Annotated in this window: 48 protein-coding genes (2 of these 48 cut by a window edge); 17 read left to right on the top strand and 31 right to left on the bottom strand. The window is 68.2% G+C overall.

Going from position 1 to position 57,100, the window contains the following annotated elements; translation table 11 throughout:
* The 3 genes from AC23D6_RS19245 to AC23D6_RS19235 form a co-directional block, all read right to left on the bottom strand.
* Nucleotides 1-455, bottom strand: partial view of a pseudouridine synthase gene (locus AC23D6_RS19245; RefSeq protein WP_487750802.1) — the 5' portion only. It extends 82 nt beyond the left edge of the window; 455 of the gene's 537 nt are visible here — the first part of the coding sequence; its start codon is at nucleotides 453-455; the stop codon falls past the left edge of the window.
* Between the two features lie 65 nt (nucleotides 456-520).
* Nucleotides 521-1,105, bottom strand: coding sequence for a cytochrome b (locus AC23D6_RS19240; protein ID WP_487750801.1), 585 nt, complete (start codon nucleotides 1,103-1,105; stop codon nucleotides 521-523).
* Nucleotides 1,102-2,211, bottom strand: coding sequence for a catalase family peroxidase (locus AC23D6_RS19235; protein ID WP_487750800.1), 1,110 nt, complete (start codon nucleotides 2,209-2,211; stop codon nucleotides 1,102-1,104). Before AC23D6_RS19235 ends, AC23D6_RS19240 begins: the two co-directional genes overlap by 4 nt.
* Nucleotides 2,212-2,347: 136 nt before the next feature.
* Here AC23D6_RS19235 and AC23D6_RS19230 point away from each other — a divergent pair, with 136 nt between their 5' ends.
* Together AC23D6_RS19230 and AC23D6_RS19225 are read left to right on the top strand one after the other, a co-directional pair.
* Nucleotides 2,348-2,872, top strand: coding sequence for a sigma-70 family RNA polymerase sigma factor (locus AC23D6_RS19230; RefSeq protein ID WP_487750799.1), 525 nt, complete (start codon nucleotides 2,348-2,350; stop codon nucleotides 2,870-2,872).
* A complete protein-coding gene (locus tag AC23D6_RS19225) occupies nucleotides 2,869-3,627 on the top strand; it encodes an anti-sigma factor family protein (RefSeq protein ID WP_487750798.1) in 759 nt (252 codons plus the stop codon). The genes AC23D6_RS19230 and AC23D6_RS19225 overlap by 4 nt, the downstream gene beginning before the upstream one ends.
* 38 nt (nucleotides 3,628-3,665) lie before the next feature.
* Here AC23D6_RS19225 and AC23D6_RS19220 read toward each other — a convergent pair whose 3' ends face one another.
* Nucleotides 3,666-4,529, bottom strand: coding sequence for a class I SAM-dependent methyltransferase (locus tag AC23D6_RS19220; RefSeq protein ID WP_487750797.1), 864 nt, complete (start codon nucleotides 4,527-4,529; stop codon nucleotides 3,666-3,668).
* 142 nt (nucleotides 4,530-4,671) lie between these two features.
* Between AC23D6_RS19220 and AC23D6_RS19215 the strand changes: the two genes are divergently transcribed.
* Complete coding sequence (locus AC23D6_RS19215) at nucleotides 4,672-5,700, top strand: NADP-dependent oxidoreductase (RefSeq protein ID WP_487750796.1); 1,029 nt, start codon at nucleotides 4,672-4,674, stop codon at nucleotides 5,698-5,700.
* Between the two features lie 13 nt (nucleotides 5,701-5,713).
* Here the strand turns inward: AC23D6_RS19215 and AC23D6_RS19210 are convergent, their stop codons facing one another.
* From AC23D6_RS19210 to AC23D6_RS19195, 4 genes are all read right to left on the bottom strand, one after another.
* Nucleotides 5,714-6,625, bottom strand: coding sequence for a hypothetical protein (locus tag AC23D6_RS19210; protein WP_487750795.1), 912 nt, complete (start codon nucleotides 6,623-6,625; stop codon nucleotides 5,714-5,716).
* Nucleotides 6,622-9,327 (bottom strand): bifunctional acetate--CoA ligase family protein/GNAT family N-acetyltransferase, encoded by a 2,706-nt coding sequence (locus AC23D6_RS19205; protein WP_487750794.1) that lies wholly within the window; start codon nucleotides 9,325-9,327, stop codon nucleotides 6,622-6,624. Before AC23D6_RS19205 ends, AC23D6_RS19210 begins: the two co-directional genes overlap by 4 nt.
* Before the next feature lie 67 nt (nucleotides 9,328-9,394).
* Nucleotides 9,395-11,104, bottom strand: a complete 1,710-nt coding sequence (gene aceK, locus AC23D6_RS19200; RefSeq protein WP_487750793.1) for a bifunctional isocitrate dehydrogenase kinase/phosphatase — start codon at nucleotides 11,102-11,104, stop codon at nucleotides 9,395-9,397.
* Nucleotides 11,105-11,134: 30 nt separating this feature from the next.
* The gene (locus AC23D6_RS19195) at nucleotides 11,135-12,013 is read right to left on the bottom strand and encodes a LysR substrate-binding domain-containing protein (RefSeq protein WP_487750792.1); all 879 of its coding nucleotides are present in this window, start codon (nucleotides 12,011-12,013) and stop codon (nucleotides 11,135-11,137) included.
* Nucleotides 12,014-12,123: 110 nt separating this feature from the next.
* On the opposite strand from AC23D6_RS19195, the gene AC23D6_RS19190 reads away from it, so the two are divergent.
* Nucleotides 12,124-12,348, top strand: a complete 225-nt coding sequence (locus AC23D6_RS19190; protein WP_487750791.1) for a hypothetical protein — start codon at nucleotides 12,124-12,126, stop codon at nucleotides 12,346-12,348.
* A 78-nt stretch (nucleotides 12,349-12,426) separates the two neighbouring features.
* Here the strand turns inward: AC23D6_RS19190 and AC23D6_RS19185 are convergent, their stop codons facing one another.
* The 4 genes from AC23D6_RS19185 to queF all read right to left on the bottom strand — a co-directional run bounded on the left by AC23D6_RS19185 (nucleotide 12,427) and on the right by queF (nucleotide 16,660).
* A complete protein-coding gene (locus AC23D6_RS19185) occupies nucleotides 12,427-14,658 on the bottom strand; it encodes an NADP-dependent isocitrate dehydrogenase (RefSeq protein ID WP_487750790.1) in 2,232 nt (743 codons plus the stop codon).
* A 241-nt stretch (nucleotides 14,659-14,899) separates the two neighbouring features.
* A complete protein-coding gene (locus AC23D6_RS19180) occupies nucleotides 14,900-15,379 on the bottom strand; it encodes a hypothetical protein (protein ID WP_487750789.1) in 480 nt (159 codons plus the stop codon).
* A 37-nt stretch (nucleotides 15,380-15,416) separates the two neighbouring features.
* Entirely contained in the window at nucleotides 15,417-15,737 is a 321-nt protein-coding gene (locus AC23D6_RS19175) for a LysM peptidoglycan-binding domain-containing protein (RefSeq protein WP_487750788.1), read from the bottom strand.
* A gap of 107 nt (nucleotides 15,738-15,844) precedes the next feature.
* Nucleotides 15,845-16,660, bottom strand: a complete 816-nt coding sequence (gene queF, locus AC23D6_RS19170) for an NADPH-dependent 7-cyano-7-deazaguanine reductase QueF (protein ID WP_487750787.1) — start codon at nucleotides 16,658-16,660, stop codon at nucleotides 15,845-15,847.
* A 69-nt stretch (nucleotides 16,661-16,729) separates the two neighbouring features.
* Here queF and AC23D6_RS19165 point away from each other — a divergent pair, with 69 nt between their 5' ends.
* From AC23D6_RS19165 to AC23D6_RS19150, 4 genes are all read left to right on the top strand, one after another.
* Nucleotides 16,730-17,152, top strand: coding sequence for a protease inhibitor I42 family protein (locus tag AC23D6_RS19165; RefSeq protein ID WP_487750786.1), 423 nt, complete (start codon nucleotides 16,730-16,732; stop codon nucleotides 17,150-17,152).
* 82 nt (nucleotides 17,153-17,234) lie between these two features.
* The gene (locus AC23D6_RS19160; RefSeq protein ID WP_487752688.1) at nucleotides 17,235-18,488 is read left to right on the top strand and encodes a lytic murein transglycosylase; all 1,254 of its coding nucleotides are present in this window, start codon (nucleotides 17,235-17,237) and stop codon (nucleotides 18,486-18,488) included.
* On the top strand, nucleotides 18,485-19,351 hold the full coding sequence (locus AC23D6_RS19155; RefSeq protein ID WP_487750785.1) for a D-hexose-6-phosphate mutarotase: 867 nt from the start codon (nucleotides 18,485-18,487) through the stop codon (nucleotides 19,349-19,351). The genes AC23D6_RS19160 and AC23D6_RS19155 overlap by 4 nt, the downstream gene beginning before the upstream one ends.
* A gap of 149 nt (nucleotides 19,352-19,500) precedes the next feature.
* Nucleotides 19,501-20,784, top strand: a complete 1,284-nt coding sequence (locus tag AC23D6_RS19150; RefSeq protein WP_487752687.1) for a TCR/Tet family MFS transporter — start codon at nucleotides 19,501-19,503, stop codon at nucleotides 20,782-20,784.
* A gap of 50 nt (nucleotides 20,785-20,834) precedes the next feature.
* Here the strand turns inward: AC23D6_RS19150 and AC23D6_RS19145 are convergent, their stop codons facing one another.
* The 15 genes from AC23D6_RS19145 to AC23D6_RS19075 form a co-directional block, all read right to left on the bottom strand.
* Nucleotides 20,835-21,290, bottom strand: a complete 456-nt coding sequence (locus AC23D6_RS19145) for a PepSY domain-containing protein (protein ID WP_487750784.1) — start codon at nucleotides 21,288-21,290, stop codon at nucleotides 20,835-20,837.
* A gap of 125 nt (nucleotides 21,291-21,415) precedes the next feature.
* Nucleotides 21,416-22,594, bottom strand: coding sequence for a benzoate/H(+) symporter BenE family transporter (locus AC23D6_RS19140; RefSeq protein ID WP_487750783.1), 1,179 nt, complete (start codon nucleotides 22,592-22,594; stop codon nucleotides 21,416-21,418).
* Nucleotides 22,595-22,698: 104 nt separating this feature from the next.
* Nucleotides 22,699-23,583 carry a methylglyoxal synthase gene (locus AC23D6_RS19135; RefSeq protein ID WP_487750782.1) on the bottom strand — a complete coding sequence of 295 codons (885 nt, stop codon included), beginning with the start codon at nucleotides 23,581-23,583 and terminating at the stop codon, nucleotides 22,699-22,701.
* A gap of 100 nt (nucleotides 23,584-23,683) precedes the next feature.
* The gene (locus AC23D6_RS19130) at nucleotides 23,684-25,126 is read right to left on the bottom strand and encodes an FAD-dependent oxidoreductase (RefSeq protein WP_487750781.1); all 1,443 of its coding nucleotides are present in this window, start codon (nucleotides 25,124-25,126) and stop codon (nucleotides 23,684-23,686) included.
* A 202-nt stretch (nucleotides 25,127-25,328) separates the two neighbouring features.
* Nucleotides 25,329-29,801, bottom strand: a complete 4,473-nt coding sequence (gene gltB, locus AC23D6_RS19125) for a glutamate synthase large subunit (protein ID WP_487750780.1) — start codon at nucleotides 29,799-29,801, stop codon at nucleotides 25,329-25,331.
* 240 nt (nucleotides 29,802-30,041) lie between these two features.
* A complete protein-coding gene (locus AC23D6_RS19120) occupies nucleotides 30,042-30,407 on the bottom strand; it encodes an I78 family peptidase inhibitor (RefSeq protein WP_487750779.1) in 366 nt (121 codons plus the stop codon).
* Between the two features lie 58 nt (nucleotides 30,408-30,465).
* Complete coding sequence (locus AC23D6_RS19115) at nucleotides 30,466-32,292, bottom strand: carboxypeptidase regulatory-like domain-containing protein (protein ID WP_487750778.1); 1,827 nt, start codon at nucleotides 32,290-32,292, stop codon at nucleotides 30,466-30,468.
* Complete coding sequence (locus tag AC23D6_RS19110; RefSeq protein WP_487750777.1) at nucleotides 32,289-34,457, bottom strand: hypothetical protein; 2,169 nt, start codon at nucleotides 34,455-34,457, stop codon at nucleotides 32,289-32,291. Before AC23D6_RS19110 ends, AC23D6_RS19115 begins: the two co-directional genes overlap by 4 nt.
* A complete protein-coding gene (locus tag AC23D6_RS19105; RefSeq protein ID WP_487750776.1) occupies nucleotides 34,454-35,617 on the bottom strand; it encodes a BatA domain-containing protein in 1,164 nt (387 codons plus the stop codon). Before AC23D6_RS19105 ends, AC23D6_RS19110 begins: the two co-directional genes overlap by 4 nt.
* Entirely contained in the window at nucleotides 35,614-36,504 is an 891-nt protein-coding gene (locus tag AC23D6_RS19100) for a DUF58 domain-containing protein (RefSeq protein WP_487750775.1), read from the bottom strand. Before AC23D6_RS19100 ends, AC23D6_RS19105 begins: the two co-directional genes overlap by 4 nt.
* Nucleotides 36,505-36,512: 8 nt before the next feature.
* Entirely contained in the window at nucleotides 36,513-37,505 is a 993-nt protein-coding gene (locus AC23D6_RS19095) for an AAA family ATPase (protein WP_487750774.1), read from the bottom strand.
* Between the two features lie 100 nt (nucleotides 37,506-37,605).
* Complete coding sequence (locus AC23D6_RS19090; RefSeq protein WP_487750773.1) at nucleotides 37,606-38,274, bottom strand: DUF4159 domain-containing protein; 669 nt, start codon at nucleotides 38,272-38,274, stop codon at nucleotides 37,606-37,608.
* Between the two features lie 213 nt (nucleotides 38,275-38,487).
* Entirely contained in the window at nucleotides 38,488-39,822 is a 1,335-nt protein-coding gene (locus AC23D6_RS19085; protein WP_487750772.1) for a TldD/PmbA family protein, read from the bottom strand.
* 101 nt (nucleotides 39,823-39,923) lie between these two features.
* A complete protein-coding gene (locus tag AC23D6_RS19080; RefSeq protein ID WP_487750771.1) occupies nucleotides 39,924-41,558 on the bottom strand; it encodes a TldD/PmbA family protein in 1,635 nt (544 codons plus the stop codon).
* Between the two features lie 297 nt (nucleotides 41,559-41,855).
* Complete coding sequence (locus AC23D6_RS19075) at nucleotides 41,856-43,484, bottom strand: TldD/PmbA family protein (RefSeq protein ID WP_487750770.1); 1,629 nt, start codon at nucleotides 43,482-43,484, stop codon at nucleotides 41,856-41,858.
* A gap of 121 nt (nucleotides 43,485-43,605) precedes the next feature.
* Here AC23D6_RS19075 and AC23D6_RS19070 point away from each other — a divergent pair, with 121 nt between their 5' ends.
* Together AC23D6_RS19070 and AC23D6_RS19065 are read left to right on the top strand one after the other, a co-directional pair.
* Entirely contained in the window at nucleotides 43,606-44,442 is an 837-nt protein-coding gene (locus tag AC23D6_RS19070) for an NYN domain-containing protein (protein WP_487750769.1), read from the top strand.
* 72 nt (nucleotides 44,443-44,514) lie between these two features.
* Nucleotides 44,515-45,108: a DUF938 domain-containing protein gene (locus AC23D6_RS19065; protein WP_487750768.1), complete on the top strand. Its 594-nt coding sequence runs from the start codon at nucleotides 44,515-44,517 to the stop codon at nucleotides 45,106-45,108.
* A 4-nt stretch (nucleotides 45,109-45,112) separates the two neighbouring features.
* Here the strand turns inward: AC23D6_RS19065 and AC23D6_RS19060 are convergent, their stop codons facing one another.
* Both AC23D6_RS19060 and AC23D6_RS19055 read right to left on the bottom strand, forming a co-directional pair.
* Nucleotides 45,113-45,544 (bottom strand): VOC family protein, encoded by a 432-nt coding sequence (locus tag AC23D6_RS19060; protein WP_487750767.1) that lies wholly within the window; start codon nucleotides 45,542-45,544, stop codon nucleotides 45,113-45,115.
* Complete coding sequence (locus AC23D6_RS19055; protein WP_487750766.1) at nucleotides 45,541-46,263, bottom strand: iron-containing redox enzyme family protein; 723 nt, start codon at nucleotides 46,261-46,263, stop codon at nucleotides 45,541-45,543. Before AC23D6_RS19055 ends, AC23D6_RS19060 begins: the two co-directional genes overlap by 4 nt.
* Before the next feature lie 258 nt (nucleotides 46,264-46,521).
* On the opposite strand from AC23D6_RS19055, the gene AC23D6_RS19050 reads away from it, so the two are divergent.
* Entirely contained in the window at nucleotides 46,522-47,307 is a 786-nt protein-coding gene (locus AC23D6_RS19050) for a hypothetical protein (protein ID WP_487750765.1), read from the top strand.
* Between the two features lie 45 nt (nucleotides 47,308-47,352).
* On the opposite strand, the gene AC23D6_RS19045 is transcribed toward AC23D6_RS19050, so the two are convergent.
* Nucleotides 47,353-51,060 carry an indolepyruvate ferredoxin oxidoreductase family protein gene (locus tag AC23D6_RS19045; RefSeq protein WP_487750764.1) on the bottom strand — a complete coding sequence of 1,236 codons (3,708 nt, stop codon included), beginning with the start codon at nucleotides 51,058-51,060 and terminating at the stop codon, nucleotides 47,353-47,355.
* Between the two features lie 159 nt (nucleotides 51,061-51,219).
* Here AC23D6_RS19045 and AC23D6_RS19040 point away from each other — a divergent pair, with 159 nt between their 5' ends.
* The 6 genes from AC23D6_RS19040 (at nucleotide 51,220) to AC23D6_RS19015 (ending at nucleotide 55,254) form a co-directional block, all read left to right on the top strand.
* Entirely contained in the window at nucleotides 51,220-51,852 is a 633-nt protein-coding gene (locus tag AC23D6_RS19040) for a tetratricopeptide repeat protein (RefSeq protein ID WP_487750763.1), read from the top strand.
* A gap of 53 nt (nucleotides 51,853-51,905) precedes the next feature.
* Nucleotides 51,906-53,636, top strand: coding sequence for a gamma-glutamyltransferase (ggt, locus tag AC23D6_RS19035; RefSeq protein WP_487750762.1), 1,731 nt, complete (start codon nucleotides 51,906-51,908; stop codon nucleotides 53,634-53,636).
* Between the two features lie 10 nt (nucleotides 53,637-53,646).
* Nucleotides 53,647-53,841: a hypothetical protein gene (locus AC23D6_RS19030; protein ID WP_487750761.1), complete on the top strand. Its 195-nt coding sequence runs from the start codon at nucleotides 53,647-53,649 to the stop codon at nucleotides 53,839-53,841.
* A gap of 165 nt (nucleotides 53,842-54,006) precedes the next feature.
* Complete coding sequence (locus AC23D6_RS19025) at nucleotides 54,007-54,237, top strand: DUF1653 domain-containing protein (RefSeq protein WP_487750760.1); 231 nt, start codon at nucleotides 54,007-54,009, stop codon at nucleotides 54,235-54,237.
* Between the two features lie 7 nt (nucleotides 54,238-54,244).
* On the top strand, nucleotides 54,245-54,790 hold the full coding sequence (locus AC23D6_RS19020) for a DUF1697 domain-containing protein (protein ID WP_487750759.1): 546 nt from the start codon (nucleotides 54,245-54,247) through the stop codon (nucleotides 54,788-54,790).
* A gap of 32 nt (nucleotides 54,791-54,822) precedes the next feature.
* Nucleotides 54,823-55,254: a hypothetical protein gene (locus AC23D6_RS19015; RefSeq protein WP_487750758.1), complete on the top strand. Its 432-nt coding sequence runs from the start codon at nucleotides 54,823-54,825 to the stop codon at nucleotides 55,252-55,254.
* Nucleotides 55,255-55,778: 524 nt separating this feature from the next.
* Here the strand turns inward: AC23D6_RS19015 and AC23D6_RS19010 are convergent.
* A protein-coding gene (locus AC23D6_RS19010) for an ExeM/NucH family extracellular endonuclease (RefSeq protein WP_487750757.1) crosses the window boundary here: on the bottom strand, nucleotides 55,779-57,100 show its 3' portion. It continues 400 nt past the right edge of the window; only the last 1,322 of its 1,722 coding nucleotides appear in the window; its start codon lies beyond the right edge, outside the window; the stop codon is at nucleotides 55,779-55,781.

The following is a 57,100-nucleotide window of genomic DNA, read 5'->3' as shown; positions in this document are numbered from 1 at the left end:
AGACCGACCGCCGCGGTCATGCGCCGCACCTGCCGGTTGCGGCCTTCGGTAATCGTGATCGCGAGCCACGCATCCGGCACCGTCTTGCGAAAGCGCACCGGCGGGTCGCGTTCCCACAGCGCCGGGGCAGGGTCGAGCCGTGCGACCTGCGCCGGCCGGGTCGGACCATCGTTCAACACCACGCCGTCGCGCAGCGCCTCGAGTTGCGCGTCCGTCGGCGCGCCTTCCACCTGCACCCAGTAGGTCTTCGGCTGCTTGTGGCGCGGATCCGTCAGCCGGTTCGCCAACGTGCCGTCGTCGGTGAGCAGCAGCAGGCCTTCGCTGTCGTAGTCGAGCCGCCCGGCCGCATAGACGCGCGGCGGCAGGCCAAATTCCGCCAACGTCCGCCGCGGCGGGTCGCTGCGATCGGTGAACTGGCAGAGCACATTGAAGGGCTTGTTGAACGCGATCAGCACGCGTGGCCATCCGGCAGTCGACGACGACGCGCATTGCAGCGTCAATGCGGTGCCGCGTCCAGCATTCAGTCTGCCGGTGGATCCGGTGGCGGCGGGCTCTCGACCGGCACCGCCGCACGGGATCTTCCGCGTGCCATGGCCTCGAAGACCCCGTCGCGGCGCACCCACGCATGGTGGAGCGCTGCCGCGACGTGCAGCAGGATCAGCGCGAACAGGGCGTAGCCCAACACGCCATGCGCCTGTCGCAGGGCGCTGTACAGGGCGGGATCGTGCGGCAGGATCGGCGGCAGCCAGAAGGTGGAGGTCATGCGGACCGGATATCCGCCGGCCGACAGCATCGCCCAACCGAGCAGCGGCATGGCCAGCATGGCGGCGTACAACGCGATGTGCGATCCCTTGGCCGCCAGTGCCTGTGCGCGGGAAAGGGAGGCCGGCAGCGGCGGTGGCGGATGGCGCCAGCGGTGCAGCAGGCGGATCACGGCCAGCACCAGCACGGCGATGCCCAGCGGCCGGTGCAGGTCGATCAGGACCGGCCGCAGCGACAACGAGGCGACCATGCCCACGCCGACGAACAACATCGCCAGGATCAGCACCGCCATGCCCCAGTGCAGCGCGCGCGCAAACGGATCGAAGTGGTCGTGGCGGTTCATGGCGTCACCTCCTTGCCCTCGGAGTCCGCAGGCAGCGCGATGTCGCCACGTGCGGTCTCGCGCTCGCGCCGGTTGAACGACACGCTGTAGGCCGCCGCCCGCGCCGCCAGGATGGGATCGTCGGACAGTGCCACGCCGTCGGGCACCACGGTGGGGTCGTAGTTCACGTCCCGGCAGGCGCCGGTCGCCTGCGGCTCGGCACGCTCCAGCACCAGGGTCCCGGCGACGTGCCGGGGACGCGTGGCGGGCCACGGCTGCGAGGGGTCATCGACCGGATCGCCGGCCGCGGCTTCCGTGACCACCAGGTCCCAGCGCAAGGTACCGCGGGCCAGCCGGTCCTGAAGTTCGCGTTGCAGGTAGTCCGCGTCGGCCTGCTGGCGCGTCGTGTCGGCCAGCGGTTCGAAGGCAGCTTGCGGCCGCATCGACCACCGCACGAACCGCGAACGGCCCTGCGCATCGATGAAACGGAACGCGTTCACGCCGTTGTACTCCGTATTCGCCCAACTGCTCGACCACGGTGCGGACTTCGCCCAGGCCTGGAAGCGCGCGGCTTCAGGGTACCGCGCGAGGAAGGCCGCCATCTTCGCCGGATCCGGCTTGCCGGTGGCCGGGTCCGGGCGCGACGCCAGCATCTGCGCACGGAAGCCCGCCGGCGTGGCGACGGCGAAGAACGGAAAGCTGTTCATCGCCATCCGCCATTCCTGCCCGTCGTCCGTCCGCAGCGACAAGGCGAGGCTGCGGACGCGCGCCTGCGCTTCGGCGCCGAACGGATCGCCGCCGCCGATCGACAGGCGCCCCTGCACCGGCGTGCGCGGCTGCTGGAATAGCCGCGCGCGCGACAGCGTGGCCGCCCCGGTGCCCGGCTCGAAATAGCCGGCCACGCAGACGCCCCGGCTGTGCGCGCGCCGGAACCCGGGGAACGGCTTGCCGTTCTCGATCTCGTCCACCAGCCGCGGCGCGGTGAGCCGCCCGGGCGGCCCGATCCATCCGGCGACCCAGGCGAAGGCCAGCGTCAGGGCCACCACCAGGCTCGCGATGGCGGCCAGGGCGCGCCAGGGACGAGGGGGCGTTAGCGGCGGCGAAGGATCCTCGGGGAGGGGCGGCATGATGGGTTCCTGCGTTGTGCGATGCCAGTGGGACGTCTGGGGGGCGGATTTATTCCCGGTCGGGCCGCAGAGGATCACGAACGGGAATAATCCGGACCGTGGAGCGTCTTACCCGTACTCCCGCCATGACCGGTCCATGCCTGCCCGATCGCCCCCTCTCGATGACGACCTCCTGCACGCGCTGATCCCGCGCCTGCGCCGGTTCGCGCGCTCGCTGGCATCCGATGCCGCGGCGGCGGACGATCTGGTCCAGGCCACGCTGGAGCGCGCGCTGACGCGCAGCGCCGAAATGCGCGACCCGGCGGCGCTGCAGGCCTGGCTGTTCTCCGTGCTGTACCGCGCCTTCCTCGACGAACATCGGCGTGCCGCACGCTGGAAGCGCCTCGCGCGGCTGTTCTCGGCCGACGGCGATGCGTCGCCGCCCACGCCCGACCAGGTGTTCGACGCGCGGACCTCCTTGGCCGGCTTCGCCTGCCTGACGCCCGAGCAGCGCGCGCTGCTGATGCTGGTGAGCGTGGAAGGGCTGGCCTACCGCGAGGCGGCCGAGACGCTCGGCATTCCGGTGGGCACGGTGATGTCGCGCCTGTCGCGTGCGCGGCAGGCGCTGCGCGCACTGCAGGAAGAAACGCCATCCGCGCCCGCGCTGAAGGCCCTGCGATGACCATCGACACCTTACACGACACCCCGTCGGACGACGCGTTGCATGCCTACGTGGACGGGCGCCTCGACCCTGCGCGGCGCGCGGCCGTCGCCGCCTGGCTGGAGGCCCATCCCGCGCGTGCGGCCGAGGTGGAAGGCTGGAAGCGCGATGCCGAACGCCTGCGCGTGTCGGCCGCGCATCCCGAGCACTGGACGCCGAATCCCTCGCTGGCGCCCGCCCACCTACGGCGGGGCCTGCGGGCCCGACGCCGACGTCGCCTGGGCATGGCCGCCTCCTGGCTGTTCGCGTTCGTCATCGGGGGCGGCGCGGGCTGGCAGATGCGCGACCTGCATTCGGCGCCATCGACATTGCCCATGGCGGATGCCGTGGCCGCGTACCGCCAGTTCGCCGACGCGGATGCGCCCCCGATGGAATTCGATACGGCCCGCGCGGACGACCTGCAGCGCTGGCTGTCGCGTCACTTCGGCGAGGCCGGGCGGGTGCCCGATCTCAGCCCGGCCGGTTATCGGCTGATGGGGGGGCGCCTGCTCTCCACCGAGCAGGGCGCCGCCGCCATGCTGGTTTACCAGGACGGGTCGGGCGCGCGCGTGGGCTTCTACGTGCGACCGCGGGGTCGCCTGGCCGGTGAAGGACAACGCCGCGATGGCGACCTGCTGGCGCACTACTGGACGGATCGCGGCACCAGCTTCGCCCTGGTCAGCGAGGCGGCGGATGTCGCCGCGCGCGCGCTGCCGCGGCTGCTGGAGAACGGTTGATCGACGGTGCGGCCCGGGCGGGCCGCACCTGTCACCGCTCAACGCGGCTTCACGAACCGCAGCGTCATGCGGTCGCTTTCGCCGATGGCCTGGTACTTGGCGCGGTCCGCTTCCGGGTGGTTGTTGGACGGCGGCAGCGTCCACACGCCGTTCGGATGGTCCTTGGTGTCCTTCGGGTTGGCGTTGATCTCGCTCTTCGCGGCCAGGCGGAAACCCGCGGCTTCGGCCAGCGCGATCACCTGCGCCTCGCTGACGTAGCCGGAGTCGTCGTTCGCGGCCACGTCGTGGTTCGCGCGATGTTCGACCACGCCCAGTACACCGCCGGGCTTCAGCACGGCGAAGAAGCCCTTGAACATGCCTTCGGCCTGGTTGGCGCTACGCCAGTTGTGCACGTTGCGGAACGTCAGCACGACATCCGCCGACCCGGCGGCGCCGAACACCGGCGCGGCCGGGTCGTACTTCACCAGAACCGCCTTGTCGAACTGCGCGGGACCGTCGGCGAACTTCTTCTGCAGACCGTCGACGCCGCGCTGGTAGTAATTGCGGCTCTTCTCGGCGACCGTGGCCGGATCGACGACGGCGGCGAAGTAGCGACCGCTCGCCTTCAGGTAAGGCGCGAGCACTTCGGAATACCAGCCGCCACCGGGCGTGATCTCCACGACGGTCTGCGACGGCGTCACGCCGAAGAAGGCGAGGGTCTCCTTCGGATGGCGGTAGACGTCGCGCGCGCTGTTCTTGGGATCGCGCCAATCGCCCTTCAGGGCGGCATCCAGCGCCGCGGCGTCGGCGGCGGAAATCGCCGGCGTGGTCTCCGTGGCCGAGGCCGGGGACGCGGCGAAGAGCGGTTGCGATGCGGCGAGTGCGGCCACGAGCGCCAGGGACAGCGGAATACGGGTCGTCATGCGTCAGCCCTCCAGAAAGGTGCGCGGAGCCTAGCACGCGCCATGTTCATGCCCCATGGCCGTCGTCGCAGCCCGTGCACGCTTCATCGCATCCCCACAGAGCGTCGCTAGACTGCAGGCACCGTCCACACCGAGCCCTGGCATGACAGACCACGACGCCGCGCAGAACACCCGCATCGTGCTGGCCGCGCGCCCGCGCGGCGAACCCACGGCCGACGACTTCCGCCTCGAACACGTGCCGATGCCCGTGCCCGCCGACGGCCAGGTGCTGCTGCGCAACCATTACCTGTCGCTGGACCCGTACATGCGCGGGCGAATGAACGCGGGCCGCTCCTACGCCAAGCCGGTGGAGATCGGGGAGGTGATGGACGGCGGCACAGTGTCGGAGGTGATCGTGTCGCGGCATCCCGCACTGCAACCCGGCGACCTCGTGCTTGCGCACGGCGGCTGGCAGACCTACGCGCTCGCAGCCGGCGGCACGCTGAAGCGGAAACTGGACGCGCGCGTGGCGCCGCTCACCACGGCCCTTGGCGTCTACGGCATGCCGGGTTTCACCGCCTACGTCGGCCTGCACGAAATCGGCAAACCCCAGGCCGGCGAAACCGTCGTGGTGGCCGCGGCCAGCGGACCGGTCGGCGCGACCGTGGGCCAGATCGCGAAGCTGCGGGGCGCGCGTACCGTCGGCATCGCCGGCGGCGAAGCCAAGCGTGCCTACCTGCGCGACGAACTCGGCTTCGACGTCGCGCTCGACCATCGCGCGCGGGATTTCGCCGAGCAACTCCGTGCCGCGTGCCCCGCCGGCATTGACGTCTATTTCGAGAACGTCGGCGGTGCCGTGTTCGATGCCGTGCTGCCGCTGCTCAATGATTTCGCCCGCATTCCGGTCTGCGGCCTGGTGGCGCACTACAACGATACCGGGTTGCCGCCCGGGCCTGATCGCATGGGGTTGCTGATGAGCCAGATCCTGACCCGGCACCTCACCGTGCGCGGTTTCATCCAGCACGACTTCATCGCGCTCTACCCACAGTTCCTACGCGAGATGGGCGCGTGGCTCGCCGAGGGAAAGATCCGCTACCGCGAGAACATCGTGGAAGGGCTGGAGAACGCCCCACGCGCATTGATCGGCCTGCTGCGCGGGGAGAACTTCGGCAAGGTGGTGGTGAAGCTCTGAGAAAGCGCGACTTTCAGCGCTCTATGCCGTGCTCTTCTTCGTACTTCCGCATTGTCGCGATGGCGTCCAGCAAGTACGCATACCACGCCTTCTCGGTGGTCTCGATCGGGCCGATCAGGCGTTCGAAGTCGGACGTCGACGCACCCCGTGCGAGCAGCTGCTTGTAGGCTGTGGCATGCCGACCGTTGTCGTAGTGGAACAGGAAGTGGGACAGGCCCCAGTAGTGCAGGTAGTACAGATTGACGTGCTGGTTGATGTCGGGGCCGCTGCCGTCAAGCAGGTCGCGTAGCGGGATGAAGCGCGCGGCCGCGACGTCGGCTTCCAGGCTCCCGGAGAGCTGCATGCGCGAAAGCCACCAGATCGGGTAGGTGTCGGGGTCGCTACGGCCCGGCGTCAGCACGCCGTTCTCCAGCCAACTCGCGCCCAGATAGCCTGCGACGCCTTCATTGGCCCACGCGGGCAAGCGCCAGCCAGCGACTTCCGTATTCAGTTGGTGCACGGCCTCGTGCAGCATCCAGTGGTACGGATTCGCCTTACCACCGCCGTAATACGCATAGCACGCGGGGCGCAGGTAATAGGCTTCGGCCCATGGCCGGCTGCGGTTGTTGCGCGCGAACTCGTCGGCGTCGCGATAGAGCACCAAGGTCAGCGGCGTAGTCGATGGCGCTACCTGTTCCGCGAAGAGCGACAGGTAGGCGGCATGCAGACTTTCCACAGCGTCAGCGACCTCCTGAGTTTGCGCAGGCGTCGCCGTGCTGTACACACGATAGTGGGCGGTCTGTAGCAGCTGCGCGCCCGCCGGGATCGCGGCGCGGGACGCCGGCGCGGGTCGGCGCGCTGGTGGCGTGGACATCCACGCGACGATGCCGGCGGTCGATGCGGCCAGTGCCAGGGAGGTAGCGATGATCGCGGTGCGGCGCTTCACGTGGAGGAGGACACCGGCAGGCTGACGTTCATCAGCGTGGGGTCGTCGGGGTCCAGCTTCACGGTGAAGCCTAGGCTCTCGCACATTGCGAGCATCGTGCGGTTCTCGCGCAGCACTTGGCCTTCGATGACCTTCAGGCCCTGCCACTGCGCGTACTCGATCATGATCTGCATCAGCTTCCAGCCGATGCCGTGACCCTTGAGGTCCGAGCGCACGAGGATGCCGTACTCGCCCTTCTCGTAGTTCGCATCCGCATGCAGGCGCACCGCGCCGAGCATCTCGTGCGTGCCCGGGTGCACGGCGACCAGCGCGATCGAGCGCGCGTAGTCGAGCTGGGTCAGGCGCGCGATGAACTCGTGGCTGAAGTGGCGCACCGACTGGAAGAAGCGCAGGCGCAGGTCTTCGTCGGTGACGTGGGTGAAGAACGCGCGGAACATCGCGTCGTCTTCCGGCCGCACCGGTCGCACCAGCGCGGGCTGGCCGTCGGCGAGTTCGATGGTCCGTTCCCATTCCGTCGGATACGGGAAGATCGCAAAGCGGGGATGCCCGCGACCCTTGTGCAACACGCGTCCGCGCGCCACGGCGATGCGCGCGTCCACCGCGACCACGCCCTCGCGGTCGGCGAGCAGCGGGTTGATGTCGAGTTGCTGGATCTCCGGAATGTCCGCAGCGAGCTGCGCCAGCTTCACCAGCACCAGCGCGACGGCGCGCTCGTCGGCGGCCGGCACGTCGCGGTAGGCCTTCAGCACGCGCGAGACCCGCGTGCGCGCGATCAGCTCGTGGGCCAGACGCAGGTCCAGCGGCGGCAGAGCGACGGCCTGGTCGTTGATCACCTCGACCGCCGTCCCGCCGCGCCCGAAGGCGATGACCGGGCCGAACACCGGATCGTCGGCGATGCCGGCGATCAGTTCGCGCGCCTTCGGCCGCAGCACGGTCGGCTGCACCAGCACGCCCTCGATGCGCGCCTCGGGCCTGCGTTCGCGCGCGCGCTGCAGGATGCCCGCGGCAGCTTCGCGTACGGTGTGCGCGTTCGGCAGGTTGAGGCGCACGCCGTCCACGTCGGACTTGTGGGGGATGTCGGGCGACAGGATCTTCACCGCCACCGTTCTGCCTTCGGCCAGCAGCGGCGCGGCGATCCGCGCGGCGTCCTCGGCATCGTTCGCCCGCCACAACGGCGCCATCGGAATGCCGTAGGCGGCGAGCAGTTGTGTGGTGGCCAGCGGATCCAGCCAGGCCTGGCCGGCATCCAGCGCGGTCTCGACCAATGCGCGCGCCATCGCCACGTCCGGACTGAAGTCTTCCGGCAGGCTCGGCGGCGTCTCCATCAATGCCGCCTGCACTTCGCGGTGGCGGACCAGGTGCATGAAGCCGGCGACCGCGTCCGACTCGTTCGGATAACGCGGCACATGCGCGGCATCGAGCACGGCTTCAGCCTGCGGATCGTTGCCCAGCCACACGGTGAAGACCGGTTTGCGCGACGAAGCCGCCGCACCGGTGCCGAGCACGCCGACCACGGCGTCCGCGGCCTCCGCGGACGACGACAGCACGGTGGGCACGTTGACGGCCAGCAGCGCATCGTTCTCCGGATCTGCCAGCAGCGCCTCGATCGTCGCGGCGTAGCGCTCGGCGTCGATGTCGGTCAGCAGATCCACCGGATTGGTGCGCGACCAGCCCACTGGCAGGATGCGGTCCAGCGCATCGCGTGTCGCATCGGACAGGCCAGCCAGCGTGCCGCCCTGCTCGTACAGGTGGTCGACCGACAGTGCGCCCACGCCTCCGCCGTTGGTGAGGATGGCGAGCCGCCGGCCCTGGAATGGGCGCACTTGCCCCAACGTACGCGCCGCCGCGAAAAGCTCGTGCAGCGAGCGCACGCGCAGCAGACCGGCGCGACGGAACGCGGCGCCATACACCGCATTGGGCTTGGCCAGGTTCTGCGTGTGCGTGCTGCCCGCGGGCGTCGGCCGGGTCGGTACACCGTGGCCCGACTTCACCACCACGACCGGCTTGGTGCGCGCGGCCGCGCGCGCGGCCGACATGAACTTGCGCGCATCGCGGATCGCTTCCACGTACAGCAGGATCGCGCGGGTGCGGTGGTCGGTGGCGAAGTAGTCCAGCAGGTCGGCGAAATCCACGTCCAGCGCATCGCCCAGCGACACCACGGCGGAGAAGCCGACCGGCTGGCTCATGCTCCATTCCACCAGGCCGCCGGAGATCGCACCGGACTGCGAAATCAACGCCAGGTCGCCCGCCTTCGGGAAGCGGCCGGCGAGGCTGGCGTTGAGCCCTGCATGCGGCGCGATCACGCCCAGGCAATTCGGGCCCAACACGCGCAATCCCTTCTCGCGCGTCAGCGCTTCCAGCTGCGCGGCCGGCGAACCCGGCCCACGGCCCATCGCGGCGGTGAGCACGACGACGGCGGCGGCGCCTTTCTCGGCTGCTTCCGCAGCGAGTTGCGGCACGGTCGCCGCCGGCGTGGCGATCACCACCAGGTCCGGTGTCCATGGCAGGTCGCGCAGGTGGCGCACGGTCGTCACGCCGTCCATCGGCGAAGGGTGCTTGTTGACCAGGCCGATGGGACCGCTGAAGCCCGCGCCGAGCAGGTTCTCCACCACTGCGCGGCCGACCGAACGCGGGCGCGACTGGCTGCCGACCACCGCGACGGCGCGGGGGCGGAAGATCGAGTCGAGGCGGTAGGTGCTCATGGCGGGGCGACGGTCTCCTCGTGGCGGCTAGGGTAGCGCGATGCCGGTTGCCGCCGCATGCGTGGCGTCATGCCAGCTTGAGCGCATCCGGGTAGGGCGGAGTATCCGGATAGTCGCCATCGGCGAGATGCGACTGAAGGTCGCGCCACCAGTCTGCGCGGAACAGCTCGCCGTGCGTGGCTTTCAGCGCCCGGGCCTGCGCGTCGGGGAGGCCAAGGAACTGCGGGAAGCGTTCCGGGAACACGTCGCCGGCATCCACGTGGAACCACGGTGCATCGGCCATCTGTTCCTCATAGGTGGTGGCCTGCGGCCAGTCGCGGAAACGGCAGTCGGTGACCAGGCGCAGTTCGTCGTAGTCGTAGAAGACGACGCGCCCGTGCCGCGAGACGCCGAAGTTCTTCAGCAGCATGTCGCCGGGGAAGATGTTGTTGCGCGCCATGTCCTTGATGGCCTGCCCATAGTCGAGCGCGGCGGCACGTGCGGCGTCGGACTTCTGTTCGCGCAGGTACAGGTTCAGCGGGCGCAGCCTGCGCTGTACGTAGCAGAGGTGGATGACCAGGTCGTCGCCGTCCTCGCTCAGGCTCTGTCCGCAGTGCTCGAGAAGTTCCTGCAACAGCACAGGCGCGAAGCGCGCGCGCGGGAAGCGCAGGAACCGGAATGCCTGGGTATCTAACAGTCGGCCCACGCGGTCCAGGTGGAAGACCAGGTCGTACTTGTCCTCCACGTCCTGCCGGCTCATCGCCTTGGGATAGGCGAAGCGGTCGCGGATCACCTTGAATACCAGTGGGTAGCTTGGGAGGGTGAACACCGCCATGACCATGCCCGGGGTGCCTTCCGCATGCACCAGCTGTTCGTCCGGATGTGCGGCGAAATGATGGAAGAACGTGCGATAGCGCTCCGTTTTGCCCTGCTTGGCGCGGCCGAGCACGGTGTAGATCTCGTCGATCGGCTTGCCCGGCAGCAGCGAGCGCAGGAACACCACGGCATCGCCCACCGTCGCCAGGTCGGCATGGAAGTAGCTGCGTGAGGTGCCGAACAAGTGCGCCACGTCGGCGCGGTGCGTGAGCACGGCTTCCGCCTTCAACTGACCGCCGTCGTTGACCAGCGCGATCACGCACGGCGAGAAGCGGTGCTCGCCGAACACGCGGCCGACCAGGTAAGCGCGCCGCTCGCGGTAGAACACGGTGTCCAGCAGTTCGATGCCCCGCACCGGATGCGCACCCCAGTGCGCGAGGTCGTCCTGCAGCCGCACCGCGATGGCGGCGGCGCAGCGGGTGCGGTGCGCGTAGGGCACGTCGAAGCCGTAGTCGGCCAGCACGCGCGCGAAGGTGTCGGTCGGCCGCTGCTCCGACACCGCATAACTATGGCGCGCCACGGGGTGGGTGATTGCGTCGGTGGGCTCGACGTCGAGCGCGACGAACTCCAGCGCCGGGTCCACGCCGCGGATGCGGAAGAAGCGCCGGCTGAGGGTGTTGTAGAAGGTCTTGTAGAGCTCGCGGTCGATCTGCCCGGCGATCAGCGCCTCGAAGGCCACGCGCGCGGCGATCCACAACGCGCGGTCATGCGCGTGGCCCAACAGCACGGACTGCAACCGCAGCACGCATTCGGCGATGCACTGGTCGTAGAGTTCGATGCGCTCGACGGCATCGGCACGCGCGGCGGTCCAGTCCTGCGTCTCGAAGCGGCGCTTCGCCCGCCGCGTGATCTCGGCGAAGCGCGCGTGGTAGTCCGCGAACGCGTCGTGGATCAGGCGGGCGATGGCGTCGGCGTGGACCATGCCGGCGATGTTAGCCGGCGCGCGCTGGAGTCATCGCTCCACCGCGACGCCGGCCTGCTCCAGCAGCCAGCCGCGCACCTTGCGGAATCCCGGATGGCCCAGGCTGCGTTCGGGATACACCAGGTAGTGCGCGAAGTCGGCCTGCAGGCGCTTCTTCGTCAGCGTCACCAGCCGGCCGGCCTTCACCAGCGGCTCGGCGAGGGTCCACCGCGCCAATGCCACGCCCACGCCTTGCGCCGCCGCCTGGTGGAGAGTTTCGGTGTCGTCGAACTGGGCCACGTAGCGTGTCGGCGGCTGACCACCGAAATGCTCGAACCAGTCCTTCCAGCGGTTGGCCGGATCCCCGAGCAGCGGCAGCTTCGCCATCTGGTCCGGCGCCGCGCGACCGTGCTGCTTCAGCAGGGCGGGGCTGGCGACGGGCGTAATCCATTCGTGGAACAGGAACTCTGCGTGCACGTTGGGCCAGCGACCTCCGCCCAGGCGCAGCGCCAGGTCCACCGGCTCGCGTTCGAAATCCACCACGTGCGTGCTCGATTGCAGGTTGAGGCCGAGTTCGGGATGTGCGGCCAGAAAGGCGGGCAGGCGCGGCACCAGCCATGCCGTGGCCATGGAGGGAATCAGGCTGAGGGTGATCGTGTGGTCGTTGCGCAGCGTGGCGCGTCGCAGGGCATGCTCGATGGTGTCCAGCGGGCCGGAAATCGCGTCGAACAGGCGTTGTCCGTCGGGCGTCAGCTCCACGCCGCGCGGCCCCCGCGCCAGCAGCTTGTGGCCCAGCCGCTGTTCCAGCAGCCGCATCCGGTGGCTCAACGCACTCACGGTGAGATGCATCGCCTCCGCGGCACGGGTCAGGTTGCGCAGCCGCGCGGCCGTGACGAAGGCGTCCACCTGGTCCAGGGGCAGTCGGCTCATCTTGAATCCACCTCAAGGCAGGGTTGCGCAGCTTTCGCTTTTTCCGCGCCGATCATGCGCCTACCTTACGAGTCATTCAAGCCGGACTATCGGCGCCACGGAGCAATCCCATGCAGATCGAAACCAGGAAGCAGTGGTGGCAGCAGCTGGGGGGCATGAGCCAGGGCATGCTGTTCCTGCAGGGCCATATCGCCCATACCGACAGCCCGCCGCCGGAACCGGCCCATCGGCACCACGTGCACGATGTGGCAGGCCAGGCCCGCCATCGCGAAGCGATCCAGCGGCTCAGTGCGCGTCGCCTGCGTGCGATGACGTCGTTGTCGCTGTTCCGCTGATCCTTTCCCGAAACGAATAGGCGGAAACACAACACCCGGCAGAAGCCGGGCGTCGGATACCGCATCGATGTGCCGACCTCAGGCCGACAGCGTCGCCAGCGCGTCGTTGAACGTCTTGCTCGGTCGCATCGCGGCGGCGGTCTTGGCGATGTCGGGGTGATAGTAGCCCCCGATATCGATCGCCTTGCCCTGCGCACCGTTCAACTCGCCGATGATCGTGGCTTCATTGTCGGCCAGGGCCTTCGCCAGTGGCGCGAACTTCGCCTTCAGTTCGGCGTTCTCATCCTGCGCGGCCAGCGCCTGCGCCCAATACAGGGCCAGGTAGAAGTGGCTGCCACGGTTGTCGAGTTCGCCGACCTTGCGCGCGGGCGAGCGGTTCTCGTCGAGAATGCGGCCGTTCGCTACGTCCAGCGCGTTGGCCAGCACTTTCGCTGGCGTGTTGAGATAGCGCTGGCCCAGGTGCTCCAGCGAGGCCGCCAGCGCGAGGAACTCACCCAGCGAATCCCAGCGCAGGTAATCCTCTTCGAGGAACTGCTGTACATGCTTCGGCGCGGAGCCGCCGGCGCCGGTCTCGAACAGGCCGCCACCGGCCATCAGCGGCACGATCGACAGCATCTTCGCACTCGTGCCCAGTTCCATGATCGGGAACAGGTCGGTCAAGTAGTCGCGCAGCACGTTGCCGGTCACCGAGATGGTGTCCTCGCCCTTGCGGATACGTTCCAGCGATACCTTCATCGCCTCGACCGGCGGCAGGATGCGGATGTCGAGCGCGTCGGTGGTGTAGTCCTTGAGGTACTGCTCGACCTTGGCGATCACCTGCGCGTCGTGCGCGCGGGCCTTGTCCAGCCAGAAGATCGCCGGCGTCTTGCTCAGGCGCGCGCGGCCCACGGCCAGCTTCACCCAGTCCTGGATCGGCGCGTCCTTGGTCTGGCACATGCGCCAGATGTCGCCGGCTTCCACCTTGCTCTCGAACACGACCTTGCCGGCATCGTCGGTGACGCGCACGGTGCCGTCGGCCGGGATCTGGAAAGTCTTGTCGTGGCTGCCGTACTCCTCGGCCTTCTGCGCCATCAGGCCGACGTTGGGCACGCTGCCCATCGTGGCGGGGTCGAAGGCGCCGTTCTTGCGGCAATCATCGATCACCGCCTGGTAGATACCGGCGTAGCAGCGGTCCGGGATCACCGCCTTGGTGTCCTGCAGCTTGCCTTCGGCGTTCCACATCTTGCCGGAGTCGCGGATCATCGCCGGCATCGAGGCGTCGACGATCACGTCGCTGGGCACGTGCAGGTTGGTGATGCCCTTGTCGGAATTCACCATCGCCACCGCGGCACCGCCGGCGTAGACCGCCTGCAGGTCGGCCTTGATCGCCTCCTGCTGCTCGGTCGGCAGCGTGCCCAGGCGCGCGTACAGGTCGCCGATGCCGTTGTTGGCGTCGAAGCCGATCTGATCGAGCACCGCGGCGTGCTTGGCCAGCGCGGCCTTGTAGAACTCGTTGACCACCACGCCGAACATGATGGGGTCGGAGACCTTCATCATCGTCGCCTTCAGGTGCAGCGAGAACAGCACGCCCTGCGCCTTCGCATCGGCGATCTGCTCGGCGACAAAGGCCGCCAGCGCCTTGCGGCTCATCGAGGCGGCGTCGACGATCTCGCCCGCCTTCACCTTCACCTTGTCCTTCAGCACAGTGACCGTGCCGTCGGCGGCGACCAGCTCGATCTTCAGCGCGCCATCGGCGGCCAACGTGGCGGATTGCTCGCTGCCGAAGAAATCACCGCCAGTCATATGCGCCACGTGCGACTTCGAGTCCGCGCTCCACGCGCCCATGCGGTGCGGGTGCTTGCGGGCAAAGTTCTTGACCGACAGCGGCGCACGGCGGTCGGAATTGCCTTCGCGCAGCACCGGGTTCACCGCGCTGCCCTTGACCTTGTCGTAGCGCGCCTTGGCGTCCTTTTCCTTCTCGTCCTTCGGCTCGTCCGGGTAGTCCGGCAGCGGGTAGCCTTGGCCCTGCAGCTCCTTGATCGCGGCTTTCAGCTGCGGCACCGAGGCGCTGATGTTGGGCAGCTTGATGATGTTGGCTTCAGGCTGCGTGGCCAGCTGGCCCAGCTCGGCCAAGTCGTCGCTGATCTTCTGCGCGTCGGCCAGGTACTCGGGGAACTGCGACAGGATGCGGCCGGCCAGCGAGATGTCGCGGGTTTCCACGGCGATGCCGGCGGGGGCGGTGAACGCCTCGACGATCGGCAGCAGCGACTGGGTGGCGAGGAACGGGGCTTCGTCGGTGAGGGTGTAGATGATGCGGGGCGTATCCGACATGGGGATCAGGACTCTCGACAAGGGGGCGATGGGGAACTCAGCGCGCCATTGTCGCGTGTCGCCGCACGCAGGGCAAAACGAGGGGGTATGGATGCCGCCGGCGTGTCCCGGGACACGCCAGACGCAGGTTCCGTTGCGGGTGGAGCCGCCCTTGCGCATCGTCCGGGCAAAAAAAGCGGGCGTGGATCGCTCCACGCCCGAGCTTGCCCCACACACGTGGGAGAGAGACCTTTCCTGCGGATTACTTGACTTCGAACTCGGTCACGCCGGCCGAAGTACCGTTGAGCGTCGCTTCGAACTTGTACTTGCCTGCCGGCAGGCCATCGGGCTTGGAGATGCTGAAGGTGGCCACGCCCGGGCCCGCGGTATTGAGGGTCTTGGTCTCCTCGCTGACCGTCTGGCCATCCTGGAACGTCCACTTGGACGCCAGCGTAGCGCCGTTGGCGGCACCATCGGTCGCCACGGACGCATAGATGGTGTCCTTAGGCGCAAATGTGGTGGCGGCGGTCGTCACCTTCTGTTCGGCATCGATGGCATTGCCCAGCGTCACACCCGTCACCGAAACGACCGCAGGCGCCGGCTCCACAGGCGCGGGAGCGGGTGCCGGCTCCACAACGGCCGGCGGCGCCGCGACCGGCTCTTCCTTCTTCTTGCAGCCGACCAGGGCGACGGTGCCGATCATGGCGGCGGTGAGGGCATAGGCGATGCGATTCTGCTTCATGGATTCGGTTCCTTTTGAATAGGGAGAGGATTAGCGCTCAAGCGTCGCTCGGCTTGGGCGGAAGCTTGATGACCTGGCCGGGAAAAATGCGATCGGGATCGTCGATGACGTCGCGATTGGCCTCAAAGATCTGCTTCCAGGCGTTGGCGCTGCCCAGATGCTCCTTGGCGATCTTCGACAACGTGTCGCCCTTCTCAATCGTGTAGGTGGTCTCGGTTGGGGGCGTCACGTCTTCCACCTGACCCGATACCGCGAACCCTTCCTTGACGTTTGAAAAGTCGGGCGCCTGCTGCACCTCGCCCGAGGTGGCAAAACCTTCTTTTACGTTCGAGAAGTCAGCCTTCTTTTCTGTGCTCATTGCAACCACCCTTCCTGGCGGGCTGTGGGATGAGCAAGCGTTGCACGCGCGTTGTTAAGAAACCATAGCGCGCGCGTGAAATCGCCTCAATTGTTAGACGAGCAACATTACTGTCGTATATCGCGCTTCATGAGCGGGACATTCATGTCGCCGGTAGCGCGCCAAGGATTGATGTCCAGGCCGCCGCGTCGGGTGTAGCGGGCCTCCACCGACAGCGAGGCCGGCCGGCAATGCGCGAGCACGTCGTGGAAGATGCGTTCGACGCACTGCTCGTGGAACTCCGCATGGTCGCGGAAGCTCACCAGGTAGCGCAGCAGTTCGACGCGGTCGATGCGTGGGCCCCGGTAGTGGATCACCACCGTCGCCCAGTCCGGCTGGCCGGTGACCGGGCAGTTGGACTTGAGCAATTCGGACGACAGGACTTCATCGACCTGCTCCTCCGGATCGGCGGCCAGGAACTCGGCGCGCGGCGGCCCGTAGTGATCGATCTCCACGTCCAGCCCATCGAGCGATTCGCCCTCCGGCGCCTCCGCCATCGGCGGCAGGCCGAACGCCACGCCTACATCCGCGCCGGCGCGCGCCGACAGATCGGTGACGATGCGCTCCAGCACCGCGGCGTCGCTGTTGAAGCGCGTGCTGTTGAGCGAATTGAGGTAGAGCTTGAGCGACTTGGATTCGATCAGGCACGGTGAAGTGCACGGCACGGTCAGCGTGGCGGTCGCCACGCGCGGCTTACCGCGGGCGTCCAGCCAGCTCAACTCGTAAGCGTGCCAGCGGTCGTGACCGACGAACGGCAAGGCGTCGGCGGCGATGCCGATTTCGTCGCGCGCAGCCTGGCGCGGGATCGGGAAGAGGAGGGTGGGGTCGTACTGCGTCGGGTACGCGACGTCGCGGCCGAGCGAGGAATCCTGGGGCGTGCTCATGTCGCCATTCTACGGACGGCGCCTAAAGCGGCGGTGTATAACTCCCCCGTTTCCCACAGGGATATGACAATGAAGGCATGGGTGGCCACCGGTTTGTGCGTGCTGCTGTCGGCCTGCGCCAGCGGACCGGCCACGGGCGGGGCGACGCCGGCCGACACCTTGCCGGGCGACGACATCGTCAGGCCCCAGGGCGAGGCGCCGGTCGCGATGCGGGTCGGCCAGGTGCTGGAGATCGCCCTGATGGCCAACGCCAGCACCGGCTACCAATGGGAATTCACGTCGGACGGCGCGCCGGTGCTCGCGCGCACCACCGGCCCGGCCACGCCGCCGCCCATGGATACGCAACCGCCGATGCCCGGCGCGTCGTCGATCGCGCGCTGGTGGTTCCGCGCGGACAAGGCGGGCAAGGCCACCGTGCGCATGGTCTACCGACGGCCCTGGGAATCGGTGCCGCCGGTGGAGGTGGTGGAGTACGAGGTCGACGTCCGCTGACGCGCAAGGCAAAGTGCAGCCTCCCCCAGAGGCCAGGGAGGCCGCCATGAACCACGCCGCGTCCTGCCTGCTGCTGTCGATGATGGTGGTAGGTCCGGCGATCGCACAGACGCCGCCCACCAACGCGACGCCTCCGGTCGTACCGGCCTCGCCGGTTGCCGCGCCGGTGCGCGACCCCGTCTACGCCGCCTGTCTCGCCGACCTGCGTGGTGTGGCGGAAAAGCAGGGCGTCACGCCGGTCAGTTTCGATACCTACACCCAGGGTCTGGCCGCCGACGTGAGCGTGCTGGACCTGTTGGATGCGCAGCCCGAATTCACCACGCCGCTGTGGGATTACCTGGCCGCGCTGGTCGACGACCAGCGGGTAGCAGACGGGCAGGCGATGCTGGCGACGCATGCGGAACTGCTGGGCCGCGTCTCGCAGGCGTACGGCGTAGATCCCGCCACCGTGGTCGCGGTGTGGGGCGTGGAGAGCGATTACGGGCGCGTGTTCGGCAAGCGACCGTTGCTGGTGTCGTTGTCGACGTTGTCCTGCTTCGGCCGGCGGCAGACGTTCTTCCGCGGCGAATTCCTCACCACGCTGAAGCTGCTGCAGGCCGGCGACATTCGCGCCGACGGCTTGACCGGCTCCTGGGCGGGCGCCTTCGGCCATACGCAATTCATGCCCAGTACCTATGAGCGCATCGCGGTCGACTTCGATGCCGATGGGCGGCGCAACCTCATCGACAGCATCCCCGATGCCTTGGCTTCCACCGCGAATTATCTGGTGACCTCCGGTTGGCGCACGGGCGAGCCTTGGGGCTACGAAGTCACGCTGCCGCGGGGCTTCGATGTCGCGCAGGCGGGACGCACGAATCGCAAGCCGCTGCCGCAGTGGATCGCGCAGGGCATCGCCCGCGTCGATGGACAACCATTGCCTGCGGATGATCGCGCTGCGGCGTTGCTGGTGCCGACCGGCATCGCGGGTCCTGCGTTCCTTGTATTCAAGAACTACGACGCGATCTACTCGTACAACGCGGCCGAAAGCTACGCATTGGCGATCGCGTTGCTGGCCGACCGCCTCCGTGGCGGCACGGGACTGGTGACGGCCTGGCCGACGGACGATCCGGGCCTGGGTCGTCCGCAGCGACGCGAACTGCAGACGTTGCTGCTCGCACGCGGTCACGCGATCGGGGCTGCGGACGGCATGATCGGGACGCAGACGCGGCGTGCGATCGTCCTCGAACAGCAACGCCTGGGATTGCAACCCGCGGACGGTCGCGCGGGTGCGAAAATACTCGCTGCGTTGAAGGCGGAAGGGCCGCCTGTCGCGCTGCCGGAGCCCCGAAAGCCGTGAGTGCACTACCCGAAGGCATTACCCGCGAGACCTGGCAGGGCATCGAGGTGCTGCGGGTGTGGACGCCGTTCTCCACCGCACGCGTGAGCCTGCATGGCGGCCAGGTACTCTCGTTCGTGCCGGCCGGTTTCGATGATCTGCTCTGGGTGTCGCCGACGACCGCGATGGCGCCGAACGCGATCCGCGGTGGCGTGCCGGTGTGCTGGCCTTACTTCGGCCGGCAGGGGCAGCCCGATAGCGTGCCGCAACATGGTCACGCACGCACGTCGCGTTGGCCGCTGACGGACGTGAAGCGCGAAGCCGATGGCAGTGTCGTGCTCAAGCTGGCATTGCCGTTGCGCGATGGCGTGCCGCTGGAGCTGGTCCAGACCGTGCACGTCGGCCGTGATCTGCGCCAAAGTCTGGACACCGTGCATCGCGGCGAGTCCGCAGTCACGCTGACCCAGGCGCTGCACACCTACTTCCGCGTCGCCGATGCGACGCAGGTGCGGGTCACCGGTCTGGACGGGCTTCGCTACGTGGACAAGTTCGACGGCGGCACACACGTGCAATCGAATGACTGGACGCTGCACGATCCACGCGATCCTGGCCGCTGCGATCGCATCTATACCGGCACGGGACACCGGTTCGACCTGGTCGATCCGGCCGGCGGCCGGCGCATCCGGCTGGACACCTTCGGTAGCCGTTCGCTGGTGGTGTGGAACCCCGGCGAGACCGGGGCCGCCGCCATCGCGGACCTGCCGGACGACGGCTGGCGGACCTTCGTCTGCCTGGAAGCCGCGAATGCCGGCGAGGATGCGATCGAACTGGAACCCGGCCAGCGCCACCGGCTGAGCCACGTGATCTCCGCAGCACCGTTGTAGGAGCGCGCTCAGTCGCGACCGCACGCTTGCCGTCTTGCATGGTGCTGGGAGCGTGGTGCGTCGAGACCGCGACCATCGAACTCCAAGGACCGTCGTGGTCCGCGGTCGCGACTGACGTCGCTCCTACAGGGGCGGCGGGGCTGCCGGCGATGCCCTACACTTGCGCACCTTTTCGCCGGTTCCACGCCGTGAACGCAGAAGCTCCCGCACACGCTGGCCGCCGCGCCGCCCTGGTCTTCATCTTCGTCACGGTGCTGATCGACGTCCTGTCGTTCGGTGTGATCATTCCCGTACTCCCCGGACTTGTGGAACAGTTCACCGGTGGCAACACGGCGAAGGCCGCGCTCTGGGTCGGCATATTCAGCACGGTGTTCTACGCGTTCCAGTTCGTCAGCTCGCCCGTTCAAGGCGCGCTCTCCGACAGGTTCGGGCGCAGGCCGGTCATCCTGTTGTCCTGTCTCGGCTTGGGCGCTGATTTCCTGCTCATGGCGGTGGCCGGAACGCTGCCATTGCTGCTGCTCGCGCGTGTTTTCTCGGGCGTGTTCTCGGCAAGCTTCACCACGGCCAACGCATACATCGCCGACGTGACGGCGCCGGAGAATCGCGCGCAGGCCTTCGGCATGATTGGCGCTGCGTTCGGAGTCGGCTTCACCATCGGTCCGGTGATCGGCGGATCGCTGGGCGACATCGACCTGCGCCTGCCTTTCTGGGTCGCGGCCGGCTTGGCACTTTTGAACTTCCTCTACGGCTGGTTCGTCCTGCCGGAGTCGCTGGCACCCGAGCGGCGTTCCCCGGGCATCGACTGGACGCACGCGAATCCGTTCGGATCGCTGATCCTGCTGAAGCGGTATCCGCAGGTGTTCGGACTCGCGGCCGTCGTGTTCATCGCCAACATGGCGCACTTTGTCTATCCAACCGTCTTCGTCCTCTTTGCCGGATACCGCTTCCAATGGGGGCCCACGGAGGTTGGTTGGGTGCTCGCGGCGGTGGGTGTGCTGAGTATCGTCGTCAACGCGTTGCTCGTCGGGCACTTCGTCAAGAAGATCGGGGAGCGTCGCACGTTGCTGCTCGGTTTGGCGTGCGGCGTGATCGGATTCTGCATCTACGGATGGGCGCCGGTGGGTGCGGTCTTCCTCATGGGGTTGCCGGTGAGCGCATTGTGGGCGCTGGCGATGCCCGCGACGCAGGCGCTCATCACGCGCGATGTCAGCGAGCGCGAACAGGGTCGCATCCAGGGGGCGCTGATGAGCCTGGCGAGCTTGGCGGGCATCATCAGTCCGATGATCTTCGCGGGTACGTTCGCGCTGTTCATCGGCAGAGAAGCACCCGCCCATCTACCCGGCGCACCGTGGTATCTGGCGGCGGTATTCCTGCTGGTGGGCTTCCTGGTGGCGTGGCGCTTCGCCCGACCCAAGAGCGCACCGAATGCATGAAAGAAGGCCGCCCGAGGGCGGCCTTCTTCGTTGCATGCAGGCCTGACGGATCAATCGTTCTCGACGTGGATGATCTCGCCGGTGTTGGCAGCCAGATGGATCTCCACGTCGTTGCCGTCGGCGCGTTCGGCCTCGGCCTTCCAGACGCCGTCATCGAAGTCGACGTCATGCACCTTGGAGTAACCCGCAGCGGCCAGCTTGGCCTTGACGTCGTTTTCGCTCAGGTTGGACACCAGCTTCTCGGCCACGACATCACCGCTGGCCGGATTGATGCGCACGTCCACGCGGTCGCCGTTGGCGCTGGTCGCATCGGTTTCCCACTGGCCGTCCTCGAAGTCGAGGTCGTCGATGTTGGTGTAGCCCTTTTCGGTGAGCAGCGCGCGCACCTGCGGCTCCTTCAGCGCGTCCTTGCCCGCCGTGGGCGCCGGCGCCTGCGCGAAGGCGGCACCGGACAGCGCGGCGAGCGCGGCGAGGGTCAACAGGCGATGGCGGTGGCAGACGGTCATGGGAATCTCCTGTGAGGATGGTGGGCCGATCCTGCCCACGGCCGCATCACCCGCAGGTGAATCCACGCCCCTGAAACTGAACACTCCACGCCGCGTTCACCCGCATGAGCGGAAGGCGAACAGCCTCAGGTACGGCGCAACACCAGCAGCGTCACCACGCCTGCCAGCAAGCCCCAGAACGCGGACCCGATGCCCGCGAGCGACAGACCGGATGCGGTCACCAGGAACGTCACCAGGGCGGGCTCGCGCTCGGCTTCCTCGCGCAACGCCGCGGCGAGACTGTTGCCGATGGTGCCGAGCAGGGCGATGCCGGCGATGGCGAGGATCAGCTCCTTCGGGAACGCAGCGAACAACGCCGCCACCGTGGCGCCGAACAGGCCCACGATCAGGTAGAACACGCCGGCCGCGATGGCCGCCACATAACGACGCGCGGCATCCTCATGCGCCTCGCGCCCCATGCAGATCGCCGCGGTGATCGCGGCCAGGTTGAGCGCGAACGCGCCGAACGGCGCCAGCACCAGGTTGACCACGCCGGTCCAGCCGACGACGGGCGAGATCGGGATCGGATAGCCCGACGCGCGGATCACCGCCACGCCCGGCACATTCTGCGAGGCCATCGTCACGATGAAGAGGGGTAGGGCGATGCCGATGATTGCGGCGAACGAGAACGTCGGCGTGGTGAATATCGGCTTCGCCAGTTGCAGCGTCAGCCCGTCCACGCGCAGCAGGCCGAGCGCACCGGCGAAGGCGATGCCGACCAGCAGCGTCAGGATCACCGCGTAGCGCGGGAGCAGCCGGCGCGCGAGCAGGTAGACCGCGAACATCGTCAGCACCATGCCCAGTTGCGTCTTCATCGACGCGAACGCCTCGATGCCGAAGCGCAGCAGCACGCCCGCCAGCATGCCGGACGCCAGCGACACCGGGATGCGGCTGATCATCCGCTCGAAGAAGCCGGAGAAGCCGGACACCACGATCAATAGCGCCGACAGCAGGAACGCGCCGATCGCATCCGACAGCGGAAGCCCGGCCGCGCTGCTGATCAGCATAGCGGCACCGGGCGTCGACCACGCCGTCACCACCGGCATGCGGTAGCGCAGCGACAGGCCGATGCACGTCAGGCCCATGCCCAGCCCAAGCGCCCACATCCACGAGCTGATTTCCTCCGGCGACGCGCCCAGCGACTGCGCCGCCTGGAACACGATCACCGCCGAACTGGCGAAGCCGACCAGCACGGTGACGAAGCCGGCGGCGATGGCAGAGAGGGAGAGGTCTTTCAGCAGGTGGCGGGGTGGGTTGAAGTCCATGAGCTCTTCTGGCCTGTGGGAGCGACGTAAGTCGCGAACGCTTTCTCAACCGGTCTTTATCGCCGATGCCACTTCGTCTTCGATGATTACCGCGCTTTCGCGACTTACGTCGCTCCCACAAGAGCGACACGTCGGTTGACAGCCTCGCACCAGCGCGTCGCCACGGCCAGCGACGTGGTGCACACGGCCTCGTCGGTGACGGTGGTGACGGCCCGCTCTAGCAGCTGGATATCCGCTTCGTGCTGGCGCGCCACGTGCGGATCCTCGAAGAAGATCACCCGCTGGCAGCGGTGCTCCAGCACGCGGTCCGCGATCTGCGCGTCGCCGCCGAGGGGGCCGCTCTGGAATCGCTCCACCCACGGCATGTCCTGCGGCCAACCGCGGCTCCACGCCAGTTCGTTGAGCCGCAGGCCGGTGGTGCCGGTCGCCATGCGGTGACCGAAGCGGGACAGCACGTCGAAATGCGCGTCGGCGAAGGCCAGCATCTGCGGCTTCATCGCATCGTGCGCGATCAGCGCCAGCGTCTGCGATTCCAGTGCGTGGAAGCGGTCCGCGCCGCGGTCTGGCGCGAAGCCGGCATGGATGCGTTCCATCTCGATCCAGTCGCGGGCCGAGGCCACCGTCGACAGGAACGGCTTGCCATGGATCACGCACTGCCGTTTCAGCGCGGTGGCTTCGGGGAAGATCGAGGACGGATCAACGGGGTCGATGAAGTAGATCGCACCGTCCAGGCTGCGTTCCGCGCCCTCCAGGCCGACGACTTCCGCCACCAGCTTCATCAATCCGCCATCGCGACCGTACGGATAGCGCTTGAGTCCGTCGTAGCCCCGCAGCATGCAGGCGGCGGCGATCGCATCGTGCGTGCGCCCCACCGCATGCAGCGCCAGCTGAAGGTCGCGGATGCCGGGCTCGCAGGCACGCAGCCAGCGGAACAGCGCCGCATCCTCGGTGTGGTGGTGCAGGCGGTTGGCAGCCAGGCCCAGGCGCATGTTCGGTCAGATGGACAATAGAGCCGCGAGTCTAGCGTAGAGCCGAGCTTGCTCGGCTCCGCATGGCCTCAGAGGCAAAGGCAGCAGAGCAAGCTCCGCTCTACGAGAGCAGGGTGACGATGCTCGCCGCCGCGTCGCGGCCTTCGGCGACCGCGGTGACCACCAGGTCCGCGCCGCGCACGGCGTCGCCACCGGCGAACAGCTTCGGGTGGGTGGTCTGGAACGGCAGGCGGTCGCCGCCACCGGCGACGATGCGGCCGTTCGGCGTGCCTTCCACGCCGACCTCGGCCAGCCACGCCGGCACCGTCGGCGAGAAACCGAACGCGATGATCACCACGTCCGCATCCAGTACCGATTCGCTGCCTTCGATCGGCACGGCGCTCTGGCGGCCGCGTTCGTCGGGCTCGCCCAGTCTGGTTTCCACCACCTGCACGCCGGCAACGGTGCCGTCCTCGCCTGCCACGATGGCCAGCGGCTGACGGTTGAAGAGGAAGCGCACGCCTTCCTCGCGTGCATTGGCGACTTCGCGCGCGGAGCCGGGCATGTTCGCTTCGTCGCGGCGGTAGGCGCAGGTGACCTTGGCCGCGCCCAGGCGGATCGCACTGCGCACGCAGTCCATGCCGGTATCGCCGCCACCGAGCACGACGACGCGCTTGCCGTGCAGATCGGGCAGTTGCAGCGTGTCTTCCCAGCCGGCGATCGCGCGGCCCCACGGATCGTTGCCGCTGACGATGCGTCCGTTCTGTACCAGGAAGGGCAGCGCCGGCAGCACGCCGTCCAGGTCCTGGCCGGGCAGGCCGCCGTCGGTGTAGCGGTACGCGCCGGTGCCGAGGAAGACCGCGTCGTAGTCTCCGAGCAACTGCGCGAGCGTCACGTCGCGACCGACTTCCACGCCCAGGCGGAATTCCACGCCCATGCTTTCCAGCACCTCGCGACGCTGCGCGATGACGCTCTTGTCGAGCTTGAAGCTGGGAATGCCGAACTGCAGCAGGCCGCCGATCTGCTCGTAGCGGTCATAGACGACGGCCTGAATACCGGCACGCGCCAGCCGGTCGGCGCAGCCGAGGCCCGCCGGTCCCGCGCCGATCACGGCCACGCGCTTGCCGGTGGGCTGCACGTCGCTCAGGTCCGGGCGCCAACCCTTGGCCAGCGCGGTGTCGACGATGTACTTCTCCACCGCGCCGATGGTGACTGCGCCGAATTCCTCCAGCGTGCAGCTGCCTTCGCACAGGCGATCCTGCGGGCACACGCGGCCGCAGACTTCCGGCAGCGGATTCGTCGAATGGCAAAGCGCGGCGGCTTCTTCGATGCGGTTCTCCTGCACCAGCTGCAGCCACTGCGGGATGGCGTTGTGCACGGGGCACTTCCAGCTGCAGTAGGGATTGCCGCAATCCAGGCAACGCCCGGCCTGGTACTGCGCTTCCTCCTTGCCGAACTTGCCGTACAGCTCGCCCCAATCGCCGCCCGTGCGCAGCTCCAGCGGAATGCGCTGCGGCATCGTCCGCGGCAGGTCGAGGAATTGGAATACCTGCTTCTTGCTCATGAGAACAGTACCTGCTTCCCCTCTCCCTCGACGGGAGAGGGTGGCCGAAGGCCGGGAGAGGGTGAGCCGGCGCTCGTCGAAACGACGTGCCGTACTGCATCGAGTGCATCAGAGAAACGGCACGCGTCGCTACGCTCGCGCCCCCTCTCCTGCCCTCCGGGCATCCTCCCCCGCGAGGGGGGAGGAGTAAGACAAGGCGCATTCATGCCGCCCGCCTCAACGTCTCGCTCAACGAATCGATGCTCGCGGCCTTCGGCTTCACCAGCCAGAACTTGCCGACGTAGTCGCGGAACTCGTCGAGGATCTGCTGCGCCCAGATGCTGCCGGTCAGTTCGCGATGGCGGCTGATCAGCGTGTGCAGGTGCTGGCGATGGCTCTCGAAGCCTTCCGGGCTGATGCGGTGGATGTCGATCAGCTCGTGGTTGTAGCGGTCGACGAAATCGCGGTCCAGGTCGAGCACGTAGGCCAGGCCGCCGGTGAAGCCGGCGCCGAAGTTCAGGCCCACCTTGCCCAGCACCAGCACGATGCCGTCGGTCATGTACTCGCAGCAGTGGTCGCCCGCGCCTTCGATCACGGCCAGCGCGCCGGAGTTGCGCACGCCGAAGCGCTCGCCCGCGCGGCCGGCCGCGAACAGTTCGCCACCGGTGGCGCCGTACAGGCAGGTGTTGCCGATGATCGGCGTGTTGCGCGCCTCGAAGCGTGCGCCGCGCGGCGGACGCACCACCAGGCGGCCGCCGGCCATGCCCTTGCCGACGTAGTCGTTGGCTTCGCCTTCCAGTTCCATCTGCAGGCCGCCGGCGTTGAACGCGCCGAAGCTCTGCCCGGCGGTGCCGCGGAAGCGCAGGGTCAGCGGCGCATCGGCCATGCCCTGGTTGCCGTGCTGGCGCGCGATGGCGCCGGACAGGCGGGTGCCGATGCTGCGGTCGGTGTTGTGGATCAGGAAACGGTGGTCGCCGCCGCTCTTCTTGCGGATCGGCTCGGCGAGCAAGCCGTCGAGCTGCGTGGCCAGGCTGTCCGGCGATTCGTACAGGCGTTGCGCCGCGCAGCTGCTGCTGTCGAATTGCGCGCCCTTCAGCAGGCGCGACAGGTCGACGTTCACGCCTTCGCGCGGCGACACATCCAGCTGCTGCAGCAGATCGGTGCGGCCGACGATCTCGTCCAGCGAACGCGCGCCCAGGTAGGACAGCCACTGCCGCACTTCCTCGGACAGCAGGCGGAAGAAGTTCTCCACGCGCTCGGGCAGGCCGGTGAAGTACTGCGTGCGCAGGCGCTCGTCCTGCGTGGCCACGCCGGTGGCGCAGTTGTTGAGGTGGCAGATGCGCAGGTACTTGCAGCCCAGCACGATCATCGGGCCGGTGCCGAAGCCGAAACTGTCGGCGCCGAGCAGCGCAGCCTTGACCACGTCCAGGCCGGTCTTCAGGCCACCGTCGGTCTGCAGCACGGTGCGGTCGCGCAGCTGGTTCACCACCAACGCGTGGTGCGCTTCGGCGACGCCGAGTTCCCACGGCACGCCGGCATAGCGGATCGAACTCACCGGGCTGGCACCCGTGCCGCCGTCGTGGCCGGAGATGGTGATCAGGTCCGCGCCCGCCTTCACCACGCCGGCGGCGATCGTGCCCACGCCCGCATGGCTGACCAGCTTCACCGATACCAGCGCGGTCGGATTGACCTGCTTGAGGTCGTAGATCAGCTGGGCGAGGTCTTCGATGGAATAGATGTCGTGGTGCGGCGGCGGCGAGATCAGGCCGATGCCGGGCTTGGCGTAGCGCAGGCGCGCGATCAGCTCGTTGACCTTGTGGCCTGGCAACTGGCCGCCTTCGCCGGGCTTGGCGCCCTGTGCGACCTTGATCTGCAGCACTTCAGCGTTGACCAGGTATTCCGGCGTCACGCCGAAGCGGCCGGAGGCGACCTGCTTGATCTTGCTGCGCTTCTCGGTGCCGTAGCGCGCCGGGTCTTCGCCGCCTTCGCCGGAATTGCTGCGGCCGCCAAGGCGGTTCATCGCGATGGCCAGCGCTTCGTGCGCTTCCGGCGACAGTGCGCCCAGCGAGATCGCCGCGGTGTCGAAACGGCGCAACAGATCCGACGCGTCGGCCACCTCGTCCAGCGGCGTCGGCGTGTCGGCCTTCTTCAGCTGCAGCAGGTCGCGCAGTGCCGAAGGCGGGCGAGAGTTCACCGCGTCCGCGTAGGCCTGCCAGTCGCGGGCGTCGCCAGTGCGCGTCGCGCGCTGCAGCGTCATCACCACGTCCGGGTTGTACATGTGGTACTCGCCGCCGTGCACGTACTTCAGCAGGCCGCCGACCTCGGGCGATTCGCGGTCGTTCCAGGCGCGCGCGTCCAACTGGCGCGCCTCAAGATCGAGGCGTTCGAAGCCCACGCCGCCGATCCGCGACGGCGTTTCGGCGAAGCACAGGTCGACCACGTCCGGGTCCAGGCCGACGATCTCGAACAGCTGCGCGCCGCGGTAGCTGCTGATCGTGCAGATGCCCATCTTCGAGATGATCTTCGACAGGCCCTTGTAGATGCCTTTGCGGTAGCTGCGACCGATCTGTGCCTGTTCGCCGCCCTTCTTCAACTGGAGGATGCCGCGGCGGCCCAGGTCGAACAGCGTCTGGTACGCCAGGTATGGATACACCGCGGTGGCGCCCACGCCGATCAGGCAGGCCATGTGGTGCGGATCGCGCGCGGTCCCGGTTTCGACGATCAGGTTGACGTCGCAGCGCAGGCCCACGCGGCAGAGGTGGTGATGCACGGCGCCGGTGGCCAGCAGCGCGTGCGCCATCGGGCGGCCCGGCTGCGGGTAGCGGTCGGACAGCAGCAGCATGACCTCGCCGGCGCGTGCTGCCTGTTCGACTTCGCGGCAGATCCGCTCGAGTCCTGCCTTCAGCCCTTCCTCGGGCGCGTAGGACAGGTCGACCAGACGGTTCTTCTCGACGTACTGCGGCATCTTCAACAGCTGCCGCAGCTTGCGCTGGCTCAGCACCGGCGAGTTGAGGATGACGTGGTTCACCGTTTCCGGGCCGGCGTGGAAGATGTTGGTCTCGCGACCCAGCTGGGTGGTCAGCGACATCACGCAGTCTTCGCGCAGCGGATCGATCGGCGGATTGGTGACCTGCGCGAACGCCTGGCGGAAGTAGTCGTACAGCGGACGCGTCTGCCGGCTGAGCACGGCCATCGGCGTGTCGTCGCCCATCGAACCGGTGGCTTCCTGCTCGGTCTCGGCCAGCGGGCGCAATACCTGCTCCACTTCTTCGGTCGAGAGCTGGAACAGCTTGTGGTAGCCGCGCAGCGTGCGCTCGTCGAAGGGCTCCTCGACCAGCGACGGATCGATCAGCTCGGTCTGCAGGTAGGTCACACCCTGGTGCAGCCACTGCTTGTACGGCGCGCGGCCGCGGTTGATGCGGTCCACCGCCTCGCTGTCGAGCAGGTCGCCGCGGCGCAGGTCGATGGCCATCATCTCGCCCGGGCCCAGCTTGCCCTTGCGGGTCACGCGTTCGGCGGGCACTTCCCACACGCCGGCTTCGCTGGCGACGATGAAATGGCGGTCGCTGGTCAGCATCCAGCGCGCGGGGCGCAGGCCGTTGCGGTCGAGCGTGCACGCCGCGTAGCGCGCGTCCATCGACACGATGCCGGCCGGGCCGTCCCATGGTTCGGTGTTGAGGCCGTAGAACTCGTAGAACGCAGCGAGGTCGGCATCCTTGAATTCCAGCGATTGCGTGGCCGGCGGCACCAGGATGCGCAGCGCCTGGATCAGCTCCATGCCGCCGGCGACCAGCAGCTCCAGCATGTTGTCCAGGCTCTGCGAATCGGAGCCGTGCATCGAGATGACCGGGTCGAATTCGCCGATGTCGAAGCGTGGCGTCTTCCACACCTTGCTACGCGCCTGCGCCCAGCGACGGTTGCCCTCGATCGTGTTGATCTCGCCGTTGTGCGCCAGCAGGCGGAACGGGTGCGCCAGCGGCCAGCGCGGCAACGTGTTGGTGGAGAAGCGCTGGTGGAAGACCACCGCGCTGCTCGCCAGTTCGCCGCGCTGCAAATCCGGGTAGAACGTCGCCAGCTTGTCCGGCAGCACCATGCCCTTGTAGCCGATGGCGTGCGGCGACAGCGTGACCACGTAGAAGTCGGGCGCCGACGCGCGCAGCTGCTGTTCGCTGCGGCGGCGGGCGAGGAACAACGCCAGCGCGAACGCTTCGTCCTTCTGGCCGTCGCCGGCTTCGACGTAGAGCTGTTCGATGCGCGGCAGCGTGTCCTTGGCCAGCTGGCCGCACACCGCGTCGTGGGTAGGTGGGACGCGCCAGCCCTTCACCGCCACACCGGTGCGGAACAGTTCTGCTTCCAGGGTGGCGCGGCACTGTGCGGCGAGCGCGTCGTCGTGCGGCAGGAAGACCAGGCCGGACGCGAAGCGCTCGCCCAGCACGATGCCGGACTCGGTGGCCAGCGCGCGGAGGAAGGCCTCCGGTTTGCGGATCAGCAGGCCGCAGCCATCGCCGGTGAGGCCATCGGCAGCGACGCCGCCACGATGGGTCATGCGCGAGAGCGCGGCAATGGCGGTATCGACGAGCGCGCGCGAGGGCTGGTCGTCGAGCTGCGCGATCATGCCGAAACCGCAGGCGTCGCGTTCGTCGTTGGGGTCGTAGAGACCCTGGTCAAAGCCGCCTTGGCGATGGCGAGGGGCCATGGGGTGCCTCAAACCGGAGTGACGGCGACACCGTGCCCTGCCCGCGCAGCGGCACTTCGAAATGTCACCGGAAACCCGACTAGACCATAGATGTTGCGACGCCGCAACAACACCTCTGGCGCACCACTTGTTGGTTGCAAAGGCAACTTTTTCCGATGGGAAGCGCCATTCAGCCGGACAACAAAAAACCGCCCGCGTCACCGCGGGCGGTTCGTCGTGCGATGCACGTCGACCGAGGCGTCAGCCGCAGTTGACCGAGGTCGCTACGCCCTTTTCGTCGAGGATGATGTTAAGGCGGTTCGGGTTGAAGTCCATCGTCGCGGCATCGCCCGGCTTCAGCGCGCGCACGGACTCGGACTTGCTGTCGCTCTTGGCCTGCTCGATGTCCTTCTCGCTCGGCGTCTTGCCGATGATCCATTGCGCCTGGGTGTCGTCGCAGCTGCCGGCGAGCTCGGCCGGCGCGGGCTCGGCGGCGGGCGGCGTGGCGGCTTCGCTGGCGGCGGCCTGGGACTGTTCGGCGGCGGCGGTCTGTTCGTCGGTCTCGGGCGAGGAGCAGGCAGCCAGCGAGAGGGTCAGCAGCAGGGCAGGGATCGCCGTTCGGATCATGCGGAACTCCGGAGGGTGAGATGGAGGAAAAGATGACGCATCGGACATTCGAGAGTCGTTAACCGACCGCCGCGCGCCGCCGTTCGAGCCACCATAGCAGTGCACTGGCGCAAAGCCATGCCAGGAACCAGGGCCATGCCGGCCCGCGCGCGCCGTCGGCCGCGGCCGGCGTTGTCGAAGAACCCGCCATCGTCACGCGCCGGGCGGTCTGCGCCTGCAGGTCGGCGACATGCAGCGCACGCGCATCGTCCGCGCGGCGAACGAAGAACGGCGTCGTGCTTTCGCCCGTGGTCAGTTGGTGCCAGCCCGGGATACGTGACCAGAAGCCCGCACAGCGCGCTGCGCCGGTCGCGGGATCACGCTGCAGCTGCGTCGTGCTGCCATCGGGGGCGACGATCCGTGCGTCATCGGCGATGCCGCAGAGCGAGGTGCGGACGCCCGCACGCGCGTCGCCCGGCACTGCCGCCAAGGCCTGCGTCCCCGCACGGGCCAGCGTGCCGAAGGCTTGCGACCACAGGGCCGCGTGCGTCTCGGGATGCCCCGACAGCACCAGCGCGTAGGTGTCGGTCGGCGTCCACAGACCGATGCGGCCGCGACCTACCGCATGCCACCAGGCGACCGGCGTGCCGGCGGCGTCGCGCAGCAGCGGCACGGTGTCGGCCGCCGGCGCGCGCGCTGCGCGTCTTGCCAACAGCGGCAGGCCGGCCGGCACCGCATCCGTGTCCACGGGCCGGTCTTCGGTCCCTGCACCGCGTCGCGCGCGCCAGGCATCGTCGTCTGGCGCAGGACGCGGCAAACGCAGCTCGACTTCGTCGTTGCCGACCACGGCGATGCCCAGCCAGCGCTGTACCGATGCCGGCAGCGGGCCGTCCGCGCGCACCAGCACGCCCAGGCCGCCGTCGCGCACCGCGGCCGCGAGCGCCGCGCGCTGGCCGTCACTCAGGCCCGCGACGCTGCGTGCGTCCAGCACGACCAGATCGAAGCGGCGCAACGTGTCCGCGGTCATCGGCAGCGGCGCGTCGCCGAGCTGCAAGCCACCGCCGAGGCTGACCTGCAGGCGCATCGGCATGCCGACATCGGTCGCCCAGCGACGCAGGTATTTCCACTCGGCGTTCGGCGCACCGGCGAGCGCCCACACGCGCGGAGCGGCGACGGCTTGTGTCCACACCGGTAACGATGCCGCATCGGCCACGGCGCCGCGCACGTCCAGAACCTCCACGCGGAACAGCGCAGGCCCAGGAAGGCGGGCGATACCGCGGAGGCGGAAGCGGCCCTGCGCGTCCAACGTCGCCGCATCGATGCGCTGGCCCGCGGGATCGCGCAGCACCACCGTCGCCTTCGGCATGCCATGCACGCGGCCGCCGGCGATGAAGCCATCACCGGGTGCTACGACATCCACCGCAGCCAGTTCGACCACGCCACGCGGCAGCGCCGAAGGCGAGAACGCCAGCGACCGCGCGCCAACCGCATCGCGGTCCCGCGCTTCCAGTCCGTCGCCGACGACGTGCAGCGTGTGCAGGTCGGGATGCTTGCGCAGCGCCGTCGCCAGATCCGGTACGCGCTCGACGCTCTCCATTGCCGGGGCTTCCGGCAGCGCGACGCGCGGCTGGCCCCGCAAGGCCGCCGGCGGTGCGACTGCGTCAGCGTTTGCCGTCATCACCACCAGCGTGCCGGCCGTGGCGGCCTGGCGCGGTGGCAGCAGGGTGGTGTACAGCAGCGCGGCGCAGACCGGTTGTAACGCGCACAACAGCAGGAAGCGCACCAGCGGGCCGCGCGCGTCGGCCGCCGCGCCGCGACGACGGGCCATCAATCGCACCCAGGCGACTACTACGCCCAGGGCGAGCAGGCCGGCCAGCAACGTGGGCAGGGAGGTGTGCAGGTTCATCGCGCCGGCTCCTGTTGCAGCGCGTCGAGGTAGCGCCGGCCCGCATCGTCTGGGGGCGCACGCCGCGGCACCTGCGCCGGCGGCTGTGGCGATGCGGACCACAGCAGCGCGCGCAGGCGCGCCCGGCAGGGCGCACACGCCGGGTCGCCGCGAACTTCGTCGATGGCGGCGAACAGGTCCAGCGCGTCCGGCACGCGCGTCTCGTTCGTGCGCAACCACGCCTGCAACGCATCCAGGTCCGCCACGTCGGCGGCCGCGCCGTCATGAGCCAGCGCACGCCACGCGCGGGCAGGCGCCGCGTCTGCATCGTCCGCCGTGCGTTCGAGCGGACCGAGCGCGCGCGCCACGATGCCCTTGCGCTCGCCCCCGAGCCGGCGCGTTTCGTCGATGGGCGGAAGCTCCGGCCCGACGCGCGCCAGGTAGATGCGCGTGGCCTGCTGCACCTGCTTGATGTATTCCAACGCCTTGTACGCGAACGGCAACGCCTGATCCGGACGGCCCTGGCGCAGGTGCAGTTCCGATTGCCACATCTGGTCCAGCGCCTTCTTCAACGTTGCGCGCGTCTCGGGGTCGAGCAGCGTCGCCGCTTCAGCGTGGTCGTGGGTGTGGCCATAGGCCTCGAGCACGTCGGCTTCGCGGCCGAAACTCGCGCCGGTCGCCGACGTCGCATGGTCGTGGCCGTCCTGTGCGGCGGGCGCCTCGCTCGCGTGGTCGTGCCCGTCGTCGTCCGCATGGTCGTCGTCGGTGTCGCTGGTCGGGGGCGGCTGCGGTTCGCCTTCGGCTTCCTCGCCGAGGAACTGGCCGTAACGTAGGCGAAGAATGCGCTGGTCCACGCCGATCCCGTCCGAGCGCGTGACGAACGTGTCCGCGGCGAGACTGCGTTTCTGCTTCTGCAGCGCCTCAGCGTCGATGATGATCTGGCGTTGGCTGCGGAAGTAGGCAGGCATCACCCTCTTCACCAGCCCGTCCAGTCCCGTGCTTTCCTGGCCGAGATCCGCCGGCCAGCGCAGGATCAGTCCCGGACTCTGCGCGCGCTGCGGCGACGGCGAACGGGTGTCCTGCACAGTGAGCTGGGCAATGAGGTCGTCGCCCACGGCCATGCCGAGCGCCTTCAGATCGAGCGAGGCGGTGAAGCGGCGCGCGGTCGCTGGACCGGTGCCGCGCAGCGTGATCGCCTGTTCCTTGAACGCGATGTTCTCGCCGCGGCCCTGCGCCAGCGTCAGCTTCAGCGTGGCCGCCGGGGCGATGCCGTAATCGTCGCGCGCTTCGAAGGCCAAGACCCAGCGCGCCTGTCCAACCGCCACCAGGCTCAGGCCTCGGTCCGGTGCCAGCACCTTCACTTGCGGCACGCGGTCGGGGATCGCATCCAAGCGGCGGAGTTTCGACGGCGGCTGCGCCTCGGTGCCGGCCGCGATCACCCGGTACAGCGTGGATTTCACCAGTACATGCGTCGCCTGCCAGGTGTCGCCCTCGCGGACCAGCGTGATGCGCTGGCCGTCGTGGAAGACGAGATCCGCGCGCGTGGGTTGCGGTTCGAAGCGCAGCGTCCAAGCCAGGCGCGAACCGGCAGGGGCTTTCGCGTCGAGCGTGGCTTCGTCGCGCGGTGGTTGGCCGGTGTAGGCCGGCGGTGCCACGTGCAGCCGCTGTGCGACGAGGCGCGGCACGCCGGGCACGACGGGTGTGTCCTCATCGGCGGGCGCGAGCGTGCCGGGCGCCGAGGTGCGCGCGGGCCACAGGGCGGCGAGGGCGACCACCCCGGCGGCGATGAGCCACATCGCCACGATGCGCGCCCAGGGCCACGGCGTGCGCAGGTCCGGCGCGGGCTGGGTGCGCAGGCGTTCGCGCACGCGCACCTGCTGCAACTGCTGCAACGGGCTCAGCGTCGCCGGGGGCGCCAACAGCAGATCGCTGCTGTCGTCCAGGTCTTTGCGGCGCGCATCCAGCTGGCGCACCAGCCAGGCGGTGTCGAACGCGCGTGTCCGTCGCCAGGCCAGCGCGGCCAGCAATGCGATGCCGACCACGGCCACCGTGACGGCCAACGCAGGCGATGCGGCACGCCACAGCACGCCGCCCACGGCGACGGGTACCGCGGCACCGAGCAGCAGCTGGCCGATGCCGGCGTAGCGTCGGACCTGGGCGAGGCGATCGAACGCCGAGTGCGTCATGGCGCCACGCTCCGCGTCCGTCGCGTCGCCATCCAGCGTTCGACCAGCACCAGCAGCGCGATCAACAGCGCCAGCCACGGTTGCAGGTCGCGCGGCGCCACCGGATAGGACGCACCGCCGCGGATCGGCGCGTAGTCGGCGGCCGACACGCGGGTGGGCGCTGCCGCTGGCGCATCGAACAGCGCGCGCAGGTGGTGCGGGAAGTCCGCGTCGACCAAGACCGGCATCGCGTCCGGGCGCAACGGCCGGGTGAAGCGCATCACCCGGCCACGGCCGTGTGCCGCGCCTTCGACGAGCGGCGTGCCGTCGGCATCGCGCCACGCCACGGAGGTCATGGCGATGCCGTCCAGCGTCGCGTCGCTAGCCAGCAACGCGGTGCCGCCCGCGGTGATCCACTGCGTCACCGTTGATGGCACCGGACCGGGCACCAGCCACACCAGCGGATGCGAGGGCGGCGGCAGCGGCTCGTCGTGCGTACCCGTCTGCAGGGGTACGGAGGTCGCGTTGGGCGGCATCCATGCGCGGGCCGCGGCGCGCAGGTAGCGCAGGCCGCGTTCATCGCCGGCAGCATGGCGAACGACGAGCGCGAGTGGCGACGGCGGGGCGGCGTTTGTCGCCGGCATCGCACCGTCGACGACGCGCCAGGCGATGTCGCGCGACAGCTGCGGACGCTCAGCATCGGCGCCCTGCAGCGTGGTCGGAACCAGCACCGTCAGCGCCACGCCCGCAGGTAATTCGGCATCCAACTGGCGCAGCAGGCTTCCGATGGGTGGCGTGCCCGCAGGCGGTGGTTCGTCCAGCGAGGGGAAGCCCGGCGCCAGCCAGTGCAGCCGCGTGCGTGGATCGGTGGCTTGCGCGCGCGCGAGGGCGGCATCGACGCCCGGTACGACGACTTGCCAGGGCCGGTCATCGTCCAGGCCCGACAACACCGGCCGGGCCAGCCACAGCGCGAGCAGCGCGAGCAGCAGCAACCGCAGCAGCAGCAGCGGCCACTCGTCGAAGCGGATGCGGTGGCGGGGTTTGGGTTTCTGCCGCAGCCAGCGCAGCGCGGCGAAGTCGGTCGGCGTCTGCTCATGCCGGCGCGCGAGATGCAGCAGCAACGGCAGCAGCAGGGCTGCGAGCGCCGCCAGGCCGGCCGGCAGCAGGAACGCCAGGCTCATGCGTACTCCGCCGCGTCGCGCGCGCCGAACAGCCGCCGCAGTGGCAGGTCCAGCGGCTGGTCGGTGTAATAGCGTGCGTGACGAATGCCGACGGCATCCAGGCGCGCATCCAGCACGCGCTGCGCATCAGCGAAGCGGCGCAGGTAGTCCGCGCGCAGGGCGGTCGCATCGCCCAGCAGCTCCTCTCCGGTTTCCGGGTCGCGGAAGCGGTGGCCGCCGGTGTAGGAGAAGTCGCGTTCTTCCGCCGTCAGCAGTTGGATCGCCAGCACTTCCCGCCGCGCGGACGCCAGGCGTTCGGCCAGCGCCGGCATCGCGTCGTCGAACCAGTCGCTCAGCACCAGCACCAGGTCGCCGGCGCCGATCCGTTCGAACACCGGACCCAGTCGGTCCTGTACGGGGAACGCGCCCTCAGCGCGCAGACCGTGCAGTGCAAGCAGCAGCTGGTCGCGTTGGCGCGCCCCCGTACCCGGGGCCACCAGCCGCACGCCCGTGCCATGCAGCACCAGCAGGCCGAAGCGATCGCCCTGGCGCAGCGCGAGTTCGGCGATGCAAGCGGCCAAGCTGCGCGCGGCGTCGAAGCGCATGCCGCGGTGGCCGTCGCGCTGCGTCATCGACGCGGTCGCATCGAGCACGATCCACACCGTCAGCGGACTCTCCCGTTCGGCCTCGCGCACGAAGAACCGGTCCGAGCGCGCGTAAAGTTTCCAGTCGATCTGGCGTAGTTCATCGCCGGGTTCGTAGGCGCGGTACTGGGCGAACTCCAGCCCCGCGCCGCGGCTGCGGCTGTGGTGCAGGCCGATCCCCTGCGTGCCGATCGCACGGCGCGCGGTCAGCCGCAGGTCCTTCAACCGGCTGCGGACGTCGGCGGGGATCAGGTCCTGAGCCACGGCGTCGCTCAGGGGGAGAGGGGCACGCCGCGCAGCAACGCGACGATCACGTCGTCCGCGCCGACCTGCTCGGCCTCGGCAGCGAACGACAACAGCAGGCGGTGGCGCATCACCGGCTTGGCCAGCGCCGCGATGTCCTCGCGCGTGGCCGCCAGTCGCCCATGCAGCAGTGCGCGCGCCTTCGCGGCGAGCACCAGCGACTGGCCGGCGCGCGGGCCCGCACCCCAGCGCACGTACTTGCGGACTTCATCGGGGACGCCGTCGCCGGGGCGACTGGCACGGACCAGCCTGGTGATCCAGCGCAGCAGGTCCTCGCTGACATGCACGTCGCGCACGTGCTTTTGCAGCGCCAGGACCGCCTCGCCTTCCATCACGCGCGGCACCGCGCCGCCCGCGCGGCCGGTCGTCTGGGCCAGAATGTCGTGCTCTTCCTGCTCGGTCGGATAATCGACGCGGATGTGCAGCAGGAAGCGGTCCAGCTGCGCTTCCGGCAACGGGTAGGTACCGGCCTGCTCGAGCGGATTCTGCGTGGCCAGCACGAAGAACGGCGAGGGCAGCGCATGGGTGGTGCCGGCATAGCTGACGGTGCGTTCCTGCATCGCTTCCAGCAACGCAGCCTGGGTCTTCGGCGGCGTGCGGTTGAGCTCGTCGGCGAGCAGCAGGTTCGTGAAGATCGGGCCGGGCTGGAAGCGGAAATGGCGATGGCCCGTGCCGTGGTCTTCCTCCAGCAACTCGGTACCGAGGATGTCGCTGGGCATCAGGTCCGGGGTGAACTGCACGCGGCGGAACTGCAGGTGCAGCGCCTGGCCGAGCGAACGGACCAGCAGCGTCTTGCCGAGCCCGGGCACGCCTTCGAGCAGGCAGTGGCCGCCGGCCAGCAGGCCGATCAGCAGCTGCTCCACCACGTCCTGCTGGCCGACGATGGCCTGGCCGATGGCGGCGCGGAGTTCGCCGAGCTTGGCGAGCTGGTGCTGGAGGTCGGATTCGGTGAGGGCGTTCATGCGGGTTCCATGGGGGTTGTAGCGCGGAGCTTGCTCCGCTGCTGTTCTGTTCGTGTCGCGAGGATCAGCGGAGCAAGCTCCGCTCTACGGGGAGCGAGGCTCATGTCGTCAATGCATAGACCACGAGATTCACGCCGAACTTGGTGTTGTCCTCGGCCAGGAAGCGCTTGTTGCGCCAGTCGTAATCCCACTCGCAGCCGTAGTCCTTGTTGCTGTAGAGCACGCCGAGGCGGCCGTTCATCTCGATGCCCTGCAGGTACTCGTGCACCAGATCGTCGCCCCAGCCGTTGAGCTCGAAGCTGGTCGCCGGCGGGCCGTCGAACTTGAAGAACGAAGAATAGATCGCGTGCGTGTTCGGCAGCTTCTTCATCGCCCTCGCGCCGAAGATCGACGCCATCTGCGCCTCGAACGACTTGGCGAACAGGCCGTCGATGTCGTGGTTGCAGTCATCGACAAACACGAAGCCGCCGTTGCGCACGTAACGCTCGAAATGCCGCCGCTCCACCGGATTGAACTCGACCAGCTTGTGGCCGGCCAGGTAGCAGAACGGCGCGGTGAGCATGCGCGGGTCGGACAAGGCCAGCACATGCTCCTTCGGGTCCACCCGCAGGCTGGTGTAATCGATCAGCGAGGTGATGAGGTTGGACGGCATGCGCGCGTCCACGTCCCAGTCGCCGGAGTCGTACTTCAGGCGGGTGAACCAGAAGTCGTAGGCGCCGGCGGCGCGTGCTTGCCGGGGCAATGCCGCCGTCACCATGCCGCCGAGCATCAGGTGCAGGAATTGTGCTCGCGTTAGCCGGGAGTGGAGCAAAGCCGGGAGTCTCTGAGAGCCCCTCTCCTGACGGCGACCGCAGGAAGTCCCGGTGGGAGAGAGGGGTTGGGGTGAGGGGCGATGGAGTCCTGACGGTGCAGGCATCATGGACTGCGCTCGCCCCTCATCCGCCCTTCGGGCACCTTCTCCCGAGGGGAGAAGGAGAAAGCGTTACACCGCGTCCGACAACGAGGTGAAGGTGAAGTCGCGCAGCTTCATCGGTGGAATCATCATGACGAAGCTGGACTCGTCGCCGGCCACGCGCACCGGCTTGCCCAGTTCCTCGATGTTGTTGAGCATGATCACCGGCGATTCGTTGAAGCGGAAGTTCTTCACCGGGTGCTTGATCTGCCCGTTCTCGATGTAGAACGTGCCGTCGCGGGTCAGGCCGGTCAGCAGCACGGTCTGCGGGTCGACCATGCGGATGTACCAGGTACGCGTGACCAGAATGCCCTTCTGCGTGCCGGCGACCAGTTCGGACGTCGACTTGGTGCCGCCCGCCATCAGCAGGTTGCCCGGTGAGCCCACCGCACGCTTGCCCTGTTTCTGTGCCCAGAAGCGCGAGTACTCCAGGTTGACCACCTTGCCGTTCTCGACGATGGCCATCTTCTCGCGCGGCAGGCCTTCGCTGTCCCACGGCATCACTTCCGCGCCGGGGTGCCACGGGTCTGCGCTGATGTTCACGCGCGGGTCGTAGACCTGCTCGCCCAGCTTGTTGCCGCCGCCCTTCTTGGACAGGAAGCTCCGGCCTTCGTCCGCCTGGCGCGCGTCGAAGAAGTTCATCATGAAAGAGATCAGGCCCGCGGCCGCGGCCGGTTCCAGGATCACCGTGTACTTGCCCGGCTCCAGCGCCTTCGCCTCGGCCGATTCGCTGGCCTTGCGCATCGCGGTACGGATGTCGCTGTCGGCCTTGAAGGCGCTGGCGTCCTTCAGGTTGCGGCCGACCCACCCAGAACCGCGGCCGTCCTCGGTGCGCACCGTGCAGGTGTAGTTGAAGGCGGTCGCGCGCTGGTAACCGAAGTTGCCCTTGCTGTTGGCGAAGGCGACGAAGCTCTGGCCGTCTTCCAGGAAGCCCGCGGCGATCAGCTTCTCCGCCTTGCAGGGGCCGATCGAATCGGCGGCGACCTGAGCGCGGAATTCAGGGGTGATGGCGGCGGTGGATTCGCTGAACGTGGGACTGGGCTTGTAGGTCTGCTTCTCCACGGCCGGCATGAACTCGGGGTTCTCCGGGGCGAGGCGGGCGAGGTCTTCGGCGCGGCGGACCACGCGTTCCAGCGCGGCGTCGTCGAATTCGTTGATCGTCGCGATGCCCACGCGCTTGCCGAACGCCACCTGCACGCCCAGGTCGGTGTTGCTGACGATGCCGCTGGTGGAGACGTTGTTCAGCGCGAAGCGGATGTTGCCGTCGACGGAACCGGTGAGGGAGGCGGTGCACTCGTCGGCGGTGGAGAGCGCGATGACCTTGTCCAGGATGGCCTTGGCCTGCGCTTCGGTGAGGATGCTCATGTGGGATGTTCTCCTTGTAGAGCGGAGCTTGCTCCGCTGCTCTTCGTTGTTTGACAGGACCTACGATCCGGTGCAGCCGAGCGCGCTCGGCTCTACAGGCCTCATCCCAGGCTGCGGGCGGTGTTGATGACGTTGATGCCGTTGAAGCGCGCGGTGGACGACCCGTGCGAGACCGCGGACACCTGGCCGGGCTGGCCCTTGCCGTCGAAGAACGAACCGCCCAGGCGGTAGTCGCTCTCGTCGCAGACGGCGCTGCAGGCGTTCCAGAACTCCGGCGTGCGGATCTGGTAGGCCACGTCCTCGATCTGCTGGGTGATCTTGCCGTTCTTGATCTCGTAGAAGAGCTGGCCGCCGAACTGCGCGTTGTAGCGCTGCTGGTCGATCGAGAACGAGCCGTCGCCGATGATGTAGATGCCGTTCTCGACGTCCTTCACCATGTCGGCCACGGACAACTTGGTCTTGCCGGCGGCCAGCGAGACGTTGGCCATGCGCTGGAACTGCACGCTGCTCCACGAGTCGGCGTAGCAGCAGCCATCGGATTCGGTCTTGCCCAGGATGTGGGCCTGGTCGCGGATGGTCTGGTAGTCGACCAGCTTGCCGGCGCTCACCAGGTCCCAGCGCTTGGTCTTCACGCCCTCGTCGTCGTAGCCGACCGCGCCCAGGCTACCGGGCTGGGTCTTGTCGGCGAACAGGTTCACCAGTTCGCTGCCGTACTGGAAGCGCTGCTCGCGCTTGTCCAGGGTGGCGAAACTGGTGCCGGCGTAGTTGGCTTCGTAGCCGAGCACGCGGTCCAGCTCCAGCGGATGGCCGACCGATTCGTGGATGGTCAGCCAGGTGTGCGAGGGATCCAGCACCAGGTCGTACTTGCCGGGCTTGACCGACGGCGCGGTCAGCTTCGCGCGCGCCTGCTTGGCCGCGGCGATGGCGTCTTCCTTCATGTCGTAAGACAGGCCGTAGTTGATCACGCCGTTGGGCGAGGTGAACTTCTGGCCGGCGTCACCGTCCAGGTACTCGTAGCCCAGGCCCATCGGGGCGGACAGGCCGTCGCGGGTGCGGAACTTGCCGCTGGCCTTGTCGATGGCGGTGACGGTCATCGGTACCCAGATGCGGTGCACGTCCTGGTCGATGTAGGAACCGTCGGTGCTGGCGAAGTACTTCTGCTCGTTGACCAGGAACATCATCGAGTTGACGAAGTCGGCGCCGGCGTTGATCGCCGCGGCGTTGACGCCCAGCAGCAGATCGACCTTGTCCTTGATCGGCACCTCCATCGCGTTCTTCTTGATCGGCGTCTTCCACGACACTTCGCCGAAGCCCGGCGCCTTGGCCAGCTGCACCGGCGCGGTCTGGGTCTTGCTGTTGGCCTTGGCGATGGCGGCGGCCTGGCGCGCGGCGGCGGCCACGCCCTCGGCGGTCAGCGTGTTGGTGGCGGCGAAGCCCCAGGCGCCATTGGCGATCACGCGGATGCCGGCACCGGTGGACTCGGTATTCACCACGTTCTGCACCTTGTCCTCGCGCGTGATGACGAACTGGCGCAGGTAGCGGCCGATGCGCACGTCGCAGTAGGTCGCGCCGACCTGCTTGGCCGCGGCCAGCGCGGCATCGGCGAGGCGCTTCTTGAAGGCGACATCGAGGGTGGACTGGAGTTGCTCGGCGGCGATCGCCTTGCCGAGGAAGGACGGCACCATCAGGCCGCCCAGGCTGAGGCCGGTCATGGCCAGGAAGTCACGACGTTGCAAGGCAATTCTCCACCGGTTGGGCCTGCCGGACGGCAGGCGGGGCTGCGACGTTGGTGCGTCGGCCCGCGCAGTCCCCGCGCAGGTCGTTCCCGATTCTTGCCCTGCGTGCCGACAGCGTCAAATGACTTTCGGCATAGATGAAGCCCGTCATCGTGATCGAACGAATCATCCGGGGTTTGCGCGCAGACCTCGAACCGTCATCCCAGCGTATGCTGGGATCCATCTTGCTCTTGCTCCGAATCTGGAAGATCAAAGGCCAAATGGGTCCCAGCGTGCGCTGGGACGACGGCTGAACATCTATCCGAGGCTGCGGGCGGTGTTGATGATGTTGATGCCGTTGAAGCGCGTGGTGGCCGAGCCATGCGACACGGCCGATACCTGGCTGGGCTGGCCCTTGCCGTCGAAGAACGAGCCGCCCAGGCGGAAGTCGCGCGCGTCGCAGATCGCGGCGCAGGCGTTCCAGAACTCCGGCGTGCGGATCTGGTAGGCCGCGTCCTCGACCTGGCGGGTGACCTGGCCGTTCTTGATCTCGAAATACAGCTGCCCGCCGAACTGCGCGTTGTAGCGCTGCTGGTCGATGGAATACGAGCCGCGGCCATGGATGTACAGGCCGTTCTCGACGTCCTTCACCATCTCTGCCACCGTCAGCTGCGCCTTGCCCGGCGCCAGCGAGACATTGGCCATGCGCTGGAATTGCACGCTGCTCCACGAATCGGCATAGCTGCAGCCGTGCGAGGCGTCCTCGCCGAGGATGTGCACCTCGTCGCGGGTCGCTTGGTAGTTCACCAGCACGCCGTCCTTCACCAGGTCCCAGCGCCGGGTCTTCACGCCTTCGTCGTCGAAACCCACGGCGCCCAGGCTGCGCGGCTCGGTCTTGTCGGCGGTGAAGTTGACGATCGGGCTGCCCCACTGGAAGCGCTGCTCGCGCTTGTCCAGCGTGGCGAAGCTGGTGCCGGCGTAGTTGGCCTCGTAGCCGAGCACGCGGTCCAGCTCCAGCGGGTGGCCGACGTTCTCGTGGATGGTGAGGAACAGGTTGGACGGATCCAGCACCAGGTCGTACTTGCCGGGCTTCACCGAGGGCGCGGTCAGCTTGGCGCGCGCCTGCTTCGCCGCCGCGACGATGTCCTCGCGCAGGTCATAGGAGGCGCCGTAGGCGACCACGCCGCCCGGCAGCGCGAACCTGTCGGCCGGGTTCGCATCCAGGTACTCGTAGCCCATGCCCATCGGGGCAGAGAGTCCATCGCGCGTCTTGAACCTGCCCGTCGCCTTGTCCACCACCGTCACGGTGAAGGGCAACCAGATGCGGTGCACGTCCTGGTCGATGTATGAACCGTCGGTGCTGGCGAAATACTTCTGCTCGTTGATCACGAACATGCGCGAGGCGGCGAAGCTGGCGCCCGCGGCCAGCGCGGTAGCGTTGGCGTCCAGCAGCAGATCGACCTTCTCCTTCACCGACACGGCCATCGCGTTCTTCACGATCGGCGTCTTCCACGCCACCTCGCCGACGCCGGCGAGCGGCGCCAGCTGCACCGGCTTGCCCTGGATGCGCGCGTTGGCGCGGGCGATCGCCACGGCCTGGCGCGCCGCCGCGGCCACGCCCTCGGGGCTCTGGTCGTTCGTCGCCGCAAATCCCCACGCGCCCTGCACGATCACGCGTACGCCGACGCCTGAAGATTCGGTGTTCACCACGTTCTGCACCTTGTCCTCGCGGGTGATCAGCGACTGCCGCAGGTAGCGGCCGATGCGGACGTCGCAGTAGGTCGCGCCCGCCGCGGTGGCGGCACCCATGGCGGCATCGGCCAAGCGCTTCTTCTTGGCCACGTCGCCCGGTTGGAGCAGGGCTTCGGCGGCGATCACGCGGGTGCCAGGCAGGGCCAGCCCGGCGAAGGCGAGGCCACCGAGGGTCAGGAAGTCGCGTCGCTGCATGCGGGAATCCGGGCGAGGGAAGCACTGGACTGTCGTCGGCGTGCCGCGCAGCGTCAAGTGACGCCGGTCATGGCCGGGTGACGTGGTGCACAATGCGCAATCACCGCAGGAGTCGCCGCGCATGAAATCCCGTCCGGTCGCCAGGCCCGAGAACGACGACGAACAGCCGCGCCTGGCGGTGCTGATCGATGCCGACAACGCCCAGCCCGCCGTCATCGAAGGCCTGCTGGCGGAAACGGCCAAGTACGGCGTGGCCAGCGTGAAGCGGATTTACGGCGACTTCACCAGCACGCGGATGACGCAGTGGAAGCAGGCGCTGCTGAAGCACTCGATCAACCCGGTGCAGCAGTTCGCCTATACCAGCGGCAAGAACGCCACCGACAGCTCACTGATCATCGACGCGATGGACCTGATGTACACGCGGCGCTTCGATGGCGTGTGCCTGGTCTCCAGCGACAGCGACTTCACCCGCCTGGCCCAGCGCCTGCGCGAAGAAGGCCTGACGGTCTACGGCTTCGGCGAACGCAAGACACCGGATGCGTTCGTGCAGGCCTGCGACAAGTTCATCTATGTCGAAGTGCTGCGCAGCGAAGTGCCCGCGCCGCCCGTTCCGCCGCCGGCGCCGCAGAAGCCAGCCAAGAAGGCCGCCAAGCCGGCGACGAAGAAGCCGACCGGGCAGGCCGAGCCGACCGCGGCGCCGATCGTGGAACAGGGCAGACATGAATCGCTACCGCTGCGGCTGATCCGTCAGGCCATCGAAGACGCCAGCGACGACCAGGGCTGGGCGTTCTTGGGCAGCGTGGGCAGCTACCTCAACAAGGTGCGCCCGGACTTCGACACGCGCCTGTACGGCCACAAGAAGCTTAGCGATCTGCTGAAGGCGCACCCGCGCCACTTCACGGTGGAAGAGCGCGCTGGCGAGAACGGCGTGAAGCGCATCTATGTCCGTTCCGCGTAGCGTGCACCATGCGCATGGTCTCATGATCCTTCCGGCCATGCCGGGTCGTGCGCGGGGCGCACGCTACGTGGCATGACCAAACCCTTCGCCCCCTCGTGCGAACGAAACCAAGGACCGATCCTCGATGTCCTGCGGCGCCACCTCGGCGGCGCGCGCCGCGTGCTCGAGGTCGGCAGCGGCACCGGCCAGCACGCGGTGCATTTCGCCGCGGCGATGCCGTGGCTGGCGTGGCAAAGCAGCGACCGTGCGGACAACCTGCCGGGCATCGCGGCGTGGCTGGACGATGCAGCGCTGGCGAACACGCCGCCCGCGATCGAACTCGATGTCGACGGACCTTGGCCCGCGACGACGTTCGATGCGGTCTTCACCGCCAACAGCTTGCACATCATGGGCTGGCCGCAGGTAGAGGCGTTCTTCGGCGGGGTCGGCGCGGTCTTGGAAGCGGGGGGTCTGCTGGTGGTGTACGGCCCCTTCAACTACGGCGGTGAGTTCACCAGCGAGAGCAACCGCGCGTTCGAGCAGTGGCTGAAGGACCGCGATCCTGCGTCGGGAATCCGCGATATCGAAGCCGTCGATGCGCTGGCGCGCGGCATCGGCCTGCGCCTGATCGAGGACAACGCGATGCCGGCTAACAACCGTTGCCTCGTCTGGCGGCGAGGCACCTGACGCATCAGGGAATGAAAGTCTGTTCCGGGTCGTCGAACGACTTGAACTCCAGCGCGTTGCCCGACGGATCGAACAGGAACATCGTGACGTGCTGGCCGGGCTTGCCCTTGAGCCGCAGGTGCGGCTGCTCGTGGAACGGAATGCCGGCGGCTTTGAGCCGCATCGCCAACGCCTCCCACGCCGCGCGATCCAGGTTCATGCCGAAGTGCGGCACCGGCACCGCCTCGCCATCGAAGCGGCCGCTGTGCAGCGGTTCGCCATCGCCGCCGATATGCGCGACGAGATGGTGGCCGAAGAAGTCGAAGTCCTGGTACGACGTGTCGCTGCGGCCCATCGGGCAGCCCATCGTGTCGCCGTAGAAGCGGCGCGCCTCGTCCAGGTCGCGCACGGGGAAGGCCAGGTGGAACTGGCTGATCGTGGCGGCGACGGCATTCACGACGCGACCTCCAGCCGCGGCGCGTGCGCCTCGAGGATGTTCTGCCAGAACAGGTTCCACGCGGTGATGCTGCGTTCGTAGCCGCGGGCCAGCTCCGGCAGCACGCTCGGATCCTGGCGCAGGTACTCATCGATCGCCGCGCGCGTCAGCTCGCCGTGGACGATGTCCTCTTCGCCGGTGTGGATCGTCCAGAACTCCCAGTCGATCGTCTCCTCATGCGCGCGCAGATAGGGATGCGTGCGCATGTGCTCGAACATCACCGACAGGTAGGTTTGGCACAGGCACTCGCCGCCCATGCCGCGCAGGCCCACGCCGTAAGCGACCGGGTTTCGCGTCAGGTCGCGGGTGAGGCCCTGCAGGATGCGCGCGTTCGCGGGCAGCGGCTGTTCGATGTCGCGCTCGTCCACGCCGATGCTGGCCAGGAAGCGGTCGTAGACGGTCGGGTGCGCGCGCGCCGGGTCGCCTTCGCCCAGTTCCTCCGACAAGATCTGGGCGAGCAAGCTGCGCAGGCCGCCGAACGGCAGCCGCGAGACCAGCAGCGCGAGATCGGTGATGTAGTCGATGGTGAAGAACCGGTACTGCACGCAGAAGCCGCGCAGCTCGGCGATGTCGAGGCCGGGAAGGACCTTCATGCGCTGTGCGGCCAGCGCTTCGGTGGCTTCCTTCGCAGCGTCGGCGAAGCGCCAGAATTGCTCCCGGGTCATGGGCTGGTCTTGCATTGCATCGCTCCTGGGTGGGCCAGTGCGCAGCGCGGCGGAAGCGCGCGTGCACGCCGTCGTCACCGATGATGGAGTTCGCCGACGTGAGAAGAACGTGCACACAGAACATGAATACGCGACGCGAGCGCAGTAGAGAACAGGTGTCGGGCAAGGCTCATGGATGTGAAGAGAAGCCGCCTTGTTTGCATGCCGCGATTGCTAGCATCGCTGCGACGAACTGGACGCGACCATCGCGATACGGCCCGCATGAACCGCAACATGACCGACCCTGCGAGCGAAGGCGTGCGGCTGCTGTGGACCAGCGGTTGGGATTCCACCTTCCAGCTGCTGCGCCTGTTGCTGGTGCATCGCCTGCCGGTGACGCCCTACTACCTGGAAGATCCCACGCGGCCTTCCACGCGCACCGAATTGATGGCGATTGCGCGGATCACCGATGCCCTGCATGCGCAGTATCCGCATACACGCGCGTTGCTGCAGCCACTGCGCCGCTTCCGGGTTGCCGACCTGGAACCCGACGCCGGCATCGCCGAGGCGCTGCGCGAGGTGCGCACGCGCATGTACATCGGCAGCCAGTACGCGTGGCTGCCGATGTTCTGCAAGCAGCACGGCGTGGACGGCATCGAGATGAGCGTGCACGTGGACGACAAGGTACAGGCGCTGCTGTCCTCGCGCGTGGTCGCCTTCCAGCAGGCGGGTACCTATCGCAGCGTGCGCGTGGCGCCGGGCCAGGCGGGCACGCCGGAGCACACGCTGTTCCGCTATTTCAGCTTCCCGCTGTTCTCCATCGACAAGCGCGCGATGGAGAAGGAGGCGCGTCTGGCCGGGTGGGGCGCGCTGATGGAGATGACGTGGTTCTGCCACCGCCCGCTGCTCGGCAAGCCGTGCGGTGCCTGCGCGCCGTGCGTCTACACGATCGAGGAAGGTCTGGCCTGGCGCGTGCCCCGCACGCGGCGCGCGCTGTCGTTCGTCTACCGCACGTTCGCGCGGCCCCTGAAGCCTCCGCTGCGCCAGGCGCTGGCATCGCTGCGGGGGAACCGCGCCTAGATCGCGGCGCGAAAAGAAGAAACCCCGCCGAAGCGGGGTTTCCGGTCACGCGGCCTGCACGATGTGCAGCGCCTTCGGGTTGCGCCACAAGCCCAGCAGCTCGGCCTCGCGCGCCTTGGCGGCGTGCAGGTGCTTTTCCTTGACGTGCCCGTAGCCGCGGATGTGCTCGGGAATGCTGGCGATCTCCACGGCCAGTCCCAGCTTGCCGGCATCCAGCGCGCCGAGCAGTTCGGTCACGGTCTGCTCGTAGTCGGCTATCAGCTGGCGCTCGCCCTTGCGCTCGTCGGTGTAGCCGAACACGTCGAAGGTGCCGCCGCGAAGGAAGCGCAGCTTCGCCAGCAAGCCGAAGGCCTTGAACACCCACGGGCCGTATTCCTTCTTCATCAGCCGGCCGTGCGCGTCCTTCTTGGCGAACAGCGGCGGCGCCAGGTGGAAGTGCACCTCGTAGTCGCCCTCGAACTGCTGTTCGAGACGGCGCTTGAACTCGCCGCTGGTGTACAGGCGCGCAACTTCGTACTCGTCCTTGTACGCCATGAGCTTGAAGAAGTAGCGGGCCACCGCCTCGGTCAGCGCGGTCGAACCCGGCGCGCGGGTGTTCTCCGCGTTGCGCACCTTCGTCACCAGGGCGGTGTAGCGCGCGGCGTAGGCCGCGTCCTGGTACTCGGTGAGGAAGGACGTGCGGCGTGCGATCAGCTCATCCAGCGAGCGCGACAGGCGCAGGTCATCCAGTGGCAGGAAAGCGACGTCGCCTCCCTGCGCGCCGTCTTCGGGCAGGCCGCGCAGTTCGCTTTCGTTGCCCGGGTTGCGCGGCGCGGCGTTGGCGCCCCACTCGGTGCTTTCCCATTCGCCCGGCGGCAGCACCTGCAGGGCGCGCGGGGTGCGCTCGCTCTCGGTCTGCGTGTTGCGGATCAGGCCTGCGGCTTCCTGCACGGCCTGCGGATTGACCACCGCCAGCCGGCCCCACGCGAAGGCCGTCTTGTTCATCTCGATGGCGGCGCCATTGAGCTCCACCGCACGCATGATGGCCTCGAACGAGATCGGCACCAGGCCCTGCTGCCAGGCGTAGCCCAGCATGAAGAGATTGCTGGCGATCGCGTCGCCCATCAGCGCAGTGGCCACCTGGGTGGCGTCCACGAGCATCGGCTCGCGGCCCCCCAGCGCGACCTTCACGCCGGCGATGATGTCGGTGGCGGGGAACTGCATGTCCGGATGCGTGGTGAACGTGCCCGGCATCGCTTCGTAGGTGTTCAACACCACCTGCGAGCGCTCGCCGCGCACCTTCGACAGCACCCAGTAGTCGTTGACCACGACCATGTCGCAACCGAGCACCAGGTCGGCTTCGCCGGCGGCGATGCGCACGGCGTGGATGTCCTCCGGCGTGCGCGCGATGCGGATGTGCGTGGTCACGGCGCCGCCCTTCTGCGCCAGGCCGGTCTGGTCGAGCACGCTGGCGCCCTTGCCTTCCAGGTGGCCGGCCATGCCGAGCAGCGCGCCGATGGTCACCACACCGGTACCGCCGACGCCGGTGATCAGGATGTTCCAGGGCTGCGCCAGGTCCGACTTGAAGGCCGGCGCCGGCAGCGACGCCAACAGGTCGGCGGCATTGGCCTTCTTGCCCTTGCGCGGGTTGCCGCCATGCACGGTGACGAAGCTGGGGCAGAAGCCGTCGACGCAGCGGAAATCCTTGTTGCAGTTCGACTGGTCGATCTCGCGCTTGCGGCCGAACTCGGTTTCCTTCGGCAGCACCGACACGCAGAAGCTCTTCACGCCGCAGTCGCCGCAGCCTTCGCAGACCAGGGTGTTGACCATCGTGCGCTTGGCCGGGTCCGGCAGCTTGCCGCGCTTGCGGCGGCGGCGCTTCTCGGTGGCGCAGACCTGGTCGTAGATCAGGATGGAGACACCCTTCACCTCGCGCAGGCGGCGCTGCACGTCGTCCAGTTCCTTGCGGTCGAAGAACTCCACGCCCGACGGGAAGATCTCGCGCTTGCTCCACTTGCCGACTTCGTCGCTGACCACGACGATCGTGTCCACGCCTTCGGCGCGCATCATGTGCGCGATCTGCGGCACCGACAGCGTGCCGTCCACCGGCTGTCCGCCGGTCATCGCCACCGCGTCGTTGTAGAGGATCTTGTAAGTAATGTTCACACCGGTAGCCACCGACTGGCGCACCGCCAGCGAGCCGGAGTGGAAGAACGTGCCATCGCCCAGGTTCTGGAAGACGTGCTCGGTCTCGGTGAACGGCGCCTGCCCCGACCACGTCACGCCTTCGCCGCCCATGTGGGTGAAGGTGTCGGTGTCGCGATCCATCCACGTCACCATGTAGTGGCAGCCGATGCCGCCGAGCGCGCGCGAGCCTTCCGGCACCACCGTCGAGGTATTGTGCGGGCAGCCGGAGCAGTAGTGCGGCACGCGCGGGAAGTTCGCACGCGGCAGCGCCATCTCGGCTTCCTTCTCCTCCATCCAGCGCAGGCGCTGCTCGATGGATTCGGTCGTGAAGAAGCGCTGGATGCGCTTGCCGATCACGCCGGCGATGGTGGCCGGGGTCAGCTCGCCGGTGCTCGGCAGGATCCACTCGCCGCCTTCGTCGTACTTGCCGACGATGGACGGGCGCGTGCCCGCGTTGGCCGGCCAGTTGTAGAAGTACTCCTTCATCTGCCGCTCGATGAAGGCGCGCTTCTCCTCCACCACGACGATGTCTTCCAGGCCGCGGGCGAACGCGGTGATGCCGACCGGCTCCAGCGGCCACGTCATGCCCACCTTGTAGACGCGGATGCCGATGTCGGCGCAGGCCTGTTCGTCCAGGCCCAGGTATTCCAGCGCCTGCAGCACGTCCAGGTAGCTCTTGCCGGTGGTGACGATGCCCAGCCGCGCGCGCGGCGAGTCCAGCACGATGCGGTCCACGTTGTTCGCCCGGGCGAAGGCCTGCGCGGCCGCCACCGCGTACTTGTGCAGGCGCATTTCCTGGTCCAGCGGCGGGTTCGGCCAGCGAATGTTGAGCCCGCCCGCCGGCATCGCGAAATCCTCTGGCAGCACGATCTCGCGCGCGAACGGATCCACCTGCACCGACGCCGACGATTCCACCGTTTCGGCGATGGTCTTGAAGCCGATCCAGCGGCCCGTGTACCGGCTCATCGCCCAGCCCACCAGGCCCAGGTCGAGGATGTCCTGCACGCCGGCCGGATTGAGGATCGGCATCATCGCGCTGACGAACTCGTCTTCCGAGCCGTGCGGCAGCGTCGAGCTGCGGCAGTTGTGGTCGTCCGCCGCCAGCGCCAGCACGCCGCCGAACTTCGAGGTGCCGGCCGCGTTGCCATGCTTGAACACGTCGCCGCAGCGATCCACGCCGGGACCCTTGCCGTACCACATCGAGTACACGCCATCGACCTTGGCGCCGGGGAACAGGTTGGTCTGCTGCGTGCCCCACACCATCGTGGCGCCGAGGTCCTCGTTCAGGCCCGGGGTGAATTTCACGCCCGCGGATTCGAGGTGCTTGCGCGCGCGCCACAGCTCGAGATCGAAGCCACCCAGCGGGCTGCCGCGGTAGCCGCTGATGAAGCCGGCCGTGTTCAGGCCCGCGGCCTGGTCGCGCAGGCGCTGCATCAGTGGCAGCCGGACCAGCGCCTGCACGCCGCTCAGGTAGATGCGGCCGTCGGTGCGGGTGTACTTGTGCTCCAGCGTGTAGTCGCTGTCGATCACCCCGATCTGCGGCGTGTTGGCGGACGAGGGCGAGGTGAGTTCGGCGGTGCTGGTCATGGCGGGCCCGTGCAAGCGGCTGGCGTGGCCCGATAACCCCTCGGGCGCGAAGGCGCGCATTGTAACAGCGGGCTTTTGTGTGACGCCGGTCACTTCGCCATTGTGCGTTGCAGCGGTTAGGATGGGGTCGGGGGAATCGACTGCAGTCTGGGGGACGTCGTGAAATTCGCTAAATACATGCTGCTGGCCACCGTGCTGGCATCCGGGGTGTTGTCCGCGCAGGCGCAGACGGTGCCTAAGCCGAAGGAGTTCTATTTCGACGAGGACAAGTTCGCCGTCCGCGAGATCGTCGTGGTGCAGGGCGAAGGCGAAGCCCTGGTGCAGGCCCTCGTGCGCGAGCGCGAGCGAGGCCGCAAGCCCACGGAAGCGACCGCGCAGCTGGCGCACGTCGCCTTCACCGAGGGGCGCGTGGACCTGGGCAAGCAGCTGTACGAGCAACTGCTGGCTAGCAGCGACGTCAATGGCAGCCTCGGCCGCGCGTTCCGCTGGAACTACGGCTGGGATCTCTACCGCAACGGCGAACACCAAGCTGCGCTCGGCCAGTGGCTGCCTCTGCTGGGGACGGCCGGCGGTCCTTCATGGGCGCCGCCCACGCTGGCGCTGGCGCTGTGGAAGCTGGACCGCAAGGCCGAGGCGGTGCAGTGGTACGGCGCGGCCGTCCGCACCGAGCCGCTGTTGTGGACCGATGCCCGCAACTACCCCACCTTGTTGCCCGCGTGGCAGCAGGAAGACCGCGACACGCTGGCCGAAGTACTGGGCGCCTGGCAGGCCAACCCGCCGCGCTGGCCGTAACGCGTACCATCGGCAGATGAAGGCGCGCACCGCGCGCCATCCCTGTCCACACGATGCGCATACTTGCTTCGCTGTGCCTGGCGACGGCGTTGGCCGCCGCCATCGGCCAGCCCGCCACCGCCGCCGACCGCATCGCCGGCCGCGCCTTCGCTACCCGCTCCGACGTCATCGCCCCGCATGCGATGGCGGCCACCTCGCATCCGCTGGCCACGCAGATCGCGCTGGACGTGATGAAGCAGGGCGGCACCGCGATGGATGCGGCCATCGCCGCCAACGCCGCGCTTGGCCTGATGGAGCCCACCGGGAACGGCATCGGCGGCGACCTGTTCGCCATTGTCTGGGATCCGAAGACGAAGAAGCTGCACGGCTACAACGGCTCGGGTCGTTCGCCGAAATCGCTGACGCTCGATTACTTCACCCAGCACGGCATCACCGACATCCCCGCACATGGACAGTTGCCGGTCAGCGTGCCGGGCACCGTCGATGCGTGGTTCGCGCTGCACGAGCGATTTGGCAAGCTGCCGGTGAAGGACTTGCTGGCGCCCACGATCCGCTACGCGCGCGAGGGCCACCCGGTCCACCAGACGATCGCCTACTACTGGGACCGCTCGGTGCCGCGGCTGTCGAAGTTCCCCGGCTTCACCGAGCAGTTCACGATCGGTGGGCGCGCACCACGCACCGGCGAGATGTGGAAGAACCCTTACCTGGCCAACACGCTGCAGAAGATCGCCGACGGCGGCCGCGACGCGTTCTACAAGGGCGACATCGCGCGCACGATCGACGCGTACTTCAAGGCCAACGGCGGCTTCCTGTCGTACGAGGACATGGCGGCGCACCACGGCGAATGGGTCGAACCGGTCAGCACGCGCTACCGCGGCGTCGACGTGTGGGAGCTGCCGCCGAACGGGCAGGGCATCGCCGCGCTGCAGATGCTCAACGTGCTGGAAGGCTATGACTTCAGCAAGATTCCGTTCGGCAGTCCCGAGCACGTGCACCTGTTCGTCGAAGCGAAGAAGCTGGCCTTCGCCGATCGCGCGCGCTGGTATGCCGATCCCGCCTTCCAGCCCGCGCCGGTCGCGCGCCTGATCTCCAAGCCGTATGCGCGTGAGCGCGCGAAGCTGATCTCGCCGGACAAGGTGCTGCGCGAAGTGCAGCCGGGCACGCCGAAGGAGCTGGAGGAAGGCGACACGATCTACCTGACCGTCGCCGACAAGGACGGAATGATGGTCTCGCTGATCCAGTCCAACTACCGCGGCATGGGCAGCGGCATGACGCCGACGGGCCTGGGTTTCATCCTGCAGGACCGCGGCGAGATGTTCGTGCTGCAGGGCTGCGAAGATGCCACGCCGCATCCGAACTGCTACGCGCCGGGCAAGCGCCCGTTCCAGACGATCATTCCCGCCTTCATCACCAAGGACGGGCAGCCGTGGGTCAGCTTCGGCGTGATGGGCGGCGCCATGCAGCCGCAGGGCCACGTGCAGATCGTGATGAACCTGGTCGACTTCGGCATGACCCTGCAGGAAGCCGGCGACGCACCGCGCATCCAGCACGACGGTTCCACCGAACCGGTCGGCAGCGCCGCCCCGATGACCGACGGCGGCGTGGTGCAGCTGGAATCCGGCTATCCCTACGAAACCATCCGCGCGCTGATGGACAAGGGCCACCACGTCGAATGGGCCCTCGGCCCTTACGGCGGTTACCAGGCCATCAAGCGCGACCCGAAGACCGGCGTGTACTACGGCGCCAGCGAGAGCCGCAAGGATGGGCAGGCGGCGGGGTATTGAGGGATTCGCGATGCTGGGACGCTATTGGTTTCAGGTTGATCGTGGCCTCGTGTATGGCGTGACCGCGATGTCGACCGAAGATGCGCATGGTCTGCTCGCGCACCACGGGTACCCGCGCATCGATGAGAGGATCACGGGCGTCATTGAGGATGTCGCCCTGACGCCCTGGACGCCTCGCATGTGGTGCGCAACGCAGGGCCTGTGATTATCCGCGGCGTGTGGTATCCACGTCACAACCTCTAGCTGCGTAGGACGGGTTGAGCGCGAGCGTTCGACGACGACGTACGCTTACCGTCGCGTCAACCACAACCAAACCATGATGGGTATCGCTTCGCTCAACCCATCCTACGAAACCCGGACACGGAGACACATGGCCACGCTCCCCGCCCTCCCCAAACTCGCCCCCGGCCTTTACCGCCATTACAAGGGCAACGACTACGAAGTCGTCGCGGTGGCACGGCACAGCGAGACGCTGGAGCCGGTGGTGGTGTATCGCGCGCTGTATGGCGAAGGCGGATTGTGGGTGCGACCGTACGCGATGTTCTGCGAGGAGGTCGTGGTGGGCGGACGCAACGTGCGGCGCTTTGCGCCGGTCGAGTGAGGCGCGCGTGACCACCTACATCGCCCTGCTCCGCGGCATCAACGTCGGCAAGGCCAAGCGCATCGCGATGGCGGATCTTTGCGCGCTGTTGGAAGGGCTGGGCCATGCCGACGTCGCCACGCTGCTCAACAGCGGCAACGTGGTGTTCCGCTCCGGCAGGAAGACACCCGCGAAGATCGCGGCCGAGATATCCGCCGCCATCGCCGCGCAATTGAACATCGAGGTGCCGGTCATCGTGAAATCGGCGAAGGACCTGGCCGCGATCATCGACGGCAATGCGCTGGCCGATGCGGCCGCCGATCCCTCGTGCCTGCTGGTCGCCTTCGTTCAGGAGGCCGATGCGCTGCCGGCGCTGTCCGCCATCGCGCCGCTCGTCGTGCCGCCGGAACGATTCCTGCTCGGACGCGAAGCCGCCTACCTGCACTGCGCGCGCGGCATCCTTGAAAGTAAGGCGGGCGAGGCGCTGGTGGGCAAGGCGGGCAAGGTCGCCACGACCCGCAACTGGGCCACCGTATTGAAACTGCAGGCGCTGGTGGAGAAGATCGGCGGCTGAGGTCCGTCCTCTTCCCATCGACGCCATCGCAGATGAACATCACGCGCTTCCGCATGTTCTTGATCGCCTCGGCCCTCCTTTCCGTTGCGACGATTGCGGCGGCCTTTCTCCCCGGCGGCTACACGCAGGCACTGTCGGATGCCTATGCCAACGAACCCGTGCCCTGGTTGTTCCAGAACGAGTCCGTCGCGATCGGCATAGGCGCCGCGGCGCTGGCGATCACGATCGCGGGGTACGTCGGGCTTTTCCTGCTGAAGCGCTGGGGCCGCACGCTGTCGCTGGGCATCACCCTACTCGGGCTTCCCCTCTACCTGCTGACGGGCCCTACGCTGATGTCGCCGTTCGAAGCGATGCTGAGCGACACCTCATTGATGGTCTGGGGCGCGTGCCTGGCGCTCGCCTACTACTCGCCGGTCGCCGCCAGGATGGAGGGCGGTAGCGATTCCCAGAGTAGTTCGGGGTGAACATTGGAGTCCGCACGCTCACAGATGGTGTGAGCGCGCAGTGCACCCGGCGTCGTGGCGATGTGTGATGACGAATCACACTGTTCGTTGTCTTAGCTCCGGACTGCGTTCACGAAGAAATTTTCTTCGTCATCGCGGCTCGGGGCTGCGCGGTCGCTGTTTTTTGCTCCGGCGACGCACCTTCGAGGTGCGGCATCTCACATGAAAGCTCCGCCGTCGCAGCGGAAAGCTTCGTCATCGCACATGAAAGCTCCGTCATCTCACCTCAAAGCCTCGGCGTCACAGAAACTTCGTCCGTCGTCGGACTTCGGAACTGCGTGCACGGAGAAATTTTCTTCGTCATCGCACAGTAGAGCTGCGTGACCGCACCTGCATGCTTCGCCGGCGCACCTCCACGGTGCGCGGTCTCACATCAACGTATCGTCGTTCCAGCGCGCAGGTCAGGCCCTGGCCCGCCTTCGCAACCGGGCAGGATCGCAGGCATAAGTGGGCGCAAACCCGGCCTACCGGGGTGCCGCCATCGCCTACAGATCGAAGCCCAGCAGCAGCGGGTCGTGGTCCGAGCTGCGGTAGGGCACGGCGGGATCGCCATCGGCGTAGCCCTGCGCGTCCTGTTCGTCGGCGTTGATGTGCCACTCGGCCGCGCCGCGCAGCTGCTTCGCCAAGGACGGGCTGAGCAGGGCGTGGTCGAGGCGGCCGCTGAGGCCGCTGTAGACGTAGCTGTAGGGCTGCTTGATGCCGGCCTGCTTGAACGCATCCACCCAGCCGGCGTCGTCGCGCAGCCAGCGTACCGGCGCTTCCATCGCATAAGCGTTGAAATCGCCGAGCATGACGAGGCGGTCGCTGCGGGTGCGGGTGGGATCGGTCTTCAGCCACGCATCGAGACGCTGCGCCGAATCCAGGCGCAGCGCGTTCCAGCAGCCGGCGCCGTCTTTCTGGTCGGCGTCCAGGCCGGTGGCTTCGGAGCAGCCCTTCGACTTGAAGTGGTTGGCGACCACGACGAAGGGCATGCCGTTGCCGCGAACGAACGCCTGCGCCAGCGGGCTGCGGCTGCGTTCGCCGAACGGGCCGGCTTCCAGCGTGGCGGGCTTGCCGGTGGGCGTCACCTTGTCGCTGCGATAGATGATGCCGACGCGGATGGTGTCGGGGCCGGGGCCCTGCTTCGCATCGATGAAGCGCCACGTGCCGCCGCCGGCGTTCAACGCAGCGACGAGTTGGGCGAGGCTGGAGTCGGCGCCGTAGCCGTCGTTCTCCAGTTCCATCAGCGCGGCGATGTCGGGATCGAGCCCGCGGATGGTGCCGACCAGTTTCTGCACCTGCGCCTGGTACTGCGCCGCGGTCTTGGCGCCGCGTTCGGTGGGGAAGCCACCGCCCTGGCCGTCGCCGTTGAACAGGTTTTCAAGATTGAACGCGGCGATGCGCACGTTGCCGGCGACCTGCGGTGCAGCCGGGCGTTCCGGTGCGGCGATCGTCGGAGCCACGGTGAGCTGCAGACGCCAACCGCCGTGGCGTGCATCGACAATGCCCTGCGCGCCGCTCAGCACGGTGCCGGTGCGCAGCGGCTGGCCCTTCTTCACGTACCAGACGGTGGCGGGGTCGCGCTTGGCGCTGCCGTCGTCCAGCACCAGGGTGCGGCGCGCGTTGTCGGCGGCGAGGCGCTTGGCCTCGCCGCTACCGGGCGCGGCGACTTCGCTGGGTTGCCACAAGCGGCCACCGAAGCTGGTGGTGAGTTCGCCGAAACGGCCCAGCGCATCGGTACCGCTCAGCGTGAGCGGCGCGTCGATGCGCGCGAGCATGCCTTCGTAGCGTTCCCAGTCGGCGGGCTGGGCGGTCAGCACGGCGGGCG

This window comes from Pseudoxanthomonas sp. G3 (assembly GCF_057654715.1).
This window is presented reverse-complemented; position numbering and strand designations above follow the sequence as displayed.

Bases quoted from the DNA above. Each gene is read 5' to 3' on its own strand.
- AC23D6_RS19240 (WP_487750801.1), bottom strand. From the start codon at position 1,105: ATGAACCGCCACGACCACTTCGATCCGTTTGCGCGCGCGCTGCACTGG.
- AC23D6_RS19235 (WP_487750800.1), bottom strand. From the start codon at position 2,211: ATGCCGCCCCTCCCCGAGGATCCTTCGCCGCCGCTAACGCCCCCTCGT.
- AC23D6_RS19230 (WP_487750799.1), top strand. From the start codon at position 2,348: ATGCCTGCCCGATCGCCCCCTCTCGATGACGACCTCCTGCACGCGCTG.
- AC23D6_RS19225 (WP_487750798.1), top strand. From the start codon at position 2,869: ATGACCATCGACACCTTACACGACACCCCGTCGGACGACGCGTTGCAT.
- AC23D6_RS19220 (WP_487750797.1), bottom strand. From the start codon at position 4,529: ATGACGACCCGTATTCCGCTGTCCCTGGCGCTCGTGGCCGCACTCGCC.
- AC23D6_RS19215 (WP_487750796.1), top strand. From the start codon at position 4,672: ATGACAGACCACGACGCCGCGCAGAACACCCGCATCGTGCTGGCCGCG.
- AC23D6_RS19205 (WP_487750794.1), bottom strand. From the start codon at position 9,327: ATGAGCACCTACCGCCTCGACTCGATCTTCCGCCCCCGCGCCGTCGCG.
- aceK (WP_487750793.1), bottom strand. From the start codon at position 11,104: ATGGTCCACGCCGACGCCATCGCCCGCCTGATCCACGACGCGTTCGCG.
- AC23D6_RS19195 (WP_487750792.1), bottom strand. From the start codon at position 12,013: ATGAGCCGACTGCCCCTGGACCAGGTGGACGCCTTCGTCACGGCCGCG.
- AC23D6_RS19190 (WP_487750791.1), top strand. From the start codon at position 12,124: ATGCAGATCGAAACCAGGAAGCAGTGGTGGCAGCAGCTGGGGGGCATG.
- AC23D6_RS19185 (WP_487750790.1), bottom strand. From the start codon at position 14,658: ATGTCGGATACGCCCCGCATCATCTACACCCTCACCGACGAAGCCCCG.
- AC23D6_RS19180 (WP_487750789.1), bottom strand. From the start codon at position 15,379: ATGAAGCAGAATCGCATCGCCTATGCCCTCACCGCCGCCATGATCGGC.
- AC23D6_RS19175 (WP_487750788.1), bottom strand. From the start codon at position 15,737: ATGAGCACAGAAAAGAAGGCTGACTTCTCGAACGTAAAAGAAGGTTTT.
- queF (WP_487750787.1), bottom strand. From the start codon at position 16,660: ATGAGCACGCCCCAGGATTCCTCGCTCGGCCGCGACGTCGCGTACCCG.
- AC23D6_RS19165 (WP_487750786.1), top strand. From the start codon at position 16,730: ATGAAGGCATGGGTGGCCACCGGTTTGTGCGTGCTGCTGTCGGCCTGC.
- AC23D6_RS19160 (WP_487752688.1), top strand. From the start codon at position 17,235: ATGGTGGTAGGTCCGGCGATCGCACAGACGCCGCCCACCAACGCGACG.
- AC23D6_RS19150 (WP_487752687.1), top strand. From the start codon at position 19,501: ATGCCCTACACTTGCGCACCTTTTCGCCGGTTCCACGCCGTGAACGCA.
- AC23D6_RS19145 (WP_487750784.1), bottom strand. From the start codon at position 21,290: ATGACCGTCTGCCACCGCCATCGCCTGTTGACCCTCGCCGCGCTCGCC.
- AC23D6_RS19140 (WP_487750783.1), bottom strand. From the start codon at position 22,594: ATGGACTTCAACCCACCCCGCCACCTGCTGAAAGACCTCTCCCTCTCT.
- AC23D6_RS19135 (WP_487750782.1), bottom strand. From the start codon at position 23,583: ATGCGCCTGGGCCTGGCTGCCAACCGCCTGCACCACCACACCGAGGAT.
- AC23D6_RS19130 (WP_487750781.1), bottom strand. From the start codon at position 25,126: ATGAGCAAGAAGCAGGTATTCCAATTCCTCGACCTGCCGCGGACGATG.
- gltB (WP_487750780.1), bottom strand. From the start codon at position 29,801: ATGGCCCCTCGCCATCGCCAAGGCGGCTTTGACCAGGGTCTCTACGAC.
- AC23D6_RS19120 (WP_487750779.1), bottom strand. From the start codon at position 30,407: ATGATCCGAACGGCGATCCCTGCCCTGCTGCTGACCCTCTCGCTGGCT.
- AC23D6_RS19115 (WP_487750778.1), bottom strand. From the start codon at position 32,292: ATGAACCTGCACACCTCCCTGCCCACGTTGCTGGCCGGCCTGCTCGCC.
- AC23D6_RS19110 (WP_487750777.1), bottom strand. From the start codon at position 34,457: ATGACGCACTCGGCGTTCGATCGCCTCGCCCAGGTCCGACGCTACGCC.
- AC23D6_RS19105 (WP_487750776.1), bottom strand. From the start codon at position 35,617: ATGAGCCTGGCGTTCCTGCTGCCGGCCGGCCTGGCGGCGCTCGCAGCC.
- AC23D6_RS19095 (WP_487750774.1), bottom strand. From the start codon at position 37,505: ATGAACGCCCTCACCGAATCCGACCTCCAGCACCAGCTCGCCAAGCTC.
- AC23D6_RS19090 (WP_487750773.1), bottom strand. From the start codon at position 38,274: ATGCTCGGCGGCATGGTGACGGCGGCATTGCCCCGGCAAGCACGCGCC.
- AC23D6_RS19085 (WP_487750772.1), bottom strand. From the start codon at position 39,822: ATGAGCATCCTCACCGAAGCGCAGGCCAAGGCCATCCTGGACAAGGTC.
- AC23D6_RS19075 (WP_487750770.1), bottom strand. From the start codon at position 43,484: ATGCAGCGACGCGACTTCCTGACCCTCGGTGGCCTCGCCTTCGCCGGG.
- AC23D6_RS19070 (WP_487750769.1), top strand. From the start codon at position 43,606: ATGAAATCCCGTCCGGTCGCCAGGCCCGAGAACGACGACGAACAGCCG.
- AC23D6_RS19065 (WP_487750768.1), top strand. From the start codon at position 44,515: ATGACCAAACCCTTCGCCCCCTCGTGCGAACGAAACCAAGGACCGATC.
- AC23D6_RS19055 (WP_487750766.1), bottom strand. From the start codon at position 46,263: ATGCAAGACCAGCCCATGACCCGGGAGCAATTCTGGCGCTTCGCCGAC.
- AC23D6_RS19050 (WP_487750765.1), top strand. From the start codon at position 46,522: ATGACCGACCCTGCGAGCGAAGGCGTGCGGCTGCTGTGGACCAGCGGT.
- AC23D6_RS19045 (WP_487750764.1), bottom strand. From the start codon at position 51,060: ATGACCAGCACCGCCGAACTCACCTCGCCCTCGTCCGCCAACACGCCG.
- ggt (WP_487750762.1), top strand. From the start codon at position 51,906: ATGCGCATACTTGCTTCGCTGTGCCTGGCGACGGCGTTGGCCGCCGCC.
- AC23D6_RS19030 (WP_487750761.1), top strand. From the start codon at position 53,647: ATGCTGGGACGCTATTGGTTTCAGGTTGATCGTGGCCTCGTGTATGGC.
- AC23D6_RS19025 (WP_487750760.1), top strand. From the start codon at position 54,007: ATGGCCACGCTCCCCGCCCTCCCCAAACTCGCCCCCGGCCTTTACCGC.
- AC23D6_RS19015 (WP_487750758.1), top strand. From the start codon at position 54,823: ATGAACATCACGCGCTTCCGCATGTTCTTGATCGCCTCGGCCCTCCTT.